This is a genomic window from Cytobacillus pseudoceanisediminis, from assembly GCF_023516215.1.
Taxonomy (GTDB): domain Bacteria; phylum Bacillota; class Bacilli; order Bacillales; family Cytobacillaceae; genus Cytobacillus; species Cytobacillus pseudoceanisediminis.
Window position 1 is genome coordinate 4,235,344 of sequence record NZ_CP097349.1, and the last position, 57,671, is coordinate 4,293,014.

Annotated in this window: 50 protein-coding genes and 7 pseudogenes (2 of these 57 only partly in view); 35 read left to right on the forward strand and 22 right to left on the reverse strand. The window is 44.4% G+C overall.

All coding sequences use genetic code 11. The annotated features are described in order from the left end of the window. The 4 genes from M5V91_RS22840 to M5V91_RS22855 all read right to left on the reverse strand — a co-directional run. Nucleotides 1-1,325, reverse strand: the 5' portion of a protein-coding gene (locus M5V91_RS22840) for a GntP family permease (RefSeq protein ID WP_019380510.1). It extends 22 nt beyond the left edge of the window; the window shows 1,325 of its 1,347 coding nt (coding positions 1-1,325); its start codon is at nt 1,323-1,325; its stop codon lies off the left edge, out of view. Nucleotides 1,326-1,340: 15 nt separating this feature from the next. Next, on the reverse strand, nt 1,341-2,882 hold the full coding sequence (gene gntK / locus M5V91_RS22845; protein WP_251174350.1) for a gluconokinase: 1,542 nt from the start codon (nt 2,880-2,882) through the stop codon (nt 1,341-1,343). After that, nucleotides 2,875-3,606, reverse strand: coding sequence for a GntR family transcriptional regulator (locus tag M5V91_RS22850; RefSeq protein WP_009332401.1), 732 nt, complete (start codon nt 3,604-3,606; stop codon nt 2,875-2,877). The genes gntK and M5V91_RS22850 overlap by 8 nt, the downstream gene beginning before the upstream one ends. 783 nt (nt 3,607-4,389) lie before the next feature. After that, nucleotides 4,390-5,301, reverse strand: coding sequence for a nuclease-related domain-containing protein (locus M5V91_RS22855; protein WP_439649945.1), 912 nt, complete (start codon nt 5,299-5,301; stop codon nt 4,390-4,392). 302 nt (nt 5,302-5,603) lie between these two features. Between M5V91_RS22855 and M5V91_RS22860 the strand changes: the two genes are divergently transcribed. The 8 genes and pseudogenes from M5V91_RS22860 (at nt 5,604) to M5V91_RS22895 (ending at nt 14,970) form a co-directional block, all read left to right on the forward strand. Then, complete coding sequence (locus M5V91_RS22860; protein ID WP_217026070.1) at nt 5,604-6,515, forward strand: hypothetical protein; 912 nt, start codon at nt 5,604-5,606, stop codon at nt 6,513-6,515. Nucleotides 6,516-6,609: 94 nt separating this feature from the next. Then, entirely contained in the window at nt 6,610-7,599 is a 990-nt protein-coding gene (locus M5V91_RS22865) for a LacI family DNA-binding transcriptional regulator (protein WP_009332398.1), read from the forward strand. Nucleotides 7,600-7,755: 156 nt separating this feature from the next. Further along, nucleotides 7,756-9,163: pseudogene (locus M5V91_RS22870) on the forward strand (sucrose-specific PTS transporter subunit IIBC). A gap of 30 nt (nt 9,164-9,193) precedes the next feature. Then, the gene (locus M5V91_RS22875) at nt 9,194-10,633 is read left to right on the forward strand and encodes a glycoside hydrolase family 32 protein (RefSeq protein WP_217026033.1); all 1,440 of its coding nucleotides are present in this window, start codon (nt 9,194-9,196) and stop codon (nt 10,631-10,633) included. A gap of 21 nt (nt 10,634-10,654) precedes the next feature. Then, a complete protein-coding gene (locus tag M5V91_RS22880) occupies nt 10,655-11,545 on the forward strand; it encodes a carbohydrate kinase family protein (protein ID WP_500797312.1) in 891 nt (296 codons plus the stop codon). 375 nt (nt 11,546-11,920) lie between these two features. Continuing rightward, a pseudogene (gene mqo, locus M5V91_RS22885) lies at nt 11,921-13,380 on the forward strand (malate dehydrogenase (quinone)). Between the two features lie 184 nt (nt 13,381-13,564). Further along, nucleotides 13,565-14,014: a helix-turn-helix domain-containing protein gene (locus M5V91_RS22890; RefSeq protein WP_009332393.1), complete on the forward strand. Its 450-nt coding sequence runs from the start codon at nt 13,565-13,567 to the stop codon at nt 14,012-14,014. A gap of 83 nt (nt 14,015-14,097) precedes the next feature. Next, nucleotides 14,098-14,970, forward strand: a complete 873-nt coding sequence (locus M5V91_RS22895; RefSeq protein WP_217026031.1) for an AraC family transcriptional regulator — start codon at nt 14,098-14,100, stop codon at nt 14,968-14,970. Between the two features lie 157 nt (nt 14,971-15,127). On the opposite strand, the gene M5V91_RS22900 is transcribed toward M5V91_RS22895, so the two are convergent. From M5V91_RS22900 to M5V91_RS30670, 8 genes and pseudogenes are all read right to left on the reverse strand, one after another. Beyond that, the gene (locus tag M5V91_RS22900; RefSeq protein ID WP_019380521.1) at nt 15,128-15,265 is read right to left on the reverse strand and encodes a YvrJ family protein; all 138 of its coding nucleotides are present in this window, start codon (nt 15,263-15,265) and stop codon (nt 15,128-15,130) included. A 69-nt stretch (nt 15,266-15,334) separates the two neighbouring features. Next, nucleotides 15,335-15,553, reverse strand: a complete 219-nt coding sequence (locus tag M5V91_RS22905) for a DUF2922 domain-containing protein (RefSeq protein ID WP_009332391.1) — start codon at nt 15,551-15,553, stop codon at nt 15,335-15,337. Nucleotides 15,554-15,593: 40 nt separating this feature from the next. Beyond that, nucleotides 15,594-15,812, reverse strand: a complete 219-nt coding sequence (locus tag M5V91_RS22910) for a DUF1659 domain-containing protein (RefSeq protein ID WP_251174348.1) — start codon at nt 15,810-15,812, stop codon at nt 15,594-15,596. Between the two features lie 286 nt (nt 15,813-16,098). Then, on the reverse strand, nt 16,099-16,584 hold the full coding sequence (locus tag M5V91_RS22915) for a sigma-70 family RNA polymerase sigma factor (RefSeq protein ID WP_251174347.1): 486 nt from the start codon (nt 16,582-16,584) through the stop codon (nt 16,099-16,101). Nucleotides 16,585-16,776: 192 nt separating this feature from the next. After that, nucleotides 16,777-17,022 carry a hypothetical protein gene (locus M5V91_RS22920; RefSeq protein ID WP_284521509.1) on the reverse strand — a complete coding sequence of 82 codons (246 nt, stop codon included), beginning with the start codon at nt 17,020-17,022 and terminating at the stop codon, nt 16,777-16,779. A 53-nt stretch (nt 17,023-17,075) separates the two neighbouring features. Beyond that, the gene (locus M5V91_RS22925) at nt 17,076-17,588 is read right to left on the reverse strand and encodes a hypothetical protein (RefSeq protein WP_284521510.1); all 513 of its coding nucleotides are present in this window, start codon (nt 17,586-17,588) and stop codon (nt 17,076-17,078) included. A gap of 94 nt (nt 17,589-17,682) precedes the next feature. Further along, entirely contained in the window at nt 17,683-18,675 is a 993-nt protein-coding gene (locus M5V91_RS22930; RefSeq protein WP_071158204.1) for a DUF3231 family protein, read from the reverse strand. Nucleotides 18,676-18,692: 17 nt separating this feature from the next. Then, nucleotides 18,693-19,396 (reverse strand): annotated as a pseudogene (locus M5V91_RS30670) (DUF421 domain-containing protein). Between the two features lie 166 nt (nt 19,397-19,562). On the opposite strand from M5V91_RS30670, the gene M5V91_RS22945 reads away from it, so the two are divergent. Further along, nucleotides 19,563-19,712, forward strand: coding sequence for a hypothetical protein (locus tag M5V91_RS22945; RefSeq protein WP_284521512.1), 150 nt, complete (start codon nt 19,563-19,565; stop codon nt 19,710-19,712). Between the two features lie 43 nt (nt 19,713-19,755). Here the strand turns inward: M5V91_RS22945 and M5V91_RS22950 are convergent. Then, nucleotides 19,756-20,240 (reverse strand): annotated as a pseudogene (locus M5V91_RS22950) (hypothetical protein). Between the two features lie 184 nt (nt 20,241-20,424). Here M5V91_RS22950 and M5V91_RS22955 point away from each other — a divergent pair. Beyond that, on the forward strand, nt 20,425-22,119 hold the full coding sequence (locus M5V91_RS22955) for a methyl-accepting chemotaxis protein (protein WP_251174344.1): 1,695 nt from the start codon (nt 20,425-20,427) through the stop codon (nt 22,117-22,119). A gap of 180 nt (nt 22,120-22,299) precedes the next feature. Here M5V91_RS22955 and M5V91_RS22960 read toward each other — a convergent pair whose 3' ends face one another. Both M5V91_RS22960 and M5V91_RS22965 read right to left on the reverse strand, forming a co-directional pair. Further along, the gene (locus M5V91_RS22960) at nt 22,300-26,055 is read right to left on the reverse strand and encodes a S8 family serine peptidase (protein ID WP_251174343.1); all 3,756 of its coding nucleotides are present in this window, start codon (nt 26,053-26,055) and stop codon (nt 22,300-22,302) included. Between the two features lie 424 nt (nt 26,056-26,479). After that, nucleotides 26,480-26,686 (reverse strand): YbbN family protein, encoded by a 207-nt coding sequence (locus M5V91_RS22965; protein ID WP_251174342.1) that lies wholly within the window; start codon nt 26,684-26,686, stop codon nt 26,480-26,482. Between the two features lie 216 nt (nt 26,687-26,902). On the opposite strand from M5V91_RS22965, the gene M5V91_RS22970 reads away from it, so the two are divergent. Next, nucleotides 26,903-27,499 (forward strand): class I SAM-dependent methyltransferase, encoded by a 597-nt coding sequence (locus M5V91_RS22970; RefSeq protein ID WP_192907989.1) that lies wholly within the window; start codon nt 26,903-26,905, stop codon nt 27,497-27,499. Nucleotides 27,500-27,533: 34 nt separating this feature from the next. Here the strand turns inward: M5V91_RS22970 and M5V91_RS22975 are convergent. Then, a pseudogene (locus M5V91_RS22975) lies at nt 27,534-28,705 on the reverse strand (MFS transporter). A 198-nt stretch (nt 28,706-28,903) separates the two neighbouring features. On the opposite strand from M5V91_RS22975, the gene M5V91_RS22980 reads away from it, so the two are divergent. The 8 genes from M5V91_RS22980 (at nt 28,904) to M5V91_RS23010 (ending at nt 34,600) form a co-directional block, all read left to right on the forward strand. Beyond that, a complete protein-coding gene (locus M5V91_RS22980) occupies nt 28,904-30,238 on the forward strand; it encodes an MFS transporter (protein WP_009332378.1) in 1,335 nt (444 codons plus the stop codon). A 13-nt stretch (nt 30,239-30,251) separates the two neighbouring features. Continuing rightward, on the forward strand, nt 30,252-31,229 hold the full coding sequence (locus M5V91_RS22985; RefSeq protein WP_026041609.1) for an ornithine cyclodeaminase family protein: 978 nt from the start codon (nt 30,252-30,254) through the stop codon (nt 31,227-31,229). A 68-nt stretch (nt 31,230-31,297) separates the two neighbouring features. Then, a complete protein-coding gene (locus M5V91_RS22990; protein WP_284521513.1) occupies nt 31,298-31,501 on the forward strand; it encodes a hypothetical protein in 204 nt (67 codons plus the stop codon). 317 nt (nt 31,502-31,818) lie between these two features. Next, nucleotides 31,819-32,034, forward strand: a complete 216-nt coding sequence (locus tag M5V91_RS31005) for an NAD(P)/FAD-dependent oxidoreductase (protein WP_439649946.1) — start codon at nt 31,819-31,821, stop codon at nt 32,032-32,034. After that, complete coding sequence (locus M5V91_RS22995; protein ID WP_439649947.1) at nt 31,989-32,936, forward strand: NAD(P)/FAD-dependent oxidoreductase; 948 nt, start codon at nt 31,989-31,991, stop codon at nt 32,934-32,936. Before M5V91_RS31005 ends, M5V91_RS22995 begins: the two co-directional genes overlap by 46 nt. Nucleotides 32,937-33,066: 130 nt before the next feature. After that, the gene (ypfJ, locus tag M5V91_RS23000) at nt 33,067-33,912 is read left to right on the forward strand and encodes a KPN_02809 family neutral zinc metallopeptidase (protein WP_019380534.1); all 846 of its coding nucleotides are present in this window, start codon (nt 33,067-33,069) and stop codon (nt 33,910-33,912) included. 24 nt (nt 33,913-33,936) lie between these two features. Then, entirely contained in the window at nt 33,937-34,437 is a 501-nt protein-coding gene (locus tag M5V91_RS23005) for a cupin domain-containing protein (RefSeq protein ID WP_251174340.1), read from the forward strand. After that, entirely contained in the window at nt 34,418-34,600 is a 183-nt protein-coding gene (locus M5V91_RS23010; protein ID WP_251174339.1) for a hypothetical protein, read from the forward strand. The genes M5V91_RS23005 and M5V91_RS23010 overlap by 20 nt, the downstream gene beginning before the upstream one ends. Here the strand turns inward: M5V91_RS23010 and M5V91_RS23015 are convergent. Together M5V91_RS23015 and M5V91_RS23020 are read right to left on the reverse strand one after the other, a co-directional pair. Beyond that, nucleotides 34,597-36,089: pseudogene (locus M5V91_RS23015) on the reverse strand (peptide MFS transporter). The gene M5V91_RS23010 and the pseudogene M5V91_RS23015 sit on opposite strands and share 4 nt — an antisense overlap. A gap of 234 nt (nt 36,090-36,323) precedes the next feature. Next, complete coding sequence (locus tag M5V91_RS23020; RefSeq protein ID WP_192907983.1) at nt 36,324-37,592, reverse strand: GGDEF domain-containing protein; 1,269 nt, start codon at nt 37,590-37,592, stop codon at nt 36,324-36,326. 467 nt (nt 37,593-38,059) lie between these two features. Here M5V91_RS23020 and M5V91_RS23025 point away from each other — a divergent pair, with 467 nt between their 5' ends. The 8 genes and pseudogenes from M5V91_RS23025 to M5V91_RS23060 all read left to right on the forward strand — a co-directional run bounded on the left by M5V91_RS23025 (nt 38,060) and on the right by M5V91_RS23060 (nt 46,075). Next, a complete protein-coding gene (locus M5V91_RS23025) occupies nt 38,060-39,241 on the forward strand; it encodes a ParM/StbA family protein (protein WP_019380538.1) in 1,182 nt (393 codons plus the stop codon). Between the two features lie 11 nt (nt 39,242-39,252). After that, the gene (locus tag M5V91_RS23030) at nt 39,253-39,855 is read left to right on the forward strand and encodes a hypothetical protein (protein ID WP_071158230.1); all 603 of its coding nucleotides are present in this window, start codon (nt 39,253-39,255) and stop codon (nt 39,853-39,855) included. A 109-nt stretch (nt 39,856-39,964) separates the two neighbouring features. After that, nucleotides 39,965-40,865 (forward strand): annotated as a pseudogene (locus tag M5V91_RS31010) (NAD(P)/FAD-dependent oxidoreductase). Between the two features lie 99 nt (nt 40,866-40,964). Then, a complete protein-coding gene (locus tag M5V91_RS23040; RefSeq protein WP_226280657.1) occupies nt 40,965-41,426 on the forward strand; it encodes a hypothetical protein in 462 nt (153 codons plus the stop codon). A 219-nt stretch (nt 41,427-41,645) separates the two neighbouring features. Continuing rightward, nucleotides 41,646-43,307 (forward strand): glycoside hydrolase family 13 protein, encoded by a 1,662-nt coding sequence (locus M5V91_RS23045; protein ID WP_009332366.1) that lies wholly within the window; start codon nt 41,646-41,648, stop codon nt 43,305-43,307. Between the two features lie 112 nt (nt 43,308-43,419). Beyond that, entirely contained in the window at nt 43,420-43,896 is a 477-nt protein-coding gene (gene ybaK / locus M5V91_RS23050) for a Cys-tRNA(Pro) deacylase (protein ID WP_009332365.1), read from the forward strand. A gap of 584 nt (nt 43,897-44,480) precedes the next feature. Further along, entirely contained in the window at nt 44,481-45,590 is a 1,110-nt protein-coding gene (locus M5V91_RS23055; protein ID WP_251174338.1) for a PRK06851 family protein, read from the forward strand. Between the two features lie 17 nt (nt 45,591-45,607). Next, on the forward strand, nt 45,608-46,075 hold the full coding sequence (locus M5V91_RS23060; RefSeq protein ID WP_071158237.1) for a hypothetical protein: 468 nt from the start codon (nt 45,608-45,610) through the stop codon (nt 46,073-46,075). A 196-nt stretch (nt 46,076-46,271) separates the two neighbouring features. Here the strand turns inward: M5V91_RS23060 and M5V91_RS23065 are convergent, their stop codons facing one another. Further along, on the reverse strand, nt 46,272-47,636 hold the full coding sequence (locus M5V91_RS23065; protein WP_009332362.1) for a YjiH family protein: 1,365 nt from the start codon (nt 47,634-47,636) through the stop codon (nt 46,272-46,274). A gap of 184 nt (nt 47,637-47,820) precedes the next feature. Between M5V91_RS23065 and M5V91_RS23070 the strand changes: the two genes are divergently transcribed. From M5V91_RS23070 to M5V91_RS23085, 4 genes are all read left to right on the forward strand, one after another. Beyond that, nucleotides 47,821-48,624: an ABC transporter permease gene (locus M5V91_RS23070; RefSeq protein WP_019380545.1), complete on the forward strand. Its 804-nt coding sequence runs from the start codon at nt 47,821-47,823 to the stop codon at nt 48,622-48,624. Between the two features lie 3 nt (nt 48,625-48,627). Then, nucleotides 48,628-49,434: an ABC transporter permease gene (locus tag M5V91_RS23075; RefSeq protein ID WP_009332360.1), complete on the forward strand. Its 807-nt coding sequence runs from the start codon at nt 48,628-48,630 to the stop codon at nt 49,432-49,434. A 21-nt stretch (nt 49,435-49,455) separates the two neighbouring features. Then, entirely contained in the window at nt 49,456-50,463 is a 1,008-nt protein-coding gene (locus M5V91_RS23080; protein WP_019380546.1) for an ABC transporter ATP-binding protein, read from the forward strand. 71 nt (nt 50,464-50,534) lie between these two features. Further along, the gene (locus tag M5V91_RS23085; protein WP_162271992.1) at nt 50,535-50,738 is read left to right on the forward strand and encodes a hypothetical protein; all 204 of its coding nucleotides are present in this window, start codon (nt 50,535-50,537) and stop codon (nt 50,736-50,738) included. 313 nt (nt 50,739-51,051) lie between these two features. Here M5V91_RS23085 and M5V91_RS23090 read toward each other — a convergent pair whose 3' ends face one another. After that, on the reverse strand, nt 51,052-52,371 hold the full coding sequence (locus M5V91_RS23090) for a short-chain fatty acid transporter (RefSeq protein ID WP_251174337.1): 1,320 nt from the start codon (nt 52,369-52,371) through the stop codon (nt 51,052-51,054). Between the two features lie 141 nt (nt 52,372-52,512). On the opposite strand from M5V91_RS23090, the gene M5V91_RS23095 reads away from it, so the two are divergent. From M5V91_RS23095 to M5V91_RS23110, 4 genes are all read left to right on the forward strand, one after another. Then, on the forward strand, nt 52,513-53,001 hold the full coding sequence (locus M5V91_RS23095; protein WP_009332356.1) for a GNAT family N-acetyltransferase: 489 nt from the start codon (nt 52,513-52,515) through the stop codon (nt 52,999-53,001). 143 nt (nt 53,002-53,144) lie between these two features. Then, entirely contained in the window at nt 53,145-53,807 is a 663-nt protein-coding gene (locus M5V91_RS23100; RefSeq protein ID WP_019380548.1) for a DNA alkylation repair protein, read from the forward strand. A 321-nt stretch (nt 53,808-54,128) separates the two neighbouring features. Then, complete coding sequence (locus M5V91_RS23105; protein WP_009332354.1) at nt 54,129-54,986, forward strand: Cof-type HAD-IIB family hydrolase; 858 nt, start codon at nt 54,129-54,131, stop codon at nt 54,984-54,986. A gap of 24 nt (nt 54,987-55,010) precedes the next feature. Next, nucleotides 55,011-56,096, forward strand: coding sequence for a PQQ-dependent sugar dehydrogenase (locus tag M5V91_RS23110; RefSeq protein ID WP_019380550.1), 1,086 nt, complete (start codon nt 55,011-55,013; stop codon nt 56,094-56,096). A gap of 24 nt (nt 56,097-56,120) precedes the next feature. On the opposite strand, the gene M5V91_RS23115 is transcribed toward M5V91_RS23110, so the two are convergent. Continuing rightward, nucleotides 56,121-56,771, reverse strand: a complete 651-nt coding sequence (locus tag M5V91_RS23115; protein WP_019380551.1) for a TetR/AcrR family transcriptional regulator — start codon at nt 56,769-56,771, stop codon at nt 56,121-56,123. Nucleotides 56,772-56,839: 68 nt separating this feature from the next. Beyond that, nucleotides 56,840-57,671: the 3' portion of an ABC transporter permease gene (locus M5V91_RS23120; RefSeq protein ID WP_251174335.1), read on the reverse strand. Its footprint extends 197 nt past the window's final position; 832 of the gene's 1,029 nt are visible here — the last part of the coding sequence; the start codon falls outside the window, past its right edge; it ends in the stop codon at nt 56,840-56,842.

Consider the following 57,671-nt stretch of genomic DNA (forward strand, 5'->3'; position numbering starts at 1 on the left):
AAAATAAATCCTAATCCAGCTACAGATATAATGGTTTCAAGCAAGGTCCATGTTGCAAACGTTTCCTTCATGCTTAATCCAAAGTATTCTTTGAACATCCAGAAGCCGGCATCGTTAACATGTGAAGCAACTAAGCTTCCTGCACCTGTTGCAAGTACCACTAATGCAAGATTAACATCTGATTGGCCCAGCATCGGAATGACTAAGCCAGCTGTTGTTAAGGCAGCCACTGTGGCAGACCCTAAGGAAATCCGCAGGATGGCAGCGATAATCCATGCAAGCAAAATCGGTGATAAGTTCGTTCCTTTGAATAGCTCAGCTACATAGTCACCAACACCGCCATCGATTAATACTTGTTTGAAGGCACCGCCTCCGCCAATAATCAAGAGCATCATTCCGATATGGGTGATAGCTGTTGTACAGGATTCCATCACATTTTTGATTGGAATCTTCCTTGCCAGTCCCATTGTATAGATGGCAACCAATAAGGAGATCAGCATCGAAGTGCCGGCGTCACCAATAAAACGGATTGCGGCCAGAATACTATTATCTTCAAATCCCAATGTTTTTTGAAGCAATGTAATAATCGTTGCGATCGACATTAAAATAACAGGAAGTAAAGCCGTAAATACACTGATTCCAAAACCAGGAGTGTCTTCAAGCTTAAATGTTTTCTGCTCGCCTAAAGAGGCGATGCTCCCGCTTTTTGTAAATGATTCAGGGACTAGCCTTTTTGCAATTTTTGTAAATACCGGTCCAGCTAAAATCACGGTAGGAAGAGCGATGATAAATCCATAAAGCAGTACTTCACCAATGTTTGCGCCAAATTCACCCGCAATGACAGTTGGCCCCGGGTGAGGAGGCAGGAATCCGTGTGTGACAGATAGAGCTGCTGTCATTGGAATACCAAGATACAAAATGGATATCTTCAATTCTCTTGAAATGGCAAATACGATTGGAATTAATAATACAAGTCCTACTTCAAAGAATAATGCTACACCAATAATAAATGATGCTGCCACTACGGCCCATTGAATATTCTTTTCACCGAATTTGTTCACAAGGGTCATAGCTATTCGCTGTGCGCCTCCAGAGTCGGCGATCAGTTTGCCTAACATGGCGCCAAGTCCAAATATAAGCGCCAAGTGACCCAGCGTTCCCCCTAATCCTGCTTCAATGGTCTTTACAATTTGATCCAGCGGCATTCCGAGTGCTAAAGCAACACCAAATGAAACAATGATTAATGAAATAAATGTATTTAATTTTAAGCCCATTATTAGTATTAATAAGGCAATGATTCCAATTCCAACTATTACTAATGGCATTGTAAACTCCTCCTGTTAGTTATGCTGTACTAATCTTCGCTGATAATTTGCAATCGCTGAGTAATCATCCTCTAACGTTCTTGATAAATGAATGAAAATCGGCAGCAATTGTCGATATTCTTTTACTGCCGTTTCTTGCGGTGTATGTTTATAGGTATCGCCCACCATTTCAGAAACGGCTTCAAAGGAGTCGATTTTTCCTGTGGCATATAATCCTAAAATACAGGCACCAAGACATGAACTTTCATAGCTTTCAGGTATGACAACTTCCGATTCAAAAATATCGGACATCATCTGTCGCCAGATCTCAGATCTTGCGAATCCTCCTGTTGCTTGAATACGGGTTACCGGGCCGTCCATGCATTCAACTAATGCCAAGTACACGGTGTATAGATTATAAATGACGCCTTCCAGCGCTGCCCGAATCATATGTTCCTTCTTATGTGACATGGTTAATCCGAAGAAGGATCCGCGTACGTCCGGGTTCCATAAAGGAGCACGTTCACCTGCCAGGTAAGGATGGAATAGCAAGCCGTCTGCACCTGGTCTTACACGTTCTGCAATTTTTGTTAATACTTCGTACGGATCAATGCCTAATCTTTTGGCAGTTTCGATCTCTGAAGAGGCAAATTCATCCCTGATCCAGCGAAGAACCATCCCTCCATTGTTTACCGGTCCGCCAATCACCCAATGATTTTCCGTTAAGGCATAACAGAAGATTCTACCTTTTTCATCTGTCTGCGGCTTGTCAATAATGGTCCGTATGGCACCGCTTGTCCCAATGGTGATGGCAATCTCACCTTTTCTAATCGCATTAACACCCAGATTCGAAAGCACTCCATCACTTGCGCCAATCACAAAAGGTGTTTGAGGATCGATGCCCATTTGTTTGGCTAAATTAGGATTGCAGTTCTTGAATATCTTCGTAGTGGGTACAAGTTTGGATAATTGTGCGGGAGTGACTCCTGCAATCGCTAGTGCCTCCTCATCCCAATCCAATGTTTTAAGATTCATCATTCCCATGCATGAAGCCAGTGAATAATCGACAACATATTCATCAAAGAGCTTCTTAAAGATATATTCTTTAATGCCAATATACTTTTTTGTTTTGCTGGCGATCTCAGGGCGTTCATTCACAATCCAGGCGATTTTGCTTAACGGTGACATAGGATGAATAGGCGTTCCAGTCCGTTTATATACCTCATGCCCATTCAATTCATCCTTAATTTTGCGTGCCCATGCTTCGCTGCGATTATCTGCCCAGGTGATGACTGGCGTAAGCGGCAGGTGATCTTCATCCATTGCGATAACACTATGCATCGCACTGCTAAAAGAGATAAAGGACAGGTTTTTATCCGAATGGTTTTCCATAATATTCGCTATGGACTGCAGTACAGCTGAAAAAATCTCTTCCGGGTTTTGTTCAGCTGTCGAAATATCCGGTGTGTACAGCGGATATCCGATATTCTCATGCTGAATAACTTTACCTTGTTCACTGAATAACACGGCTTTTGTACTGGTGGTTCCAATATCAATCCCTAACATATAGCTAGTCATCTTGTTGTTTAACCCCTTTAGATAGCATTTGTTGTGATCTCCATAAGTCGTCCACTTTCCCTTGAACATCATCAAAATTTTCGTGTAAAGACTTAATCATGAGGTCTCTGTCTTTTGTTTTGATTGCATCAATATATAGTTCATGGTTTTTCAATATCCGAGTAAGGTCTTCGTAATTTTCCTTGAATCGCACGCGCATGGACAAAAGAATGAAGCTTTCCATTACGGGCTTTAAATTATTCCAGATCAATGAGACGTATGAATGGCCAATAGATCGAATGATGATTTCGTGGAACAGGATGTCCTGATAAGAAAATTCATCAGCATCCTGATACTTAACAGCTACCTTCATCATTTCCAATACTTTGCTTAGTTCCATTGCTAATTCATTTGTATCCATACTTATGAGACGTTCAAATACGAACGTTTCGATCATTAGACGAACATCATAAATTTCTTCTATTTCTTTTTCTGTTAAGCCGGCAACAACAGCACCCGTTCTTTCTAATCGGATGATATTTTCAGATGCCAGTGTTCTTAATGCTTCACGAACTGGTGAACGGCTTACCGCAAAATCTCCAGCCAGTTTATTTTCTGAAAGCGTGGTACCGCTTTCAAATAAGCCTGCAATAATGCGCATTCTAAGCTCATAGGCTACGCGGTCACCAGCGGAAGCTTTAGATAGCCATTTTTGAGGATATAAGAATTCATTAGAATCGTTCATAACATCACCTTTATGAAATGACATTTGAGTATACGTGTATACTTGTATACAAGTATTATAAATGAAATTGGTGAAAATGCAAACGCTTTATTTGGCTCGTGTCGAATTTTGTCATTGCAGATACGCATCTCTGCTGGAAAGCGGTCAAATTGAGTCCGAAGTAGGCGCACCTACGGACAGTAGGAGCAGGAATAGGAGAGGTTGAGTCCGAAGTGGATGCAGCTTCAGACAGAAAGAGAGGAAATTGGAGGAAGTGAGTCCGAAGTAGGCGGTTATTCGGACAGTAGGAGTAGAAATAGGAGAGGTTGAGTCCGAAGTTGACGGTTATTCGGACAGTAGAAGCAGGAATCGGAGAGGTTGAGTCCGAAGTGGATGCAGCTTCAGACAGAAAGAGAGGAAATTGGAGGAAGTGAGTCCGAAGTTGACGGTTATTCGGACAGTAGAAGCAGGAATCGGAGAGGTTGAGTCCGAAGTAGGTGCACCTTCAGACCGAAAGAGAGGAAATTGAAGGAAGTGAGTCCGAAGTTGGCACTTATTCGGACAGTAGGAGTAGAAATCAGAGAGGTCGAGTCCGAAGTTTATGCAGCTTCAGACAGAAAGAGAGGAAATTGGAGGAAGCGAGTCCGAAGTAGGCACTTATTCGTATTCGGACAGTGGGAGTAGGAATCGGAGAGGTTGAGTCCGAAGTAGGTGCTGACTTTAGACAGAATAAGGGGAAAACCGGAGGAACTCTGTCCGACCCCGTCTCCCCAGATGGTCTTCAAATGCTTTAATCAATAAAGTTTATACATAATAAGTATTACTTGTACTGCCGAGTGCCGTATAGTTTTTCTTTAGTACCCTGCAGATTGTTCGTTTGCTTAGATCTAAATTGCACCATTCATAGATGTTTTGTGTGGTAAGCTTTCGTTCAGGAAAGAGGAGCTGGAACTCCTTTATATTCCGCAGAATCGCTTGTTCAATCTTTTCATTCCCTCCGCACTTTTTGCATACGAGGTCCTTGCTTTTAATAGTTAGCGGTAAAGATTGACAGGTTTTGCAATGCATCCCTTTTTTTAGCTGTTCAAAGTGATATTTTGGCCATACAGTAAATGGGTTTTTAGGCTGATGTAATGACATTAAATGTTGGGCTAGCTTCGTATGTCCATCATTTAATTTGGACGGAGTTTTATTCAGATCTTTTATAAAGCGGTTGACTTGGGTTGGAAGAACAATAGGTTGGTCCATCGGGGCTTGATATAAGGTGAATTCAGGGTTAATGAAAACGACGGAGGCTTCAACGGGGTAATTTTGCTTGAGAGTTTGGAGCAGCTGGCGGAGCAGGGCCGCACTTCTTTTTAATTGGTAAATGGGATTTTTATATTCCCTGCCGGCAGTCACGGTATAAAGCTTGTCAGATTCCAAGTACCAGTCTCCCTGGAAATTCTTTATTTCTAATAGATGGATCATACTTTCTGAAATAATCAGGGTATCAATTTGAAAATAGGAGTTGTTTACCTCCAATAGCAAATCATTGATAATCAATCTCTCTTCCTGGAGAATTTCTGCGAGACGGTCAAATTTCACCTCTCCTTCATAGCCTTTTTCAAGGTTTGAATACTGCAGCTTTTCCTTTTCAGTTAACTCCATTCGGGTGTTTAAATATCTTATAGACTTTAATTCAACCGGCTCGGATCTTCTTTTAACTAACATCATTCACTTCCTTTCTTTGGCCTCTAGATTTATTTTATTAGAAATTTCTAAAATATCAAATAAATACTCGAACCTTCTAAAAAACAATCAGGGTTTAAATCTTCTGCTTATTTATATTTACCAATTTTTAAGAAGTATTTAATACATTAAAGATTATTGAATGGAATACAATTCCAATGTTGCTATTGTTGTGAATATGAATCCATGTGCGTAAAAGGGAATTTTGTGAAGAACTTGAATAATCTTAATAAACAGGAGGAACTAATTTGGAAAATACAGACCAGGCATCCTCACCGTTGATAAAAATGCGCAGAATATTTGGTTATGGGGCTGCCATAGCGGTGACCCCTTATCTGCTGATTAAAATTGCCTGGACGTTTGGCCTCTTTCTTCCCACAGAGCAAATGGGCGATGTCAGCTGGCGGGGGATTAACGCAGTTACTGCGGTTGTCGCTGCGGTTGGCATCCTGCTGGCGATGGCGTTCTGCAGGCCGTGGGGTGAACGGCTGCCTGCATGGCTGGTGGCTCTGCCCATTTGGCTGGGTACCGGTCTTCTCGTTCCCATGCTGCTGCTGGCACCTGTCCTTGGCCCAGCCGCCATGGTCCTGGATCAGGAAGCAGGTGCCGCTGACTTCTGGGTTTACGAGCAGATCTTCGTTATGGTCTCGCTGGTCGGGGCCGGTATTTGCCTGCCTTTGGCTTTAGCAGGATATGCCAAGGCGCGGTGGCCAGAGGCGCTGGGTGGTCCAATCGACTGCGGGGAGGTGCCGGGGCACACCAGGCAGCTGCAAGTCACGTTTGGCAGACTCGTTGCAGCGGGATGCATTCTCCTCGGCACTATAAAGGTGTTCTGGGCTGCAGGAGGCACCCTTGGCATAGATCCAAGCATGCTGGATTCCCGTGATTTGTGGTGGCGCCTCTTGACGCTGAGTACAGGCGGCTGGGCATTAGTGGGTGCGTGGGGCCTATTAGTGCTGATCACCCGCCGCGGGTCGAGGAGGTTTCTGCCGCCAATGGCAGCGGCATGGATCTCGTCGGGCATGCTGTTTTCTTATAACCTCTTTTCCATCATTCGCCCAGATTTTCAGTCCAGCCCAGAGTACCCTCTGGCACGGGTGCTGAGCACCGAGGCCGGTATTGTATTGGGCGTTATGATGGGGATGATTCTTCTCCTGGTTCTGCACGACCGGCGGCCAGCACTGATGAGGCAGGAGTAATAGGGGATATACTCGTCCTGCCTCACCAAGCTATTTCCTTTTCCCTTCATTTGTGTAAAATGATAATAGACTATTTTGGCCCGGGAGGATTTAGATGATTACCATAAAGGAAATTGCAGAAAGGGCGAATGTTTCTCGGACGACTGTTTCGAGGGTATTAAATGATTCCGGTTATGTGAGTGAGGATGCAAGGAAAAGGGTCCTGCACGTAATTGAGGAGACCGGTTATGTCCCAAGTGCCCATGCGAAGTCACTCCGCACGAAAAAAACAAAGGTTATTGGGGTTATTCTGCCGAAAATCAGCACCGAAACGTCCAGCCGTCTGGTTAATGGAATTGACGACGTATTGGCCAGGGAAGGCTATCAGATTCTCCTTGCTAATACTAATCTTCATGCTGAAAAAGAGATAGAATATATACGGCTCCTCAAAAGCAGGAATGTGGACGGCATGATTCTGTCGGCTACAAATGTGCAGCCTGAATTGATTCAGGAGATCCGTCAGCTGAAAATCCCTTTTATTATGGTGGGTCAGCATGCGGAAGAATTGACGAATGTGATTTTTGATGAATATCAGGCTGCGAGGGACATGGTTGGCCTCCTAATCAAGAAGGGATATAAAAAAATTGCTTTTATTGGTGTGGATGAAGCTGACCGTGCGGTGGGTTACCTCCGGAAAAAAGGATACCTGGATGCAATGAAGGAGCATGAGGTTCCGGTTGAAGAAAGCTGGCTGCAAAAGGGGATTTTCGATATAGACTCAGGCGCTGAGTGCATGAAGAGTATCATGGAATCTGCCGAAAATAAACCTCAAGCTGTTCTTGCTGTGACAGATCGTCTGGCAATTGGCGCTTTGCAGTATCTCAGGCAAAATGGATTCTCCGTTCCTGGTGATGTAGCGATTGCCGGAATGGGTGGGTCGGAGCTTTCTAAATATATTACACCAGGCTTAACAACCATCGATTTTTCCTTTGAAGATGCAGGCCGGGAGGCAGCCTTATTAATCCTTCAAAAGGTTAAGGGGGAGCACGGGCAGGAAATAACCAGAAAAATTAGATATAGACTTGTAGAAAGAGAAAGTATATAATAGATGTGTAATCGGTTTCATAAGGAAGATAATCGATTACACTTTTATTTTTGCTTTTATGGAATCGATTCCACACAGAACGTCCAATTTAAATGGTTATTTTTTTATCCAATGTGGAATCGATTCCACAAACATATGAAAATAGGGGTGAAGAGGATGTCTGAGTATCGTGAAATTGCGGAAGAACTAATTGACGCTGTCGGGGGCAGTGAGAATGTTCACTCAGTAGCCCACTGTGCGACCAGGCTGCGGATCATAGTGAATGATAAGGAAAAAATTGATCAGGAAAAGGTTGAAAGCATCAATAAAGTAAAAGGGGCTTTCTTCAATTCAGGTCAATATCAGATTATTTTTGGCACGGGAACAGTTAATAAAGTCTATGAAGAAGTATCCGGCCTGGACATTGAATCTATGTCAGCATCAGAGCAGAAAAAAGAAGCGGTTAAAAGCGGTTCTGCTTTCCAGAGGGCGATCCGGAAATTCGGGGACGTGTTTGTGCCGATCATTCCAGTCCTTGTCGCGACAGGACTCTTTATGGGATTGCGCGGACTGGTGATGCAGGAGGAAATTCTCGCTTTATTCGGCATGACGGCATCGGATGTGTCGGAAAATTTCATTTTATTTACGCAGGTACTGACGGATACGGCATTTATCTTCCTGCCGGCTCTTGTTGCCTGGTCAACCTTTAGAGTGTTTGGCGGGACTCCAATCATTGGTTTAATCCTAGGGTTGATGCTTGTGAGTCCTTCCCTGCCAAATGCGTGGGATGTGGCAGGCGGTAATGTTGAGCCGATTTACTTTTTGGATTCATTCCGGTTGTTGGCTACCAGGCTTCTGTCCTTCCAGCCTTTATTGCCGGGATTATCGGGGCAAAATTGGAGAGGGTCATTCGAAAACGGGTGCCGGATGCATTGGATCTAATTATTACCCCGTTCTTAACCCTTCTGATCATGATTGGATTATCGCTTCTGGTCATTGGGCCGTTGTTTCATATGGTGGAGCAAGGCATCCTGGATGTTACTACGACTGTGCTCTCATGGCCGTTCGGGATCAGCGGCATTCTTATCGGTGGTCTTAATCAGCTTATCGTTATCACTGGTGTTCATCATATTTTCAATATGCTGGAGATTCAGCTATTGGCTCAGTATAAAAGCAACCCTTACAACGCAATTGTTACATGTGCCGTTGCAGCCCAGGGGGTGCAACTTTAGCAGTCGCTTTAAAAACACAATCAGCCAAATTAAAGGCTTTGGCTTTCCCGTCTGCTTTATCCGCATTTTTGGGAATAACCGAGCCGGCGTTGTTCGGTGTCAATCTGCGGTACGGCAAGCCGTTTGTCATGGGACTGATTGGCGGAGCTGCCGGCGGGTTCGCTGCCTCTCTGCTTCAGCTGAAAGCGACAGGAATGGCAGTTACCGTTATTCCAGGCACCCTTCTTTACTTAAATGGCCAGGTTCTGCAGTACATCCTAGTCAATGTGATTGCCATTGCAGTGGCCTTTGCCCTGACTTGGATGTTTGGCTACTCGGATAAGGCAAGGAAAGAAGTGGAACAGGGACAGTAACAGAAATTTCAACAGCAAGGATGTTCTAATATGACTGAAATCGATTTTTTCAAGAAGGCCAGCGAAGAAGCAGAGAGAAATAGGCATTTGGTTCAGCAGGATCCTTACCGGTTGAAGTATCATCTTATGCCGCCTGTCGGCTTGCTGAATGATCCCAATGGCTTAATCCAATTCAATGGTGTTTATCATGTCTTTTATCAATGGAATCCGTTTGATACTGCACATGGTGCCAAGTATTGGGGGCATTACACTTCCAGGGATCTCGTCCATTGGAAGGAAGAGCCAGTCGCGCTGGCTCCGGATCAGTGGTATGACCGGAATGGCTGCTATTCCGGAAGTGCGATAGAGTATGAGGGAAAGCTTTATCTCTTTTATACAGGAAATGTGAAGACGGAGGATGGCAGGCGTGAGACTTATCAATGTCTTGCCGTATCAGAAGATGGCATCCATTTTGCCAAAAAAGGTCCTGTCCTGGAGCTGCCGGAAAGGTATACCGCTCATTTCCGCGATCCGAAGGTCTGGGAAAAGGATGGGCATTTCTATATGGTAGTTGGAGCTCAGACGCCCAATCAGGAGGGTGCGGCTGTCCTGTTTGCTTCGAAGGATTTATACCATTGGGAGGAACAAGGCAAGATTGCCGGCGCATCGATGAATGGTCTAGAAGACTTCGGCTATATGTGGGAATGTCCCGATCTATTTGAATTAGATGGACAGGAGATTTTGCTTGTTTCACCGCAGGGGCTTGAGCCGAGCGGGTTTGAATACCATAACCTTTTTCAATCAGGGTATTTTGCCGGAAAGCTTGATTACGAAAAAGCGATATTTAAACATGGTTCCTTTGTTGAGCTGGATCGCGGCTTTGATTTTTATGCACCGCAAACGTTTAAAGACGATTCCGGGAGGCGGATTCTTTATGGATGGATGGGCATGACAGATGAAGACGAATCCAGCCAGCCAACTGTTCCTTATCGCTGGATCCACGCATTGACCATGCCAAGAGTGCTTGAAATGATAAACGGGAGGCTCTTCCAGAAGCCTGTAAAGGAATTAAAAAAGCTTCGCAAAGATAAGATGGAGCTCCAAAATATAGAGATTAATGGAGAAAGCCTGCAACTGGACGGATTAAGTGGGAAAACGGCCGAACTGATGCTGGAATCCTTGAAGAATGTAAGGGGAATGTTCAAAATTGATTTCCGGAATGAGGCTTCTCTTACTTATAATCCGGATCAAAAGGAAATCCAGCTGCAAAGAAGAAATGTAAAAACAGGAATGCAGGAGTCAAGAACCTGCAAAATTTCAAGTCTATCAAAACTGCATGTATTTATGGACCAGTCTTCACTGGAAATTTTCATAAATGGCGGAGAGGAAGTCTTCACACTACGATATTTTCCTGATCCGGAGGATGAAACGATTTTCTTTAGCGGGGATGCAGGCTTTTCGGTATCCATGTGGAATCTTGAGAATAAATAACTTTTTTAAATGAGGTGTACTATGAAAGGGGTTCTATGTTTAGGGGAAGCTCTGATTGATTTTATTCCCCTGGATTCTGATAATTCTACCTATCAAAAGGCTCCGGGCGGGGCACCGGCTAATGTTTCGGTAGGAGTGTCGAAGCTTGGAGGGAAGGCCGCCTTCATTGGAAAAGTCGGAGACGATGTGCTCGGTCGCTTTCTCAAGGATACCTTGAAGGGGTACGGGGTCCATACACAATATATGAAACTGACGGATGAAGCGCGGACAGGTATTACGTTTGTGACGTTAGAGCCCTCTGGTGAGCGGGATTTTAGTTTCTATATTAACCCAAGTGCAGACAGTTTCCTGAATAAAGATGAGATTGACTGGTCCATTTTTGAAGAATATAAGATTTTTCACTTTGGCTCAATCTCACTGATTCATGAGCCATCGAGGACTGCAGCCCTTCAAGCAGTGAAGAGGGCCAGGGAAATGAATATGCTTATTTCCTATGACCCAAATCTCCGCTTAGGATTGTGGGGTTCCGAGGAAAGGGCAAAAGCAGAAATTATGGCGACTCTCCCCTATGCCGATATTCTAAAAATTTCGGAAGAAGAACTCACCTTTTTAACTGGATGCAATGATATGGAAGAAGGAATATCCCGGCTTCCTGAGAATCAGCTGACAATCGTTACGCTGGGCAGTGACGGCTGCATCTTCCGTTATAAAGATGAGATTGGAAAAGTTCCTGCATTGCTATACAAGGTGGTGGATACCACCGGTGCCGGAGATGCATTCGTTTCCGGTCTCCTTTATTGCATAAATGAATCTCCTAAAGCTTTAGAGGAGCATTCGCATGACGAGATGGCCTTCATGATTCGCTTCGCAAATGTGTCAGGGGCCTGGCCGTCACAAGGAAAGGTGCTATGACCGGTCTTCCCTGCCTGGATGAAGTGCAGGATATCTTAAAAAAGACATAAATTTACCAAACAGCAGACAAACCTTCCAATACTGGAACCGTTTTGTCTGCTGTTTTGCTTCCGAAAACCCCCGCGCCGCTTTCTAATTTGTCTAAAATAGTATATAATTATCAGATAATACTAGCTATCTTACCCGATCAATCATTATAATAGAATAGAATGTGTATTTTGTGTGACGGAAAAGGTGTGTCCTTGGGTGATGCCTTTCGAGTGGTGACACCTGAGCAGAGCGCCTGCAGTTTTTGGCAAATATCTGGGATAAGGAAGGTTTAAAATGAGCAGCGTACAGAACAAAACAGACGTTATCTTAATTGGTGCCGGAATCATGAGCGCGACTTTGGGGTCTTTACTGAAAGAGTTAGCACCTGAGTGGGAGATCAAAGTGTTTGAGAAGCTCGCTAGCGCAGGAGAAGAAAGCTCTAACGAATGGAATAATGCAGGGACGGGACATGCTGCATTGTGCGAGCTTAACTATACATCTGAAAAATCTGATGGATCAATAGATATCACTAAAGCGATTAATGTAAATGAACAATTTCAGCTATCCAGACAGTTTTGGGCTTATCTTGTAGAAAACAACCTGATTCGCAATCCGCAGGACTTTATTATGCCAATCCCTCATATGAGCTTTGTTCAGGGGGAAAAAATGTATCGTTTTTGAAAAAACGATTGGAAGCGCTGTCAGCTAATCCGCTGTTTCAGGGCATGGAATTTTCCGATGACCCTGAAAAGCTGAAGGAATGGATTCCGGTGATGATGGATGGCCGCACTTCGGACGAACCAATCGCAGCCACCAAAATCGACTCTGGAACGGATGTCAACTTCGGTGCGTTAACACGCATGCTGTTTGACCATTTAAAGAGTAAAAATGTCAATGTCCATTATCAGCACAGCGTAGAGGATTTGAAGCGTGCTGGCGATGGATCATGGAATGTAAAAGTGCGAAATATGGAAAGCGGCACAACCGAAAACCATCAGGCGAAGTTCGTATTTATCGGCGGAGGCGGCGGAAGTCTGCATCTGCTTCAGAAGACGGGCATCCCTGAATCCAAGCATATAGGCGGATTCCCGGTAAGCGGACTGTTCCTCGTCTGCAACAAACCGGAAATTGTCGAGAAGCATCATGCAAAAGTGTACGGAAAAGCCAAAGTAGGTGCACCTCCAATGTCCGTGCCGCATCTGGATACAAGGTTTATTGATAACAAGAAATCCCTGCTGTTCGGGCCATTTGCCGGCTTCTCGCCAAAGTTCTTAAAGACAGGCTCCAATATGGACCTGATCAAGTCTGTTAAACCGAATAATGTCATCACCATGCTGGCAGCTGGTGCAAAAGAAATGGGGCTGACAAAATATCTGATTCAGCAGGTCATGCTATCCCATGAACAGCGCGTCGAAGAATTGCGCGAGTTTATCCCTAATGCACAGAGTGAAGACTGGAGTGTCGTGGTCGCAGGCCAGCGTGTGCAGGTTATCAAGGATACGCCTGCCGGAAAAGGAACCCTGCAATTCGGCACCGAGGTAGTCAGTGCCTCAGATGGCTCGGTTGCTGCCTTGCTCGGAGCTTCCCCGGGTGCTTCAACTGCCGTTAACGTCATGCTTGAAGTATTGCAAAAATGCTTCCCGCAGTATATGGAAGAGTGGCATTTTAAAATCAAGAAAATGATTCCGTCCTACGGCATGTCACTATCCGAGAACCCTGAGCTGTTCCGTGAAATTCATGAATCAACGGCGCAAGTGCTGGGACTGAGCGAAGCAGAAAATCAAAAAGAGCTGGCCTATAACTGATCTTAACCAGATAGAACCTTTGACCCTAAATGCGGGTTGAAGGTTCTTTTTTATATGATGAAAAACCAGTTTTAAAGCCTCTGCAACCTATGCGTGCGGCCCCCGGCAACCATTCCTGTCTTTACTTTTGGCCAAAAAATTCACCATAATGGGAGTATCGATTTGCAGAAAGGTGATTGTGAATATGATTTTTGCCGAGAAGCTTAAAAAGGAGAGGAAAGAGAAAGGATGGTCACAGGAGGATCTGGCTGAAAAGCTGTTTGTGAGCCGTCAGTCTGTTTCCAAATGGGAAAATGGGCAGAACTATCCCAGCATTGAAATTATTATTAAACTGAGTGATCTGTTTGGGGTTACGATTGATGAATTATTAAGGAGTGATGAGGAATTGACGGAGAAAGTGATAAAGGACAGCAGGCAATTAGCGTATCCAAGATTGAAAGTATTTTTTGATTGTTTATTTCTGATAGGATCCGCTATGCTAATCATTAAACTAAGCATTTTAGGCCTTAATCATTTTACTGAATTAGAGATCCCTATTCGCGGATCGTTTTTCTGGAATTTCGGTCCTTTATTCTTAATGCTGGGCGGCGCAATTTTCTCTGACACATTGAAAAAGAAATATAAAAATGAGTAACGCAACCCTGCATTCTTGTGCATGGATTGTCGGGCCGCACCCTGCAGCTCCTGATATTCTGTAGATAAGAGGAGGTCATTGAAATGGATTTGCTGCAAAATATGAATCGGGCGATGAGGTATATTGAAGAACATTTAACGGATGAAATCGACTTCAAAGAACTAGCAAAGATTGCGTTTTGCTCAGAATACCATTTTAAACGAATGTTTTCCTTTCTTGCAGGTGTAACGCTTTCGGAGTATATCCGCAGGAGACGGCTGACATTGGCGGCCTTCGATTTGAAGGATAAGAATGCCAGGGTCATTGATGTAGCATTCAAATATGTGTATAGCTCGCCTGATTCGTTTACGAGGGCATTCCAGCAGCTTCATGGCATCACTCCTTCAGAAGCCAGGAGCAATGGCCACGCTCTCAAGGCTTATCCGCCGATGACCTTCCATTTATCTATTAAGGGAGGAAATGAAATGAACTATCGTATAGAAGAAAAAGATGCCTTTCGGATTGTAGGCTTAAAAAAGCGGGTGCCGATTATTTTTAACGGTGTGAATCCGGAGATTGCAGCCATGTGGGAGAGCTTAGATGAAAAAATGATTCTTAGGCTCAAGAGTGTATCGGATACAGAGCCATTTGGCCTGATCAGTGCTTCAGCCAATTTTTCTGAAGGCAGAATGGAAGAAAAGGGTGAACTGGACCATTATATCGGAGCTGCCACTGCAAAGGAATGCCCGGAGGGGATGGCATCTCTTGAGGTTCCGGCCTGTTCATGGGCGGTATTTGAAGCAGTGGGTCCGTTTCCGGAAACGCTTCAGAATGTCTGGGGACGGATTTACTCAGAATGGTTCCCTTCATCATCTTATCAGCAAATAGATGGGCCGGAAATCCTCTGGAATGAAAGCAAAGATACCGCTTCGCCTACATTCCGCAGTGAAATCTGGATTCCGGTTATGAAAGAATAGGGCTCCTTACTATGGAGTCCCGCCTTTTTAAAATGAGTATTAGAATCCTGTCTAGCTTCACTGGGAAAGCATCAGCAGTCTAAACACCGCACGATTCAGCTACTAGGAGGAGCGCCCAGCCCTATGAGGTGTCAGGGGGGCAGGCGCTTCCGCTTTTCTATTCTTTCAGCCTATCCGGCAATCCCTGGATTGAGGACACGACTACATCGAGCTTGGCTTCGATCCGGTTCAGCAGAAAAAGCGTGACCACAATCGGGAAGCCGAGTTCGCTGATCAATGTGACCATCTGTTCCATCATGCATGCTCCTTTCTTTTTTACAAGCTATAAAAAAGGCCGGGTTCCAAAGAATCCGGCCTTATTCCCTTACACTAATTCATAATCTGTTACATTGCGTTCTATTAATCTAGCGCCTTTGGCAGAAACAAGGTCACCGCCATTTCCGTCAAATGCGTTCACTGCAATGATCTGTTCCATCACTGCCTTCACAGCTGCCGGATCAATCGGCTCCTTTGGGCTGTCAACCGATAATTTGGTTTCCTTGCCCAGCTCCGTTTCAAACGTCATTTCAAGTGTCTTCGCCATTCCCTTTCACACCTCCCGAATTGGTTATTTTCAATAAGAATTAGCCTAAAATATCGAAGCTGTCATTTCTGCTCAGCTCAGTCAGCGGATAGCTTGATAATCCAGCGATTGCCTGTCCCACTGTGAAAAGCTGGTCCGCTGTAGCGGATTGCTTCACACTGTTGTAGGTTTTTGATTTGTAGACAGGCTTGCCCTGTCCGTTCAATCCTGTTTCAAAAACCAGGCGAAGCTTTGAATCAATGATGATTGCCTGTGCCATTCCTGCTCACCTCCCTTTCACCTTTATAATCGAAATGAAGGATGTAAAAAGACAGGGTGCGGAAAAAATTTTTTAACAAATCAGAAAGCCTAAAATTTTGATGCCGATAACTGTCTAGCTCCACAAGGAAAGCAACGACAGTCTAATCACCGCATGATTAAAAGCGTCAGCTTTTAGGAGGAGTGGCCTACCCCTTGAGGAGGCCTGGCCCCCAGGATGGAGGTCATGCAGGCGTTGCCACAGGACGTGGCGTTCTTAGTCTGCGTTGGCGCATCCGCTTTTCTTATTAATCTAGCTGAAGTGTGGTCCTAAGTTTTGTGAGGGCGCCTTTTTTCCAGGCTTTTACCGCTGAAGCCGTTACTCCATGCTGTTCGGCGATCTGATTGACTGTCAAATCATAGAGGAAAGCCGATAGAACCCAGATGGTCTGATTTTTGGTGAGGCTGCTGCAGTATGAAAGCAGCTGCTCTTCTTCAAGTGGCTGGTGTATATAGGAAGATTCCGCTGAAGACCAGAATTCTTCACTCCGGGTGACAGTGCTGTTTTTCTGCATCCTGGTTTTTCTCAATTCATCAATCAGTTTCTGTTTAACGATGGTATAGGCGAATGTCAGAAACTTTCCCTGTGTATGATCAAATAGATTCCACGCCTCCCAAAGCCGGATAAGGGCGATTTGAAAATACTCTTCCTGGTTTTTATAAATGCTCAAAGATCGAATAATCTGGTGAATCATCGGTTCATATTGTGCTGCCACTTGCTCAAAGCTCTCCATGCTGGATTCCCTTCAGGAAAGCGCGCTCTCTTGTATTCCCGGGTAGCTCAAACATAGCTTTTTCATCATTTTTTTGCGAATTGGGTAAAAGCCGTAAATTGCCAGTTAAGACCCCTTAACTCGGGAGTTAGGGGGTCTAAGTCCGGACTTAGGGGGTCTAACTTGAAAGTTACGGGCAGTAACGAAGTTTTTTTATTTTTTATAAAAAAATTCCGCGAAAAAATCCTCTTCACGCGCAGAAAAGCCCATTTCGAATAATTCTTCGTAGTACTGCTCTTCAAATTTTCTTGTTAAAATTCCATAGAAATACGCGATAGGACGGGCGATTGTACAGGTTTTCATTTTCCGGATCAGCTGTTTAAAAGCATGGATAGCTGTGTCCAGCACCACGTTCAAATTTTGTTCACAATTGTGCTTGTAAGCGGCTATGGCTGTCATTCTCCAGAACTCTTCAATCTGCATTGCTTCCGGAATAAAGTAACGTGCAAGTTCTACAAATGCTTTTGGAACACGATCACTGGTAAAGGTGTAATCAAGTCCGGTTTTGGAACGATTAGTATTCTTTTGATTTTTATTAGTTTTAGAAAGATTGATAGTTTTATTAGGGTGGTCCATTTTTTCTTTTTTGGTGGTTCACACTTGGGAAAACGATTAAATACATACAAATTGCTGGACTGGGATCCGTTTTTTCTTTCCGTTTCATGAACGGTAAAGAGACCGAGGCTTGCGGCCTTGGCTGTCATTCTTTTAAAAGTGGAGCGGGAAATGCCATTGCCGCAGTATTCCGCATGAATGGCTTTTAAAACGGTCCCGATCTTGGCATTGGAAACACCGGGAACCTTCGCGGCAAAACGAACAAGCCGTTTCAGCCCAACAAGTTCTCCCTTCGAAAACTCATTCTTATGTACAGCAAGCCACATTTCCAGATGGGCATTAAATTCCTGCAGATCTTTAAATTGAGAAAACTGTCCAAATTGGTCCACACTTCCTGATTTAAGATTCATATCTTTGCACCGCCCTTTCATCTCTGATAATCGAAATGAAAGAGTGGAAAAGGCAGGGTGATTGGTAAAAAATGTGACAGAATGGTGAAAACTCTTATACCTGTCTCCCTGCTGGCTGTGGCGGCTGTTCAAGCCATTTTTGCTTTATGGCAATCAGCAGGCCTTTTCCGTAAAAGAGGGACATGTCTTTGGAAATGCTCAGCAGCTTTATGACAATATCGGATCTTAGGCTGGAGGTCAGTGCCTGGCTGATCATGGTGAAGCAGAAGATGCCGAGACAAGTATTTACAAAAAACAGCATGATCTTCTCGGAAAATGGAGGGGTGTCCACGTCAAAAATTTGATAATCTCCCGATGAGGACAGCGGAATATGTTCATTTTCCATAATGTCTCGGAGGGAAGATAACACTTTCTCAATCAAATCCCTTCCTTTGCTGAAATGGTCTTTCATTTCATTGCTTTCAGCAATAGTACTGAAGGTAACAAAGATCATTTTCGAGAATTGGGCTCTGTGAATAATTCTCGATATATTCGCTATTTCAGGAGCATTCAGCGGTCTGGAACCGCCCTTGAACCCATTGAGGTATTTAAGGCTGCGGGCAAAGTCGATCCGATCCTCCATCTTTAATTGCGGATGCTCTTGGTAAATGCCTTTAGATAACATCAAATCAACAATTTCATTCTGTATTTTTAACGTGAATTTAAGAGTAATCTCAAAATAATTCCGAATATCTTTACGGGTGCTTTCTGATAGGGCGCTTGGATATGTGCTCAATGAAAGCTGGGTGATATCATGGCAAAAAAATAAAATGAAATGATCTGAAAATAATTTCTGCCCATTGATCCTTACATCCTTTTCAGTGAAGCCGCGGGGAACGGAGAGATTCTCTTTACTGAAAAAATCCTGGAGCTGCTTAAGGTTTTTCTCGGATTGATGCAGCAGTCTTCCAGCAATCTTTTTAATTTTCCGATCCTCTGCAGTTTGAAAAAAATAAGTAAAAAATTGCAGCTCCATGCTGTTTTTTAAATACGATGACCAAATATTTGAGATTTCAGAAACCGTCAGCTCTTTAGAAAGCACTGTCATCACTCCTTTTAGCCAAATTAATGATATAAAAATACCTTCAAGGTTCCTTTGCTGTCTAAGGTAGCTAACAGAACATTATTAATTTCTGTCTGATAGAAACGTTCTAAATGGGCGATTAGCCATCTTTCATCCTTTTGCATGTTTTGCAGCTCTTTTTTATCCACTTTACCTTCCTTAATAATGGTTATAGGCATATCGAATGGTTCTGCATTTCTTTGCAGGAAAGCAGGTGTAATGGGTTCGTATTTGGGATCTAAAAAGAAGGAAATTCTCCCGCTTGCTTCCCATAGAGCCAGCGCTACCTTTTTTACATCTTCTACTTTTTCTCCCGAAGTTCCTCCAGCAGCACATCAATAGAAATCCTTGCTTTGTTTAAGCCTTTGTATATGATTTCGCCACTCTGCACAATGATGATGGGCTTGCTGTTTACCAGTCTTCTGACTGCTGGCCATTTCAGGATACTGAATAAACTGATAAGGTAAAGGACCACGAGTACAATGGTTGTAACAATTGAACCCTTTAGTCCAAGCTCCTCATCTGATAAGGGATGGGCAATAATGTTGCCTATGACAAAAGCCATTACTAAGTCAAGGAGCCTTAATTGGGAAATAGCACGCTGCCCCAGCACTCTGACGACAATGACTAAGAAGAAATAAGCGATGACAGCCCTGAGTCCCCACTCCATAGCAGAAAGTGAGTGCTGACTCTGTAAAAAATCCATCTATGGCACATCCTTTAATGTAAAAAGTAAGCTTGCATAGTTCAGCTTTATACAAGTGTTTTCCTATCCAGCTGCAAATATTCAAAGGTGAGGAAGGTTTGTAAATTATTAACAGTACATATAAGGTTTGCCTTTTTGAAAAACTAAGCGAAAGGAGGTTATAAAAATGAAAAAACTCTTATTGATGCTTTTTCTATCTCTATCATTCGTAACGTTAACGGGCTGCGGAAACGATGAAAAGCCTGAGGAAGACGAACAGGTTGAAGATGTGGAAGAAGAGGATGAAATTGGTGACGACGAAGTGGATGATGAGTAAGTGTTAGCCTGAAAAAAGGAGTGCCCATCCCGGGCACTCCTGTTCATGTAGAGGATAAACACAAAACAATGATCTTATAAGGTGTAGTCTGGGCAGGGATGCTTTTGGTAGACGGACCATAGATTACAACTAGGTCTCTGTTTGCGGGACTGCCGGTAAAGGCCTGCCCATTTGTCAGCACCATCTGGGTGTACGGAGAAACATTTAATTGCAGCTGGCCATCACTGCTGACTAGCTGGCTATTAAAATAGTCAGTTTTCACATTTTGGTGAGAAGTATGTTTTACGACCACTAGCGCACGGTATTGAGGAGGATATATCAGCGGAATAGGAGCATTGCCGTCATAATACCCGGTAATGATGTCACCTGCTGAAAGCATGGATTGATCTAAAACGTAAGTGGAGGAGGATACAATGAAATTGGCAGTTCCCCCATTCCATTATCAACGGAAATGATTTTATGGCAGCCGTCTCCGTTAAAATCGGAGATCTGCGTAATGGTCCCGGTGAAATAGTGAAAATTGGTCATGTTCTTCCCCGTTCTTATAAAATAAAGCCTCGGATTTAACCAATATATTAAAACAGCCTACTTTACGTTCCTTTGTAAATTTACAAAACATTACTTTTCATCCAATCTTTACATACAATTTACATTCGCTCTGTATAATTTCTTTTATAGGTCATTAGTATGATAATTTGGGGGTTTTGGATAAATGAAGAAACGGCTGAATAACTTTGCGGCAGCCTTCAGCCATAAGCTGAACCTGGGAACAAGATTATTGGCACTGTTCTTTACCCTGCTGCTGCTGTCGATAGCGGCAGTGGGAGTTAGTTCCTATCTTAAAACAAAGGACATGGCAATCAAAACAATTGAGGATAGATTGGCAAGAGAAGCGGAATTAATGGGATACATAGCGGAAAACTTAAAGTTTGTGTATGTCAGTGATGATTCGTACTTTAAGCAGCAGCTCGAGGCCAGTGTCCGTTCTCAGCAGAAAAAGCTGCAGGCAGATGGGATTGACTCTGATTTTTTCTATCTTTCAGATAACAAGCTTACGCCTTTTAAGGTCAGCAGCAAGTCAGATGCCGCTTTTTCAAGGGGTACGATCAATGAGATCAGCACAATGAAAAATGGAGTCATACACATTGAGATGAACGGGACAGATTATACAGCGGCCTTTCAGGAGATGAAGGAAATTAGCGGCGTCTATGTAGTCCTCATCCCGGCAAAAGCGTATATGTCTGATGTGCATGCGATCGGGTATTTTATGATTGCAGCGATTGTGATCAGTTTATCGGCTGCTTCAGCCATTATTAGTCTTTTTGTAAGAAAAATAACGAAGCCTTTGAACTTATTAAGAAACACCATGCGGGAGGTTCGGGAAGGAAACCTGCAAAACACGCTTGAGATTCATACAGAAATTCCCGAAATGGTTTCTCTGCAGAAAAGTTATAACAGCATGATTGAACAAATGAGGAGCCTGCTGCGGGAGCTGACCGGCACAACGAAGGAGCTTGAGAGTACGGGCAATGAGCTGAAAGGATCATCCTTCAGCGCTCTTGAAAGCGGACAGCAGCTGGTATCAGCCATTCACCTCGTGAAAATGGGGGCAGAGCAAACCGCAGCCAGTTCTGAAAATAGTGCGTCCAGTTTTAAAGAAATGAAAGATAAGTTCGAAGACATGTTTTTACATATGCAAAGTGTAAACCGCAGCTCGGAGGTGATGAATGACTCTGCCAGGCGCGGCGGGAACAGCATCAGTGATCTGATCGCTGCCATTCATTCCTTTGGTTCAGAATTTGGAAAATTGACCCTGACAATAAAAGAGGTCAAAGACCATTCCTTAGCGATTACAAATCTTGTCGGAATGGTAAAGGGAATTGCTGAACAAACAAGGCTGTTATCCTTAAATGCTTCCATTGAGGCTGCCCGGGCAGGAGAGGCAGGGAAAGGCTTTGCCGTGGTCGCAGGAGAAGTCCGGAAACTGGCTGAGCAATCTGCAGGTGCCGCAGAAGATATCACTCGGGGAATAAGAAATATGGAGAATATAACACTCAGAGCTTCAGAGGAATTTGACCAGCTCCATACGGAGATAAAAGGCAATCTTGAAATGGCAGGCCAATCCAAAATATCATTGGACGAGCTGATGAAAGAGATTTCGAATGTAAGCGGAAAGCTCCAAACCATGCAAACGGAGCTGAAAGGCCTGGAAAAAACGCTTCCGCAGCTTGAACAGGGAGCTGAACAGTTCTCCTCTGTTTCACAGGAAACATTGGCAAGTGCAGAAGAGATGCTTGCTGCCAGCGTCATTCAAACAGGACAAATGGAGAAAACGGATAAAATTGGGATGAAACTCAACTCTCTGGCAAGGTCATTGTCTGAACTGACAAGCCATTATAGGGCATAGCAATTAGAAAAGCGTAAGGCGAGCTATAAAGGTCGCCGAATCCTCCAAAAGCTGCCCTGGAGGGTTGCGGAGTTAGGCGGTTAACTAATCTATTAAAAAAGTGAACCAGGCATTGGCTGCCTGGTTCACATCTGCTCTGTACGCAATCCGCTGCTTAACAAGAGGTTCATCATTTTTTCATTATTTTAATCCATAAGCCTTGATGATTTCCTGATTTACACGATTGCCTGCATCATCCCATGCACTGGCACGCAGGGAGACAGAGGTTCCCTTCTTATTTGGATGCTTGATTTCGGCGGACCAGCCATTGCCCTTAGAAACTAACTTTGCAGCTTCCCATGTCTTTCCTTCATCAAAAGACACCTCCAGGGCTGCTCCTTTTATTTGGCCGTTTTCCGGAGCATCGGTTATTTGAACAGCTGATAAATCAAGCTTAATCTTTTTACCGGCCGTGGAGTTGCCTGACATGTCAGTGTCCACTTTATAATCAATAGAAATCAGCGGAAGAGCAGCCTGGAATTCTCCTTGCTTCTGTGACCAGAATGTCCACTCCGTATGTGTACGGACTGATGTGTTCCAGCGCTCTGCATCACGGGCAGCATCACTTACGAGTTTGTACTGGGTTTTTTCTTCCGGAAATTCATTAAATAAGTAGAGTGCCTGGCCCTTTCCTTCTTTAACCAGGTTATCCCCTTGATATAGCTTTAATGTCTGATCGCCAGGGTAATTCATGTCAGCTCCCGTATGTCCAGGTCCTGAGTCAGCCCAGGCAGGAACATTTAATATCAAATTATTGCCTGAACGGTATGGAGCCCAGAAACCATCACCAAAACGAGGACGGACGACTGGTGAAAACCATTCTTCATTCAACGTTTGACCCGGTTTGTAATCCACTTTTGGCTGTCTTACTTCCCACTGGGCATCGAGAACACCAGCCTGGTGGTACCATGATGTGCCTTTTTGTGCCGATACCCACTCTGTTCTGACAGACGGAAGTGACAGGGTCTGCAGGAAGCCTACTCCGGCAAAGCTGTGCGCCAGAATATCGTACCTGAACTCAGCACCCGGAGCAGGACGGTCTGATTTATATTCAGAGTTGATTTTAACAAGGTCCTTCGATTTCGGAGAATAGTTTACCTCTTTAGGCACTGCCTGATGATGCATGTCCACCAGGTCATATAAGTAATCCGAGTCAGGTGTACCCTCGACTTTTAAAGTCAATTTTCCAGACTTGGCAGCTGCGATCAGCTCTTTGCCTTCAGTGCTGCTGATGCCAGCAACCGGTAGAGGGCTGTTGGAAAGTGAAAAATCCTCATTTTCTATTCCTACCCATTCACTAAGCTCCTGAGGTCCATCATTAACGGTAATCAATAGTTTTGCTCCTGCTGCTAACGCTGCTGCAGCACGTTCTGATCCTGTTAATTCATCACTGCGCTGCACAATTGCGGCTTTTCCTTTTACATCCAGATTTTCATAATCCTCTGGAGATCCATTTCCGGCATAGACAGCCTTCAAATTATACTTCCCATTCAGGAGAGTGCTGCCTGCCTGCGGGATATCATCCAATTCCTTTCCTTTGTAACCGATTGTCAGCATAGGTTCCGCCAGGCGCCAGCGCGTAGCCTGTGTGAATTCACCAACGTTAACTTTCTCTGTAGGTGCAGCGTACATTTTATCCACCAATACTGGCAAAATGTAAATGTCATTCACGTCGTTTCCATTTATGCTGCGGTAATATTCCATTTTCCGATAATTGGCTTCTGTCTCTTTTGGAACATCAACAGTAATCTCGTTGGCCTTGCGCGCATCCAGCATAACTGTCTGAGGTCCATCCAGGTTAATTTCCGGGTCGCCGACAAGTGCAACACCTGCATGATCTGTATCAGCATCAACGTCCATCATGGACATAACGGAATACGTTCCTTTCGGCAGCCGCAGCTCCTTCGTGCCTTCCACAGACATGAACTGAGGATCGCCAGTTGGTCCCAACAGGTAGAAGTATGCGGAGGCAGCTTCCCCATCCCGATCAACTGCCTTTATGGTAAGGGGATACCTTTCATCTTCTTTAATCATGCCTAAAGACGTATGGACAATCTTTTGGCCTTCTGCTGAAGCACTGATATGACCCTGATAACGGGAGCCAAAATCACCATTATTCGGGTCCAGTGTAACGGTGACCTCGGCAATTCCATTAGCTGGAACAGTCACTTTTTCTGATGAAAGCTTTACCATTCCGGCAGGAGCATCGGTGTCATGGCTATCTTTCATCGATATTGACAGATCCAATGTCACATCCTGTCCGCTATCGTTTGTATACGTAATGGTCTTCTCAGCAGGAACATCATTCTCATGAGGCCAGTCATAGAAGCCAAAGTCGAGGGAACCAGTGGCCCTTATATTACCAAGCACTGCAGCTTCAGCATCAAGACGGCCAGTTCCGCCTTCAAAAGGGCTAATGTCCTCCAGCTTCCTTGTGGTGCTCATCAGAGCTTCTTTAAGCTGTTCTCCGGTCCATTCAGGGTGGCGCTGGGAGAGAAGGGCTGCAGCTCCAGCAACATGAGGTGTTGCCATAGAGGTGCCATCCATGCTCATGTAAGAGCCGCTTCCCTGGTTCGTATATTGAGAACGTGCAGCCATGATTCCTACTCCAGGAGCAGTGAGATCAGGCTTTAATCCTGAGCTTCCAAAGCTAGGCCCTTTAGACGAGAACCAGGCAAGATTGTCGGACTTGTCTACGGCGCCAACAGTAAGAGCATCGTCAGCAGCTCCTGGTGATCCGATTCCTTCACTGCCAGTGTTCCCGGCAGCAATAACAAACAGGGAACCTGTTTCTTTACTAAGATTGTTTACAGCTTGAGCCATTGGATCCGTTCCATCGCTTGGTTCAGAACTGCCCAGGCTCATATTAACGATTTTGGCATTTTCAGCAGCCCATTCCATTCCATCAATAATCCATGAATCCTGGCCAAAGCCTTCATTACTCAGGACTTTTCCTACAAGAAGACGTGAGCCTGGAGCCACACCCTGATACCGTCCTTCGGAGGCTTCCCCGGTCCCAAGCACTGTGGAAGCCACGTGTGTCCCATGTGCATGCATATCGGTTACTTCTTCTCCTGGAACGAAGCTCACTGCCTCATCCAATTGGCCTGCAATGTCCGGATGCTCTGGATCAATTCCGGTATCAAGAACAGCCACCTTTACGCCTGTTCCATCATAGCCGGATTCCCAAGCTGAAGGGGCTCCAATCTGAGGGACACTTTGTTCAAGAGAAGCTTCGACACGGCCATCCAGCCAGATTTTTTCAATCCCTGGAGCCAGTGCGGCTTTAGATTTCTTGGGGGTTTTGTTTGCTTTAGTAATTTCTTTCCAGAATCCCTTTGTTTCTTTCTTATCAGCTGTGACTGCTACACTATCTATGCTTTCAAGTACATGGGTTTTCTTTGAGCCTTTTGGGATTGGATGAGCAACAGCTGAACGGCCTTTGGATTCGGAATATTGAATGATGACCGGCAATTCCTTTTGATTCTCATCATCATAGCCGTCTTTAATTAAAGCCGTAATATTGAACAAATCCTGGTCCAAAAATCCGGAAGCCAGATATGGCATAGCCTGATCAGGAATGACATACGTTTCTTTGTTGGCTGTCAAAATACGTGCTCCACTTGCGGAGGGATCCGCTGGTTCAACATGAATGATATTCTTTCCATCTTCAAATTCGGTTACGGTTACGACATCACCCGTGATAAGGGTGATGTCATGCTTGCCTTTACTGGCTTTTGCATTCATCCCTTGCAGATCAGTTATTGCCGCTTTGCCATCTGCGCCTTTTAGAATGCCTTTCCCTGAATCATCAGCCGCAGCCTGCAGGGGCGGAACAGCCAGCATAGCAGCAGCCATGGCAGCTGTTAATTGCTTTTTAAACCTGAAATCTCCCATTCGTGCCCATTCTCCTCTTCAAAAGTATAGTGGTTCACCCTTAAAGCAGCTGGGAAAGCACCCCTATTAAACTGCTTTAAATAATCAAACAACAACCTCTTACAACTTGATTCATAGTTCATAAGGTTCTATTGAAAAGTATAAGGAAGAAAGAACATTCTGTTAATTGGGGAAATTAAAAGGCAATTTAAGTGTTAATTCTGGGCTAAAAGAATTAGATTTTGATAAATTGATGGTTGATTGGGAGTGTCTGTAGGTATTTATGACAATAAAATTTGGGGTTATTTAATAGGGGAAGATAATAATACTGCAAATCTATTAATTTTAATAATCGCATCCTTGTGCTTATGTAATGCTGATTTTTAATAACCATCAGCTGGAATAGTCAACAAGGACCGGCGGAAAAGCACCGTCAGTCCTTGTTTTATACATCAAAAACACCCTCATAGATCCTCTTCAAATCATCTCGAAGCTTCTCGACCGGTATGAATCGCGCCTCTCTCAGAACTTCTCTTCCATCCAGATATAAGGCAATCACAGGCACTGTAAAAGCCATGAGGAACCCGGCTATCTCAGGGACCTTTCCTGCATTCACAGACCGGGATTCTATACCGGGATAATCCTTCAACACTTCCTCAACCTGAGGAAGCAGGCCATGACAGACGCTTCAGCTGTCAGTCAGCACATAAATAAGACCAAGCTCGGCGCTCTGAATAAACTGATGCACCTCTTCCATCGCTGTCAGCTCTTTCATCGTCATCATCCTCCTAAGCCGGCATTTTTTCCATTATACAATAGGATTTCCATAACCACTTCTAGAATACCTTATCAGGAAGGAGTGGTTCTATTGGCAAATCTATGGGAAGAAAAGTTCTCCGCAGAAGGATATTTATATGGTGAAGAGCCCAATGAATTTATCAGAGAGCATGCGTGGCGGCTTGAGGGACACAAACGAGTTGCTGCTTTGGCCGAGGGTGAGGGCCGAAATGCTGTGTTCCTTGCAAGAAAGGGGCATGAGGTAACCGCATGGGACTATACACAAAGCGGGCTAATAAAAACACAGCAGCTGGCTGAACGCCATCATGTCAGAGTAGAAACAGGGCAGAAGGATCTCATTCATGATTCTGTACCATCAGGGGAGTATGATGCTTCGATTATGGTTTTCGGCCACTTTCTGAAAAAAGATCAAAAGACTGTTTTCGATAAGCTCGTTTCTGTTGTAAAGCCGGGTGGAATCGTCATGCTTGAAGTCTATTCGGAGGATCAGCTCCTCTATGGAACAGGCGGGCCGAAAAGTGTTGATATGGTGTATGATCCCGCAGATCTTCTCCAATGGATTAAGAGCTATAAAGTCCTTCATTTCTTTTATGGCGAACAGGAGAGAGTCGAAGGAAAAGGCCATACAGGTACGGGGCATGTGATTCAGGCTATATTGCAGAAATAGAAAAAGGAGGCATAAGCGGCCTCCTTTACCTATTTTAAGATGTAATCGATTGGGTTCTGTTTACCTTCGCAGAATAAACACGGTACAACACGAATGCCAATCCGGAAAGCAGGATTCCCGAGATGTACGGGGCACCGATGCTCATGGTAAAAAGCCAGCCGCCAAGCGGGGGCCCGATAATACGTCCCAGGGAGTCAAATGATGACAGCAGGCCGGTCGTACTGCCGTGTCCAGTTTGAGATGTCTTTGTCAGCAGGGAAGATACGCTCGGGCGGATAAACCCGTTTCCGATTCCGAAAACTGTTAAGAATATCGCTGCTGTGGTAAAACTGTCAACCAGGAGAATAAGTCCAAAGCCAATGGCGGAGATGATGATCCCCAGTTGAATCACGGCTCCTTCTCCGTACTTTTTCGTCATTCTTCCTACTAAACCGCCCTGTACAAGGGCGCCTCCAAACCCCATGATCATAAAGATATAGCCAAGCTCTACGGTCCCAAGGCCAGCTTTGTCAGCCGCAAAATACGCGAAAGTTGCTTCCAGGCCTGCCAGTGACAACGAAACAAACAGCTGAAGGATAAACAGAATTCCAGTGTTTCCGCTTAAAGCTGTTAAAAGTCCTGGACGCTTAGCAGCTCCCTGGCTGCGCTGCTCTGGTGAAAGGGATTCCTTCAGCACAAGCATGACAAGGAAAAATGTAATAAATGAAGATGTTCCTGCCGCGTAGAAAGGAATGTTCAAACTTTCCCGGGAAAAGATGCCCCCGATTGCCGGACCAAAAATAAACCCTAAGCCAACCGCAGCTCCAATGATTCCCATCCCTTTTCCGCGGTCTTCTTCAGATGTAATATCCGCTACATAGGCCATGACAGTCGGCATATTGGCAGATGACAGGAAGCCGCCGATAACTCTGGCAGCAAACAGCATCCAAAGCTCAGTGGATAAGGCCATCATGAAAAAAGACAGGCCAAGGCCAAAAATACCGATCATTATGACCGGTTTGCGTCCGATTTTATCGGAAACGCGCCCCCACATAGGCGCAAACAGCAGCTGCATCAACGAATAAACGGCCATTAATAGGCCCAGTTCAGTGGGGAGGCCCCTAATTCTTCCGCATAAAAGGGGATGACAGGTATGATGATTCCAAACCCCACCATAACAAGAAACATAACTGCGAATAAAAGAGGCAGTGCTTTTTTTGTATTCAACGTGTTCACTCCAGTTAAGGTCAAATTCCATCTAAGTACTATGATTATAACAAAAACATTCCCATACTTTCACCTTAGGCATTGGGCAGGTAAATAAGTTCTATTTATCAGCCAATTTTAAAAATATATTGAAATATCAAAATAATATAAACTATGATGAACTTGTACATTTTTACAGTCAAGAGAGGGGGAAATGGAATGGAAAAGAAATTAGAAAAGAAAGTGCTGATCGCAAGCCTGATCGGAAGTTCCATCGAATGGTTTGATTACTTTTTGTACGGGACGGTTGCTGCACTTGTATTTAATCAAATGTTTTTTCATAGCGATGACCCGGCTGTCGGTTTGATGCTGGCATATGCCTCTTTCGCACTTGCTTTCTTTATCCGCCCGCTTGGCGGGGTAATTTTCAGCCACATCGGCGATAAAATCGGCAGAAAGAAGACTCTTGTCCTCACACTATCCCTTATGGGCGGTGCAACTGTCCTCATGGGCTTTTTGCCTACCTACGACAATATTGGCACGGCAGCACCGATCCTGCTGATCATTTTACGCTTAATACAAGGTATTGGCCTTGGAGGAGAATGGGGCGGCGCATTGCTGCTTGCTGTTGAGTATGCCCCAAAAAATCGGCGCGGCTTTTTTGGAAGCATTCCGCAAATGGGTGTCACCATCGGAATGCTCCTTGGAACGCTTGCCTTATCCATCATGACTTTATTGCCTGAGGAAGCCTTTTTATCATGGGGATGGCGTGTCCCGTTCATCCTAAGTGCCCTGCTTGTCTTTTTTGGCTTATGGATCCGCAAAGGGATTGATGAAACACCATCCTTTAAAAAGGCCCAGGAGAAAGGAGAAATCGCGAAGATTCCGTTTGTGGAAACCATGCGCAGCCATTGGAAGGAAGTATTGATTGCAGTCGGCGCAAAAGTGGTGGAGACAGCGCCATTTTATATTTTCGGAACCTTTATTGTTTCCTATGCGACAACACAGCTTGGATTCTCACGCACTGTTACTCTGAATGCCGTTACGATTGCAACGATAATTACTACAATACTAATCCCGATCATGGGAAAACTGTCTGACAAAGTTGGCCGGAAAAAGCTATATGTGGGCGGAACGGTCCTGATGATGCTTTACGCCTTTCCATACTTCTGGCTGCTTCATCAGGGTTCGGCGTTTCTGCTGGTTGTGGCTACCATATTGGGTCTCGGGATCATCTGGGCTCCAATTACCGCTGTACTTGGGACTATGTTTTCAGAAATATTTAAGTCGAATGTCCGCTATACCGGCATCACACTGGGCTATCAAATAGGAGCCGCTCTGGCAGGAGGAACCGCTCCTCTCGTTGCAACTGCCCTGCTGAATGCGTATGACAATTCCTATGTTCCTGTAGCGTTATACATCATGCTTGCAGCTGCCATCTCTTTGATTGCGATTTCATCCGTCCGTGACCGAAGCAATCAGGACCTTGATTCTGATCTTCCAGGAGATGATGCATTCCATACAGGCTTCGGACAAACCGACCAAAAAGCTTAGAAAGGTAGATTTCATGCTTTTATTATCTGAAAAAGAAATCAAATCCATCTATACGATGGAATCAGCCATTAAAGATCTGGAAAATGCCCTGGTACATCATCTGGAAGGGAAAATCCAGAATCCCCATAGAACCGTCCTGGACTTTCCGGAGAAACAGGCATCTGCCCTTTATATGCCGAGTGCCATGCCGCCAATTGGCAAAACGGCTGTGAAGGTGGTCACCATTTTTCCTGAGAACCCTGCGATCGGCAAAAAAACGACTCAAGGAGTCATTTTGCTAAGCGATACAGATAATGGAGAGCATCTCGCATGCATGAATGCCTCTTACCTGACAAGGCTCCGGACCGGGGCCGTGAGCGGGATTGCCACTAAGCATCTGGCAAAAAAATCGGCAAGATCTGTGGCTGTGATCGGGTGCGGGGCAATGGCTGAAGAGCAGCTGCAGGCCGTTTTGGAGGTCCGTGAAATAGAGGAAATCTTACTCTACAACCGGACGGCTGCAAAGGCACAAGAATTTTCTGCGAAATTTCATGAATTCAATGGTCCGGTGATCATCTTGGAAAATGCCGATGAAGCTGTTTCCCGGGCGGATATTGTTATCTGCAGCACCCGCTCGGAAAAGCCCGTGTTCACAGGCAAGGCCCTCCGGCCGGGTACGCATATTAACGGGGTAGGCTCCTATCTTCCGCATATGCAGGAAGTCGACGCAGAAACACTGCTGCGAAGCTCTAAAATCGTCGCAGATACCTTGGAAGGGGTCAAAGAGGAAGCAGGTGATTTCATTATTCCTGCCAGAGAAGGCATCTGGAGCTTCTCGAACCTTCACGGCGAACTCGGACAATTATCAGCCGGAGTGATCGCAGGCAGAGAAAACGATGAAGAGATTACCTTTTTTAAATCAGTCGGCATTGCCTACTTTGACCTCGCTGTGGCTGCAGCCGTTTATGAAAAAGCAATTCTTGAAGGCATCGGAACTAAGGTGGACCTGTAAAAAGGTGAATAGTGCCTGCAGCTTTGGAAAATCTATAGCTATACTTCTAAAATAAAGGAGAGATAGGAATGCCAAAGCAGCCGAATAAAGTAACAGAAGAGCAGCAGGTCGTAGCCGCCCAAAACCAGGCGGACCAATTCAAAAAGGAATGGACACAGAATTTGCCCTTGAAGAAAATGTCCAGGACGCGGCAGCCAAAAGCCAGCAGTATCAGGCACAAAACCAGCAGCCGACCTATGAACCGAATAAGCCATTTTAATGAAGCTGCATGATGGGTTTTATGCCTGTCATGCAGTTTTTTTATATGGAAATAGTTGCTGGATAGCTGTCAGAAAGGAATTTTTCAATTGCTGGATCAGATACAGGGGGAAATTAACTTATCAGGCCGCTGTGCCAGGTATATCAGTCAGATTTTATATATATCGGCCGATATCGGTCAAAATACCACTTTATCGGTCACCCCGCGCCCCAGCAGCTTTCCAGCAATATCACCGTGCAAATATGAATACGCGTCTGCCATGATTATTTTGTGCACTGCCCCAAACTCTTGTAAAATAAGTGGCAAACTAGATCGCAAAAAGGAGTCATTATGAAAAGTCATATCATCATTGGTGCAGGAATCCTGGGGGCCTCTGCAGCCTACCATTTGGCTAAGGCAGGTGCAAATGTCACCGTTATCGACCGCAAAGACCCGGGTCAGGCAACAGACGCAGCGGCCGGAATTATCTGCCCCTGGCTGACACAGCGGCGGAATAAGGCGTGGTACGCGCTGGCCAAAGGGGAGCGGCCTATTATCAAACATTAATCCGGGAGCTTGAAAAGGACGGAGAGACGAAGACGGGCTATCAGAAGGTAGGAGCCGTCAGCCTTCATACCGACCCTGTAAAGCTTGAAAAAATGGAAGAACGAGCAGCAACAAGACGCGGTGATGCACCTGAACTGGGAGAGATTACACCATTATCTCAAGACCAGACATTGGAGCTGTTTCCGCCTTTATCAAAGGAATATGCCTCTGTACATGTAAGCGGAGCGGCGCGCGTCAACGGCCGGGAATTAAGGGACGCCCTGCTGCGGGCAGCTGAAAAACATGGTGCTGTATTGGTTCATAGCTCTGCTGAACTTTTGTGCCAAGGAGACAGGGTCACGGCAGTAAAAGCCGGCGGAAAGCAATATGAAGCAGATAGTGTCATCGCAGCGGCTGGAGCGTGGGCTGGTGAGCTTTTGAAGCCGCTTGGTATTCAATTGGATGTAAAGCCGCAAAAAGCGCAGATTGTCCATCTTCAGCTTGAAGAGGAGGAAACGGGCAAATGGCCTGTTGTGATGCCGCCAAACAATCAATACATTCTGGCTTTTGAAGGCGGCCGCATCGTCGTTGGTGCCACCCATGAAGATAATATAGGCTATGATCTAAGGGTGACAGCTGGCGGCCTAAATGAAATTTTTGAAAAAGCGCTAGCAATAGCCCCTGGATTGTCTGATGGAACGTTCACAGAAGCACGTGTGGGCTTCCGTCCCTATACACCCGGTTTCTTGCCCATTATCGGCCAAATTCCGGGCATAAAGGGTCTTTACATATCAAATGGACTTGGAGCCTCAGGGCTGACCGCAGGGCCGTTTCTGGGTGCCCAGCTTGCCAAGCTTGCTCTCGGGCAAGAGGTGGATATTGACCTGGACCTCTATGATCCGGCTGGCGCGATAGAAAAATAATAAGGGTAAAGGTGCCTGTTTGCAGCAGGCACCTATTTTTAATTCTGCTAAGTTAATAAATCCCTTCAATTCGGGTATACACTAATGAAATGAATGAATGATAAATGGCGTTTCAGTAGGAGGCTGAATCATGAAGTGGAAAGGCAGAAGAGCGAGTTCTAATGTAGAAGACCGAAGAGGCATGGGCGGAGGGGGAAAAACCCTGATTGGCGGCGGCCTCGGCGGAATTATTATTTTATTGATATTTACCTTCCTCGGCGGTGATCCGGGAGAGCTTTTAGGCAATATGGCCGGAACAGATTCTGGCACAGCTGTACCGTATGAAGAATCAGAACAGGAAAAAGAGCTTGCTGATTTTGTCTCTGTTGTGCTTGCGGATACAGAGGAAGTCTGGACGGAAATATTCGAAGAACAGGGATTGCAATATGAGGAGCCGACCCTTGTTTTATATTCAGGCAGCGTACAGTCTGCATGCGGGGCAGCGTCCTCTTCCGTTGGGCCTTTTTATTGTCCGGGCGACCAAAAATTGTATATTGATTTAAGCTTTTACGAAGAACTGCAAAGAAAGTTCCAGGCTCCTGGCGATTTTGCCATGGCCTATGTCATAGCCCATGAAGTAGGGCACCATGTGCAGACCCTGCTTGGAACGACTGAGGAAATCATGCCGCTCCGTCAGAGAATGAGTGAAGAAAAGTTTAATCAGTATCTTGTCCGTTTTGAATTGCAGGCCGATTATTATTCAGGCGTTTGGGCCAACCATGCACAGGGAATGGGATATTTAGAGGAAGGCGATCTGGAAGAAGCCCTGAATGCTGCAACGGCAGTAGGGGACGACACCCTTCAAAAACGGGCGCAGGGCTATGTAGTGCCGGAAAGCTTTACCCATGGAACGTCAGAACAAAGAAAGTCATGGTTCTACAAAGGATTCCAAAACGGAACCATCAAAGGCGGAGACACGTTTAAACAAAGAAATTGAAGCAATACGAAAGGAGAGGTTCACATGAATAGCCAAACCCAAACATTTCAGCTGGCGGATGATGGACAAATACCCAACAATCCGGACCTTCCTGTTATCATCTACAAGGCCGTTTTTAAGGAGCAGCCTGATGAAATAGAGGCGGCTTTTAACAGACATCAATGGACCGGCAGCTGGACGGGCGGGGTATATGATTACCATCATTATCACAGCAATACTCATGAAGTACTGGGTGTCAAAGCAGGACAAGCAACCGTCCTCATCGGCGGTGACCAGGGCGAGCGCCTTGAACTCCATCAGGGCGATGTTATTCTCCTCCCGGCAGGGACAGGGCATAAGAATGCGGAAAGCAGTCCGGACTTCGAAGTCGTAGGTGCCTATCCTGGCGGAACAAGCCCGAATATGAAGAAAAAAGACCCATCAGATCGTGTACAAGCATTGGCAGAAATAAAAAATGTCCCTGTTCCGCAGACTGATCCTGTCTATGGTGATGAGGGGCCGATGCTTGAAGAGTGGAAAGAATGAAGACTGCTGTTTACCGGCCCAAATAGAACATTTACCGGCCGATTTGAAAGAAATACCGGCCAAAACCGCAGAAATACCGGCTAAACTGCCGAATTTACCGGCCGAGCAGATACAAAAAAAGCCAGAAGAGCATACACTCTTCTGGCTTCCGCTTTTCTATTAACGTACACCCTTCATATATCCTTGAATCTTAGGACTCAACATGAATAGGATAATGGATAGCACGATCGCAGCTGCACCAATTACACCGAAATAAGTCATTTCTGTTTCTGGTGAATAGAACTTAACAATCTGTGCATTGATTGCCTGTGCGGCCGCATTTGATAGGAACCAAAGGCTCATCGTTTGCGCCGAGAAAGCAGCAGGCGCTAATTTTGTTGTGGCTGAAAGTCCGACTGGAGATAAGCAAAGCTCACCAAGAACAACAATAAAGTAGCTAAGGACCAGCCATAATGGACTTACAAGAGAATCTGTACCGCCAAGGTATGCTGGCAGCAGAATCACAAGGAAAGATAAACCAGCGAATAATAGGCCCAGGGAGAACTTCTGCGGCACTGAAGGCTGGCGGTCGCCAAGCTTCACCCATAGCCAGGCAAATACTGGCGCAAAGAAAATGATGAACAATGGGTTAAGAGACTGGAACCATGCCGGTGAAATATCAAGACCCATAAAGTCAAGCTGGGTACGCTTGTCCGCATAATTCGCAAGAATCGTTGAACCCTGCTCCTGGATAGCCCAGAACATAACAGATGCAATGAATAATGGAATATAAGCAATGATGCGTGAGCGTTCCACTTCTGTTGTTTTCGGGCTGCGGTACATTACAGTAAAGTAAATAATCGGAAGCCCAATACCAAGAACACCAACAAGGGCAATAAACGAATCAAATGTTAAAAGACCAGTTGGGATGCCGACTGCCACTAAAATGGCAACAACAGCAGCACCAAGGCCAATTCTTGTATAAACCTTACCTTTTTCATCTGCTGATAATGGATTAGATACATAAGTTCCTGCTAATCCAAGATTTTTCTTTTTCGTAAAAACAAACACTAATAAGCCAAAGAACATACCAACGGCAGCAATGGCGAAACCTAGGTGGAAATTATAATCCATTCCAACTGTTCCGACAATTAAAGGCGCAAGGAATCCGCCAAGGTTGATACCCATATAGAAAATACTGAAACCTGCATCGCGGCGGTTATCTTCCGGGCTGTAAATATCCCCAACCACGCTTGATACATTTGGCTTCAATAATCCAGTACCTAATACGATCAGCACCATGGAAACAAAGAACATAGCCAGGCTGCCAGGAATAGAAAGGGCAATATGGCCGAGCATGATTAAAATTCCGCCATAGAATACAGCTCTGGAGGTTCCGAGCAATCTGTCGGCTATCCATCCGCCGATGATTCCTGACATATACACCAATGACCCATAAATGGACATGATAGCTAAAGCTGTCGGCTCATCCAGGCCTAAACCGCCTTTTGAAACCTCATAATACATATAGAATACAAGGATCGCTCTCATTCCATAATAAGAAAAGCGCTCCCAAAATTCAGTGAAGAAAAGTGTGAACAAGCCTTTAGGATGTCCAAAGAAACCTTTTGAGGCACACTTTCAACAATTTTCTGCCTATTAAAATCTGACATGTTTCATCCTCCTTTTAGCTATTCTATAATATCTTTCATAGTTCCTAATTGTCAAAAAAAATTTTATGTAACGATGGTTATTATTGACTTTTTAGGCGGAATAAATAGATTTTTCCAGAGATTTAAACAAAAGAACGTTTTTTCAGAATAATAACAGTATTAAAACTTATCTAAAAACAGGGGTATTATTCCCATAAAAAAAGCCGCTCAAACCGGCGGCTGCTGCAAATATCCTTATGCGTTTGTAAGTACTGCTTCTTTAGGGCTATGCTGATGAATTGATTCTTCCCTGGAGGATAGCCTGTTTTTTCCCATGTCCTTAGACTGCAGAAGGAGCTGGTCTGCGTAAACATAGGCTTTTTCAATAGAAAGGAGCTTGTTCACTTTATAGTAAAAGAGGCCAAAGGATGCTGTGTAGGATAGAGAAATGGACTGGTCTTTAAAATCGGCATGAAATGTGCTGTTTTCAATGCCTTTGCGTATCTTCTGAGCTAAATTCAAGCATTCTTCATATGACCTGAATCTCATTATTATGGTAAATTCCTCTCCGCCGCTTCTGAACAAGTAATCATCTTTGGAAAGATAGCTCTTCAATGAGTCGGCAAAGTGCCTGATTGCCTGATCGCCCACGGCGTGGTTATAGCTATCATTAATCCTTTTGAACTTGTCGATATCTGCCACTACAATCGCGATGTGTTCCGCCGATTGATTAAGTTCCGTCATTTTTTTATCCATATAAGCACGGTTAAAAACACCAGTAAGGAAGTCGGTATAGGCCATCTGCTCAAATTTATCGCGTTCGATTTTATTCTGCAGCATCTGTGATTTCGACAGAAAGGAACGGCTGACAAGATAATTAAGTATAAACAGACTTATGAGCATCTCCCATTTGCCCTCATTAAGAAATAACAGCAAAAGACCATTAGTAAAGGCAATCTTCCCCATATCCAGTACACTTCTTGTTTTGATAAAATCAATCGCTTCCTGCTTCGTTTTTATGTCTCCTGTCAATTTAAACACGGTAATCAGGAAGATGTCTGAAAGCATGGATGTTACGGTAATCAGAATAAGCATGATTATCCAAAAGCCGAATGCCGCATCCTGAAAGAGGGGATACAGCAGATTGAATAAATAGAATGCAATAGAGTTGCTCATCACAAAGGAGCCAATGTTATAAAACGTATGGAAAAATTCATCCGGATCGTCTGTTTTTGTTTGTTTCTTATATAAATAAACACTAAATCGATAGATGACTTCAAATATAAATAAACCTAATGGCCCTGTAAAAAGCCCAATGGAGAGACTGTAATTAATTCCATAATCGATGGACGTATTTCCGTTTCTGCTGATAATCCGCAAATGGTGATACAAGCAGGAAAACAGCAAGTATATGAAGAGTGCTTTTATATATGAAGAGCTCTCGACAATGATCCCGTCCGAGATCAGAGCTGTAAAAAGTGAAACAATAAAAAGCGAAACCATAAATATTCTGGAGCCTTGCATCTTTCTGTACTCCTTTGCCTGTTGTTATACCTCTATTTTATAGGAATTTTTTTCTAGAAAGTAGACAAATTTAATATATTTTCTAAATTTTTTAATATTATCTATTTTATTTCATTTTTGTTAGAGACAAGCAGGATATTATTTTATCTCTTAAACTATCAAATTTCAGGAAAAATACCAAATAAACTTGGTTGTAAACAAAAATGAATACAAGTATGCGATATTGTTTGCAGTTGTATTCAAAAATGTAAACAAGTATACAAACACGTGTACATGTTGGTGTGTAAGGATGTGTTCAATATTGTTTACTTGTATACGGAAAGTGTATACAATGTAGGTATAAGTTTACAATTTGTTTACGTCTTTACGCTTTGATTACTTTTCATTTCCTTACATTGATTAATCTCTCAATCTGAATTACTCTTAAAACAATAGCTCTATATTTGAGAATGAAAGGATTGAATGATTTGACGAATTCAAGAATTGCAGCAGTTGACGTAGGAAACGATTCTATTAAAGCAATCTTTGGAAAACTGGATTCAGAATTAAATATACCGAATGTGATTGCGAGAGATGTTGAGGACCGCCCGGTTATCGGGATAGAAGAACTTGACAGCAAAAATCCGCTTGAAGGCATACATATCAGAGTCCACTCCCCTGCCCTGAAAGAAAACAATGCGATTTATCGTGTGGGGCACCTGGCAACGAAAAGCGATAACGCTACTGAATTAGATCCGGGCAGCAGCAAATCTGAAGAAGATCAGACATTAGTCATGCTATTCTCTGCTTTGGCATTGGATGCTGTGCAGAAAGATGGTTCCACAGGCTTTAAAAAGTCCGGGAATGTGATTGATGCAAACTACACACTGGGAACAGGACTTCCTCTTCGTGAAGTAAAGGAAGGCAAGGATGCGGGCTACCGTTCCAAATTGCTGGGCTCTGTCCATCAGGTTGAGTTCCTTGTGACACCGAAGTACCAGGGGCAAAAAGTAAATATCAAGTTTGATGAAATTAAGGTATATCCTGAAGGCTTTGCTGCTTATATCAACCTTGTAATGGACAACAACTTAAATATCATCAATAAGGATTTAATTGATAAGCGTATTTTAATTCAGGATATCGGCGGACTATCAACGGATATTGCTGTCATTAAAAACCGCAATGTTGATGATGACAAAGCGCAGGGCTTCAACCTTGGGGTATCTGAAGCTCTTGAATCCATCCGTGAGGAGATTCGTTCGAAACATGGCGTTGAACTCGACAGCCGTCGGGATGTCGTGGAAATCATCACGAAAAAGAATGACCGCAATCATATTATGGTAAAAGGAAGCCGGACAAGCGTACATGATATTACAGACCGAATTTTGCTTGATCTGGCTAAGAAGCAGTATCGCCTACTCCGCAACGTTTGGCAGAAAAACTCCCAGACGGAAATCTGCTACTTTGTCGGCGGCGGCTCTATTGTTTTAAAAGATTATCTGAAAACATTAAATAACAATCTGGATGGCTATAACATTGACTTCTTTGAGGATGAAAAAGAAAGCATCTGGATGATGGCCAATGCTTATTACAAGCTGATCTCTGATTTTTCAAGAAGAACGAATAAAGACAAGGCGGACCAGGATAAAAAACCTGTTAAAGCCAACTAGGGTGATTTTTCATGAGTAAAGCTTCCTCTTCTGAAATTAAGAGAGGACAATCCGTATCCTTTCGGGTGCCATCTGACACACCTGATCATATTTTGAAGCATCTGCAAAAGCTCAAGGAAACCGAAAAACGGAATTTTTCCAGTAAGATTGCAGAGTTTGTGATGCAGGGAGTCAGCAGCTCTCAATCAAAAGACCGGGAAACTATTACCATTCCCCTTCCCAAGGGGTTAAGCAAAATCCAGCGCGACTGGCTAAAGCATGAGCACTCAGAAGCATTGCTCGGCAGCATCCTTTATCAGCTGATTACGGATCCCGTGCGTGCAACTTCCCTGCTGGCTTCTTTGAACAGCCGATCTTCTGATATTGATGAAGCTCTTTATCTGCAGGAGGAGCCGAGGCATTCAGTGAGTCAGTATGATTCGGCAGCTGCAGCTTTAGAAGAAGACGAACTTTCTGAAGCTGAACTGACCGATATTGAAGATGATTTGCTTGACTTTGATTGGGATAAAGCTAAACAGGAACAGGAAGAAAATGCAGAAGGTCAAACTGAAGAGGAAAGCGAAGAAGACCTGGATACTCTTCTTGGCGGCTTTCTTGCACATATGAATAAATGAGCTTGGGGAGAGTTTCAGTGATGAAACTCTCCTTTTTTGTATTTAGAAAAGGATTTTCTGGGTAGTTTACAACTATAGCCTATCTTGGAACGAAAAGGAGGAATTTCAATTGAATTATGATTGCCTGATTGTTGGAGGAGGTATTGCGGGACTGCAGGCTGCCATTCAGCTGGGCAGATATAAACATAAGGTGCTGGTGCTTGATTCCAATGATGGGCGCTCCACGATATGCAAAAGCTATCATAATATCTTAGGCTATCCGGATGGCGTGAGCGGCCCTGAACTCCGGGAGATTGGGAAGAAGCACGCAGAAAGCCTTGGAGTGAAGTTTGTTAATGAAAAAGTGGAGCACGCAGAAAAGACAGATGGAGGATTTGAGGTTTCATCCCAAAAGGGCAATAAATATGTGGGAAAACGGATTTTACTTGCAACGGGTATTATGGACCGGCTGCCGCCCTTCCCCGAATTAATGCCTTGTCTCGGCATTTCTGTCTATGTCTGTCCTGACTGCGACGGATATGAGGTAAAGGATAAACGCACCATTGTGCTCGGCTCTGGAAATGCCGGAGCAAATATGGCATTAACATTGTCTTATTGGACAAATGATCTTGTTTTCATCAACCATGAAAAAAGCCGGCAGATCAGAAATTATTGGAGAAATTGAAAGAAAAAAGATTGAATACCTTGAGGAATCTATATGTAAGGTACTTGCAGACGACGAAAAATTCAACGGTGTACAGCTTGAAAATGGTAAAAAAATCACAGGTGATAGAGGGTTTATTGCCTTTGGAGGAAACGAAGTAAAGTCTGACCTGGCAAAGCAGCTCAGAGCAGAGCGCCTTGAAAATAAGCATATCCTGACAGATCCCCGCTCGAAAATGACAAGTGTCAAAAATGTTTGGGCAGCTGGAGATGTGGCAGCCCATTCAGAACAAGTAACCATTGCAATGGGGGAGGGTTCACAGGCTGCCATTTGGATTCATAAATCGCTGCTGCAGGACAAAAATTAACCTGAACTGGTTTGAATATAGAATTTAAAGGGTAAATATTTGGTTTATTTCTGAGCTCTTTTCTCATATAATAGCCTATAAGCTATTAAATAGAGAAAGGTGTATGCATTGAAGAAAGAAAGCTTGGATCTAGTCGTTCGGGAGTTATTGGAGAGATCGGGGAGTCTGGCAAAGATTAAATTAGAGAATCATTTTCCGGGAAATCGTATAGCTGGCGGAAAGTACAGCATGGGAACACATACCATAACGCTTTATATGGAAGAGATTATGAAACAATGCCAGCAGCTCTTTTCTTCTGCTGATCGCTTTTTGGATTATTTCACTGTTGTGTTTGCTCATGAGCTTGGTCATGCTGAAGATACAGAGCTGGAGGAATTGGCCAATTACCTTGATTCCTGCATAACAGAGCAGGAACGATGCCTCACAGCATTGAAAATTGAGGAAAATGCATGGGCATTTGCTGAAAAGCTTCTGCCGGATATGGATAAAGCCTTCATGCAGAAAATTATCTATCATTCGTTAAAACCATACCGGGAACAGCTTCAAGTGGAGCCAGCCTGATAATATAGGAGAAGCCGCAGTCCAAAAAGCTGCGGCTTCTAAATTGTTAGCAGGATTTTATCATGAAAAAGGGTATTGAAAAATCCAATTGTAAGCGTTACACTTACTGTAGTAGTATGCAAATGCTTAAAAGCAGGCAGCTTTTTTATACCGCTTAATGCAAACGTTTGCGCACCGCGATGATTGAAAAAGAAATTTATATAAATTGAGGGTGTTAATATGAAGAAGGTTTGGTGGAAAGAAGCAGTAGGATATCAAATTTATCCGCGCAGTTTCCAGGATTCAAACGGAGATGGAATTGGTGATCTTCAGGGAATCATTCAGCGGCTTGATTATATTAAAGGATTGGGGATCGATGTCATCTGGATTTGCCCAATGTACAAATCCCCTAATGACGATAATGGCTATGATATTTCAGATTACCAGGATATCATGGAAGACTTCGGTTCCATGGAGGATTTCAATCAGCTGATGGATGAAGTCCATAAGCGCGATATGAAGCTGATTCTTGATCTTGTCTTGAACCATACAAGTGACGAACATCAATGGTTCATCGAATCCCGTTCATCCAAGGAGAACCCGAAGAGGGACTGGTATATTTGGAGAGACGGAAAGAATGGCAAGGAACCGAATAACTGGGAAAGCATTTTTGGCGGGTCAGCATGGGAATATGATGAGAAGACTGAACAGTATTTCCTGCACGTTTTTTCTACGAAGCAGCCTGATTTAAACTGGGAGAACAAAGAAGTCCGTGAGGCTTTATATGATACGGTGAACTGGTGGCTGGATAAGGGAATCGACGGTTTCCGGATTGATGCCATCAGCCATATCAAAAAGCGTGCCGGCCTGCCTGATATGCCGAACCCAAAAAAGCAAAAGTATGTTTCTTCCTTCGATATGCATATGAACCAGGAAGGCATTCACGAATTTTTAAAGGAATTTAAAGATCGCACATATGCGAACTATGATGTGATGACAGTGGGCGAAGCAAACGGTGTTACCGTGGATGAAGCCGATCTTTGGGTCGGTGAGGAACAGGGTAAAATGGATATGATTTTTCAATTTGAACACCTTGGCCTTTGGGATGCAGAAACCAATCCAGAGGTTGATATTGTCGAGCTGAAAAAAGTTCTTACCCGCTGGCAGAAAGGTCTGGAAGCTGATGGCTGGAACGCTTTATTTATCGAAAATCATGATAAGCCCCGTGTCGTTTCAACATGGGGAAATGATGAGGAATACTGGCACCAGAGCGCGACATCCATGGGTGCCATGTACTTCCTGATGCAGGGAACGCCATTCATTTATCAGGGACAGGAAATCGGCATGACCAATGTCCAATTCCCATCCATTGACGATTATGATGACGTAGCCGTGAAAAACCTGTACCGCCTTAAAAAAGAGGAAGGCATGTCCCATCAGGAAATCATGGATATCATCTGGGCCTCTTCCCGCGATAACAGCCGTACGCCTATGCAGTGGTCTTCCAGGGACAACGCAGGATTCACAACAGGACAGCCATGGATGAAGGTTAACCCGAACTATAAGGAAATCAATGTGGAAGTCCAATCGCAGGACCAGGAATCCATCCTTTCGTTCTATAAAAAAATGATTCGATTGAAAAAAGAAAATGAAGTCTTCACCTATGGCCAATACGATCTGCTTCTTGAAGAAGATAAGCAAATCTATGCCTATACCCGTACATCAGATGATGACAAGGTAGTCGTCATCACGAATCTTTCAACAAAGGAGGCATCTTTTGAAGCTGAATTTAAGCTTTCTAATGATCAGCTTTTATTGAATAACTATCCGGTTGATACGCATGAAGATTCGGATTCAATTATGCTTAAGCCTTATGAAGCCCGTGTTTATCGATTGAGATAAACTTTGTTAGCAGGATTCCTTTTAGGGGTCCTGCTTTTTTATAAGTCTGATCCTTTTTGAAATTTATCCTAAAATGCTAAAATGAGAAAAATAACCAATGGAGGCGCAGGCAATGGCAAAGGGTAAAACAAACGCGATGCGTATGCTGGATGCTCAGAAAGTGGATTACGAACTGATTACATATGACAACCAGGACGGCAAAATCGATGGGGTTTCGGTTGCAGCGAAGATTGGCAAAGATCCTGAAGCTGTCTATAAAACTCTAGTTGCTCAAGGCCACAGCAAGCAGATCTATGTTTTTATCATTCCGGTGGCAGAAGAGCTTGATTTGAAAAAAGCCGCTAAAGCAGCCGGCGAAAAGAAAGTGGAAATGATTCCGGTCAAAGATATCCAGAAGCTGACCGGCTACATCCGCGGCGGCTGCTCTCCCGTCGGTATGAAGAAGCAGTATCCCTCTTTCGTTGATGCAAAGGCAGCGGGACTTGATCTGATTATTGTCAGCGGAGGCAAAATTGGCATGCAGATGGAGCTCAAAGCGGAAGAATTGCAGAAGGCCATCGGAGCTGAACTTGCGGATTTAATTAAATAATAAAAGTGAAGAGTGCTGAATAACCATGATTCGGCACTCTTTTTTTACGAAAAAAGTATAAAATTTTGAACGTCGATAATTGTCTAGCGCAAGCAGCCTACCCCCTCGAGATCACAAGCTTGTCTTGTTGAGGCTCCTAGGGACTCGAGACATAAGCCATTCCCTTTCAGAAGGAAAAAACACCTTCTTGCAGGGCTCGTCTTATGCTTGTCGTCCCTAAGCAGTCGCCTACACATTTCGGTTTGTCTTGTTTCGGCTCCTAGGGACTCGGGGTCATAAGCCGTTTCCTTTCAGAAGGAAGAACGCCTTCTTGCAGGAACTGTCTTATGCCTGTCGTCCCTGGGCAGTCGCCTCCTCATTTCGGGCAATCCTCCCAAAAAGGCAAAGAACGCCTTTTCGGGAGGCTCGTCTTGTGCTTGGGGCCCCCAGGATGGGGGTCATGCAGACGTTGCCACAGGACGTGGCGTTCTTAGTCTGCGTTCCTTCATGGGCAAGGCGCTTCCGCTTTTCTAAATAGGCTTTCACCCATCCTGCTCCCTTTGCATACTGTAAGGTGAAAATGCATTTCGAAAGGAAGTGTAAGAATGGCTGGGAAAATACTGAAATACTTCGCCGGCGGGAATACAGCCCGGGGGTTCCACAATCTATTCGAATCGAACCTGCAGGGGCTTGATCGCTTATTCATTTTAAAAGGCGGCCCAGGAACAGGCAAATCATCACTGATGAAAGCAATCGGAGCGGAACTGTCCGAAAAGGGCTATGACCTTGAATACATTTATTGCTCATCTGACAGTCAATCAATCGATGGCGTGATCATTCCTTCTTTAAAAGCAGGCATTGTCGACGGAACAGCGCCGCATGTGATTGAACCGAAAGCACCCGGAGCCGTCGAAGAATATATTAATCTCGGAGAAGCTTGGGATTCAAGGGCGCTGGCTGCGAAAAGAGAAGAAATAACTTTACTGTCTGGTCAGATCAGCAATTCCTTTGCAGCGGCCTATGACACATTTGCCGAAGCACTGAGAATCCATGATGAATGGGAGAAAATCTATATAGAAAATATGAATTTCCAGAAGGCGGATGAATTGACCAAGAAGCTGATCTCCGTCTTCTATGGAAATGCAAAATTGAACAAAACTCCATCTGTGAAACATCGTTATTTAGGGGCAGCCACTCCGATTGGAGCGGTGGATTTCGTGCCGAATCTTACGGAGGATATTCAAAAAAGGTACTTCATTAAAGGGCGTCCGGGTTCCGGCAAGTCAACGATGCTTAAGAAGCTGGCAGCAGAAGCTGAAAGCCGCGGATTTGATATTGAAATCTATCATTGCGGGTTCGATCCGCACAGCCTGGATATGATCATCGTTCGCGAGCTGGGCCTCGCTATTTTTGACAGCACGGCGCCGCATGAGTATTTTCCGGATCGTGATGGAGATGAAATCGTCGACATGTATGAAGTTACGATCAATTCAGGCACAGATGAAATTTACGCTGAACAGCTAAAGGATATCAGCACCCGTTATAAAAATAAAATGACCGAAGCCATATCCTATCTGGCACGGGCCAAAACCCAGCGGGACACGCTGGAAAACATCTATGTAAGCGCCATGGACTTTGCAGTAGTTGACCGGATCAAAGAGAAGGTCCGCTCTGAGCTGCTGCTGATTTCAGAGAAAGTTTCAATAAGGGAATAGAAGGGAGACCACACACAATGGATTATACAAATTATCCGTTTTATCCATATATGTATGACCAGAATGAACATGGACGCATTTTTCCTGGCGGAGGATCAGGCGGTGGATTCACCATTCCGGGATTTCCGGGCGGCGGGTTTAATATTCCAGGATTCCCGCCAGGACCGCCTCCAGGTGGTCCTGGCGGTGGATTTGGGCCTCCAGGTGGCGGAGGAGGCCCCGGAGGTCAGGATGGACCGCCATCAGGGCCGCCGCCAAGCTTCACACCACAGATGCAGCAGGTAAGCACGTTTGCTGTTGATCCCGGTGCCATAAGAGGCTGCTTATTCCGCAATACGTTTATATGGCTGCAAAATGGAAACAGCTTCTGGTTCTTCCCGACCTTTGTCGGCAGAACATCTGTAGCCGGCTGGCGCTGGAGAAACTGGCGCTGGACGTATTATGGAACAGACTTGAGAAGAATTCGTTCTTTCCAATGTTTTTAAATTAAGGAAGCTAATAAAAAAGAGGTATCCGCTTCAGGATACCTCTTTTATCTGTAGAAATCAGCGCTTGCTACACTGATAGCAGCCGCTGCACCTTGTTAATCGGCCGGGTTTCTAATGTTATCGGTTAAAATGTTGATATATCGGTCACTTCCCGTCATATCAGGTTTTCAGTATTAACCCAATGGAAAACCATTTAGAAAAGAATATGAGCAGCCAGCACAATCACCGGCAAAGTAATAAGCGTTCTTTGGATAAAGATAATAATCAGGTCCCATAATGTTACAGGGATTTTAGAGCCAAGCAGAAGTCCGCCCACCTCTGACATATAAATCAGCTGGGTAACGGATACTGAAGCTACGATAAATCGTGTCATTTCGCTTTCGATGCCTGCACCGATAACGGAAGGCAAGAACATATCAGCAAATCCGACCACAAGTGTTTCCGAAGCGGCTTTTGCTTCCGGTACCTGCATCAATTCAAGCAATGGAATGAATGGCATTCCTAAATAAGCAAAAACAGGAGTATACTCCGCGATAATCAGAGCCAAGGTTCCCAAAGCCATGACAATCGGGGCTACACCCATCCACATATCCAGAATGTTTTTGGCGCCATCCTGGAAGAAGGCTTTCAAGCTCTGATTTGTGCTTGCTTTGGCAACAGCCTGCTGGAGTCCCCAGCTTGCTGATGTGTGTCCTTCAGGGATGCTCTCATCAAGCTCGGATTCCTGGCCGTTATAATACGTATCAGGCTTTCTGGACAGGGGCCAGATTCTAGGGCTGATAATGGCGCAAAGGAATCCCGCTGCTGTAATGGTCAGGTAAAAAGGCACAAACATATGGCCAAGATTCACCTGTGAAATAACAACAAGGCTGAAGGTAATGGATACGACGGAAAAGGTTGTGCCAATAATGGCCGCTTCCCTTTTCGTATAATAGCCTTCTTCATACTGTTTGCTGGTTAGAAGAACACCAATGGTCCCATCGCCAAGCCAGGATGCCACACAGTCAATCGATGACCTTCCAGGCAGCTTAAATACAGGACGCATGATTTTTGTTAAAAGTGCGCCAAAGAATTCAAGCAATCCGAAGTTCAGCAGCAAAGGCAGGAACAGCCCGGCAAATAAAAAGACCGAGAACAGGATCGGCAGAAGGTCATTTAGGAGAAGTCCGCCTGTATTTTCAGACCAGATCTGTTCAGGACCGATTTGAAAAAGGGTAATAACTGCAAAAACAGCGCCTATAAATCTCGCTGCAGCCCAGATGTAGGGAACGTCAAATAGGTTCTTGAAAAAAGGGCTTTTTTCGATAAAAGCGGGCTTAGCGAATTTGGCCAGCAATGTACCCAAAAGTGTAATGACAATAATAAAGGTCATAATTTCAGGAAGATAGTCTGCGAGCAGGTTTTGGATCCAGCCTGAAAATATGGCTATAGGAATTGTAATATCCCCTTGATATTTGATCGGAACCATGAATAAGCTGATTCCAATTAAAGAAGGTATGAGAAATTTTATTAGATCTGAAGAAGAATGCTTCTTTCTGGATGCATCAAACAATATCATTCACCTTTTTCTTATATTTATAAACCAAATGTTATTTTAATTCATAACCCCTGAAAAAGCCAACCCTTTCTCTTAAATTCCACTGTTTCCCTTCTTTTTAAACTTCTAAAACAAACATATTTTTAAGATCCCATATTATGTTAAAATATGAAATAATCAAAAAAATCAAAAAGCAGGTGTGCGGATGTTCAGGTTTCGGTTATATTGGACCTTCACAAAGAAGGCCTTTCTTCGATCAGCCGTTTATCGATTTGATGTATGGTCGCGGCTTGGCTCAAATCTTATTTTTCTGCTGATGTGGGGTTCAATTTGGACTGCTTTATATGCCGGAAGGGAAGAAGCTGGCGGCGTCAGCTTTGAGTCCATGCTGACATATATTGTGGTCAGCCAATTTTTATCTGGAGTAAATGGGGCGGGCACCCCGCTGTGGGAAATCCAGGAGAAGGTCCGGACCGGAGATATTTCCCTGGAATTAATGAGGCCGTTTGATGTGCCGCTCCGCTATCTTTTTGCCGATTTTGGCAGTGTGGCCTTTTACATACTGACAGCGCTGCTCCCTTTATATACAGTCATGTTCATTTTTATGGATTTGACATTGCCCTCTAGCTGGGAGACTTGGGCTTTGTTCATCGTATCCGCTTTTATTGGATTCCTGATCCGCTATTGCATTGAAATGTCTTTTGGGCTGCTTTCCTTTTTTCTCGTTGAAACAGGCGGGATTGTCGATGTCTTTTACTTTGCCATGTCCCTTCTTTCGGGGTCAGTCATTCCTCTGTGGTTTTTTCCGGGCTGGCTGGAAAAGATGGCGCTTTACTTGCCGTTTCAGGGGATCTATTACATACCAAATGCGATTTTTATAGGCAGAATCTCTGGAATTGAAATCCTGCTTTCCCTGGGTGTCCAATTATTTTGGGCTGCAGCCAGTTATCTGTTATTAAGGTTTGTCTGGAATCGCGCATCCCAAAAAGTAGTGGTACAGGGGGGATAGAGTGTGAGTGTTTTAAAATATTTGGATTTGTATTTCAAGCTCATCTCCGCAGGTGTAAGGGCCCAGCTGCAGTACCGGTTTGCCTTTGTCATGAGGATTGTCGGGCTGATCACATCTTATACAGGCACTGCTGTCACGATGTGGATCATGCTTTATCAGTTTCAGGAACTGGGCTCATGGACCTTTTACGAGATGCTGTTTCTATTTGCTGTCGCTGTTTTATCCTGGGGATTCTGCATCATTCTCTTTTTTCATTTCAGGGGGTTGGATACCTACATCTTAAACGGCACATTTGACCGCTTCCTTGTCAGGCCGATCAATCCATTTTTTCATTTCATGGCGATGAAGTTTGACGTTGCATCTTTTGGACAGTTCATCTTCAGCATCGGCATTTTTATTTGGGTCAGCTTTGAGCTGCAGCTGGATTGGACCATCGGGAAAAGTTTGTTTCTGCTGTTATCCGTGGTTGGGGGAATCCTCATCCAGGGTGGTCTGCTTGTCATGATATCTGCCCTCGCTTTCTGGACGACAAAATCGGAGCAATTTTACTGGGTGGCCATGTATCCGGCCCGAAATCTGACCAATTATCCTCTGGTCATCTATCCGAAAGCCGTCCAATGGTTTACCGCTTTTGTCGTTCCATTCGGCTTTGTGAATTACTTTCCCGCGGCTGTGCTTCTGGAAAAGGAAACGCCATTTTTCCCTGAGAATATTGGGTATTATTCGCCGCTTGTCGGCATCGTTTTTTTTGCCATAGCCTATTATATTTGGATGCTCGGTTTAAAGAGGTATAAGAGTACAGGTTCATGACATAGTTTAGGAGGGCTGGAATTGCCGATTATAGAGGTTGAACATTTGATGAAGGACTTTATGATTGCCAAGAGGGAGACAGGCTTTCTCGGCGCTGTGAAGAGCCTGGTGAAAAGAGAACATATTAAGAAGGAAGCAGTGAAGGATATCAGCTTTTCGATCGGAGAAGGGGAAATGGTCGGCTATATCGGACCGAATGGTGCCGGAAAATCCACCACCATCAAAATGCTTACGGGCATTCTTGTCCCAAGCTCAGGGAGTGTAACGGTAAACGGCATCATTCCCTATGAAAACAGGCAGGAAAATGCCAAGAATATCGGAGTGGTATTCGGCCAGAGAACACAGCTTTGGTGGGATCTTCCTACAATCGAATCGTTTGAGCTGCTGAAGGAAATCTATCAGGTTTCGGCTAAACGGTATAAGGAAAACATGGACACCTTTACAGAGATATTGGGGCTGGATGAATTCCTGAATACTCCGGTCCGCCAGCTGTCTCTTGGGCAAAGGATGAGAGCTGATATTGCCGCATCCCTGCTGCATGACCCGCCAATCCTATTTCTTGATGAACCGACGATTGGCCTGGATGTCATCGCTAAGGAGAAAATGAGGACATTTATTAAAGAGATTAATAATGAGCGCAAAATCACCGTCATTTTAACCACACATGATATGGAGGATATCGAAAAACTTTGTGAGCGGATGATTCTCATTGACCATGGGCAAAAGGTTTACGACGGGGAAATCGCAGTGGTAAAAGAGCGTTTTGGCAAAACGAGGACACTCATCGTTGACCTGGAGGAATCATCTCACAGCCTCCAGCTTAAGGGCCGTGAGGTGTTTAAAGAAGAAGCAAGCCGCTTCTGGATCCGATTTAACCGGGATGAAGTGTCCGCCTCGGAATTAATTGCCCAAATTACTGAAACACATAATATCAAAGATTTAACTGTGGAAGAGCCTGCAATCGAATCCATCATCAGCCGCATTTATCAGGAGGGCTATCAGGAGCTGCCTGAAACGGTCAAAGTATAAATTGCACCTACCTAAAAATAGGCTCGGCTAATATATCAATATTTTCTGAAAAATTGATATACTATAGAGAGGTGATCAAATTGATTCTATATTTGCTGGGCTTTTGTGCAGTATTGCTGGGAGCGGGAATGTTTGTGGACTGGTGGCATAAAAAGCATGGAATTGACGATTTTGACCCTGAAGAAAATGAAAAGCATGTATCTGAGTCAGAGAGAGCTTATATCGAGTCTTATATGCATAACATGAAAAATGATCATCATAATGGAATGTCATGAGAAAAGCGGAAGCGCCATTCCCACGAAGGAACGCAGACTAAGATCTCGCCACGTCCTGTGGCAACGTCTGCATGACCCGCATCCTCCCAAAAGCTGCCGCTTTTGGTCGTGCGATGATTATGCTGAAGAAGCCTTCCTTGTCCTGCGGGCCTCAAGCCTAAGACAGGCCTCACGGAAAGGAGTTCTTTGCCTTTCTGAGAGGATTGGCTTGTGACCCCAAGGGGGCAGGCGCTGGAGCTAGACAGTTATCTAAATTAAGATAATACACATTATCTCATAATAGAAGAGCATGGCGGATGCCATGCTCTTGACTTTAGAAAAATAAAAACCCTATTGAAATAATCACCCCGCTGACCAGCAGAGCCAGAACACAGAATCCCATGATGTCCTTTGCTTTGAGTCCTGCAATGGCGAGCGCCGGAAGGGCCCAGAAAGGCTGAATTAAGTTGGTCCAGGCATCACCCCATGCGACAGCCATGGCTGTTTTAGGGATGGAGGCACCCATTGACTGAGCCGCTTCAAGCATAATCGGAGCCTGAACCGCCCACTGGCCTCCTCCTGAAGGAACAAAGAAGTTCACAAGCCCCGCGCTTAAAAACGCGAAGAAATGGAATGTGTAATCATTCGAAATGCTGACAAACGCTTCAGACATAACTGCAGCAAGTCCTGAGGCAGTCATCATGCCCATGATTCCGGCATAAAACGGGAACTGAATAATGATTCCGCTAGCCCCTTTCACTGCATTGAGGACAGCTTCGAGGAACCTTTTAGGTGTTCCATGGAAAAGGATGCCGAGGAACAGGAATAGGAAATTTACGATATCAAGGTTCAGGTTAAACCCCTTTGCAGCGAAATAATAAAATAAGAAAACAAGACCAAAAATTCCGGCAAGCAGGGAAATCAGACGGCTGTTTTCCAGGCGTTCAGCAGGTGTCATCGCCTCTTTTTCAATTGAAGCTGCCTGGATGTCTTCTTGAAGAAGAGCAGGATCGACCACAATGGTCTCTTCTTTCGACGGCATCATAAAACGGTTTACAAAAGGCAAAACCAACAATAGTGCGACAACAATGAAAATATTGAATCCGGCAAAGATGGTCTGGTCAGTAGAGATGACGCCAATCATCTCTTCAGAGAAGTGTCCAGGTGTAGCAATGGTCAATGGAATCGAACCTGAAATTCCTCCGTGCCAGACAACGAAGCCGGCGTAAGCGCTTGCAATCAACAGGCGATAATCCACATTTTTTACTTTTTTGGCAAGCTCTTTAGCAAATAAGGCGCCAATCACGAGGCCAAATCCCCAGTTAATTAAGCTTGCAATCATCGATACGAATGACACAATAAGGATAGCCTGGCCTGGTGACTTGGCTAATGATGCCAGTGCACCTAATCCTTTTTTAAAGATCGTGCTGCTGGCCAGCACGTGTCCAGTGACTAAAACCAGCACCATCTGCATGGAAAAAGTCAGCAGGCCCCAAAAACCATTTCCCCAATGCTGAACCATTTGGTAAGGTCCATTATCTGTGAAAATCAAACCTAATCCAAAAACAACGAAGGTTAGGATAATGACAAATAAAAATGGATCAGGCAAATAACGCTGCATAATGCGGTTAAAGAAAGATACCAGTACTTTCATGATGCAACCCCCAATTTTAATTATTAACCTATTATATTTTCTGTAAAATTCGATCTATTCCTTCTTTTCTGACATAATTGTTGTCTAAAAGGCTTCTGCCACTTAAATTAGGAGAGTAAACATCGAAAGGAGACAGGAGATATGGACGTTAAAATAGTGAAAGCTGAATGGAAAGACCGGGATATCGTAAGAAACATGTATGCTTTCTATCTGCACGATTTAACAAAATACACTGATGCATTGGAGATAAATGAAGAAGGCACATTCGAATTTGACGCCTTTTCATTAATCTGGGACAAAGAAGGCATAGAACCTTACCTCATTAAAGCTGATGGCAAACTGGCAGGATTCCTGCTGCTTTTGCGTGCACCCTTTTTAAGAAAAGCAGATTACTGCATCAATGACTTTTTCCTGTATAACTCGTTCAGAGGGAAAAACGTGGGGCAAACAGCGATTGATCTATTGTTCAGCGAATATAAGGGAACCTACTATATAGAGCAGTTAAAACGAAATGAGCCTGCTATCCGCTTTTGGAAGAAGGTGTACCGCTATTATCAGCTTAATGTTGACGAGACCTCGAGAATGGAAGATGGAGAAGAATGTGTAGGGCAGTTGGTGAATGTGGAATGATAAATTAACTGAACCCGGTGCTTCCCTGTGAGTCCGAACCGGGCTTCTTCGGACAGGAAAAGGAGAAATCGGGAAGAGCGAGTCCGAACCCGGACTCGGATAGGGAAGCATAACCCCAAGTTGATGCAAAAAGGAGTGTTCAGATGGATATTCGATTATTAATAAAGCTTTTTGAGGAAAATAGAGACATAGAAAAAGCAATCCCCATGCAAAGCTATCTTAAAGACCACTTTCCTTTTCTTGGAATTAAGGCGCCTGAACGAAGAGCTCTTTTAAAGGAATATTTTAATGAGACAGGCCTTCTGAAGCAGGAATTTAATCCGGATTTTGTGGAAGCCTTATGGGATCTGGAAGAGCGTGAATACCAGGCTGCCGCCCTTGACTACATCGGGAAATTCACAAGGAAACTGGACAAAAGTCATCTCTCATTAGTTGAAAAGCTGATCACAACGAAATCCTGGTGGGATACCGTCGATATGCTTGCCGCCCACCCAGCAGGCGCCATCGCGGCCAAAAATCCAGAAGTCATCCCCGAAAAAATAGAGGGATGGGCGACCAGCGAAAATATGTGGCTCCGCAGGGCCGCCATCCTATTTCAGCTGAAATACAAAACCAGCACAAACGAAGACCTGCTATACCGCTATATTATGCTAAACAATGACAGCAAAGAATTCTTCATCCAAAAAGCCATCGGCTGGGCGCTCAGGGAATACTCCAAAACAAACCCTGAATCAGTTAAAAGGTTTATTGAATCAAACACACTTGCCAGGCTGAGCATTAGGGAGGGGAGTAAGTATATTGGTTAGACTCTTAGGTTTTTATCATTTAAATTAGGAGCACTGAGTTGATTGCAGTGGAGGACTCTTGATCCTCGCAAATGCTGACGCATTTCCTTCGTGCTATGCTTAGCCGAGGAAGCATAATCAATGTCCTGCGGAGGAGGCTCTCGTTCCTCCCCGAGGGTTTGCTGGGGGCCCGCAGCGGAAATCAACGGGCAGCATACATAAACTAAAATAAGTAAGAGAGTTTTTCAGGGAAGTGCAATTATTTAAAATAACCCTAAGAACATGATAGAATGGCAAATAAGTTTTTCAGTAAAAATACTACAGCCAGAAGGTGAAATTATAATGATCAAATGCATTGCAAGTGATATGGACGGCACGCTTTTAACCGCCACACAGAAAATCACGCCTGAAAATATCGAAGCCATTAAAACAGCACAGGAAAAAGGAGTCGAAGTAGTCATCGCAACCGGGCGCTCCTACTTCGAAGCAAGCTTCGTCCTCGATGAAGCCGGCATCTCCTGCCCGATTATTTGCGCAAACGGGGCAGAAGTGAGAGCTGCAGATGGAAAAGTTGTATCCTCCAATCCGCTCGATAAGGACCTGGCTAAAAAAGCTGCCTATATCCTTGTACAGAACAACGTTTATTTCGAGGTATACACAAACCAGGGTACATACACCATTGATGAAGACCGCGGCGTCTCCATCATTGTCGACATCTTTTTAAGCGGAAATCCAGAAGCGGATATTGACGAAGTGACAAAAGCTGCGGAAGAACGCTTTACAAAAGGGCTGGTGCGAAAAGTGAACAGCTATGACGAGCTTTTCAACAGTGACGAGCACCAAATATACAAGCTGCTGGCCTTCTCATTCGAACCGGATTTTCTCGTATCCGCCAAAGAAGACTTGCTTAAGCTTGAAGGCATGGCTGTAAGTTCATCAGGGGATGAGAATCTGGAGCTGACAAGTGTGAACGCCCAAAAGGGGATTGCTCTTGAAGCTTTTGTAAAAGAAAGAGGCATTTCACTTCTGGAAACAATGGCAATTGGCGATAATTATAATGATTTGTCTATGTTCAAACGTGCAGGAAGATCCGTTGCCATGGGAAATGCCGATGACATCATTAAAGCACAATGTGATGCGGTGACATCTGCAAATGAAGACAGCGGTGTAGCCAAGGCAATCCGGGAAGTCCTGAAGTAAAATTTCAAGGGGGATGAAAGCTGGATGAAAAAGGTGTTAGGTGCAGGGTTACTGGTTTTTGGCCTGCTGGCTGGATGCTCAAGTACCGGCGGGAATAATAGCGGGAAACAAGTCGAGGATCAGGAGGCAAGCCTTCCTGCCGGTGAAGAGCCGGAAATACTGGCGGATGAGCTTGATATTCCCTGGTCCATTGCCAAAACAGGCGAAACCTTTTACATGACGGAAAGGCAGGGCAGCATCGTAAAAGTAGAGGATGGCAAGAAAGAACGTCAAAAAGTTGAACTTGCGAAAAAACTTTCTACTGCTTCCGAAGCTGGATTGCTTGGATTTGTGCTGGCACCTGATTTTTCACAATCAAATGAAGCATATGCCTATTACACCTATGAAAACACCTCAGGTCAGTTTAATCGTATAGTGACCCTTGGGCTTCAAGAGGGAACGTGGAAAGAGGAGAGGCTTTTGCTCGATAAAATCCCGAGCGGGCAGTTCCACCACGGCGGCAGGCTTGAAATTGGCCCTGACGGAAAGCTTTATGCTACTGCAGGCGATGCTGCCACTGATCCTGAAATTGCTCAGGATGTGAATTCTCTGGGAGGAAAAATCCTAAGAATGAATCTGGATGGGAGCGTACCGGGGGATAATCCTTTCAGCGGATCCTATGTTTATAGTTACGGCCACCGCAATCCGCAGGGGCTGGCATGGGCTGAGGATGGAACTTTATATGAAAGTGAGCACGGCCCATCGGCCAATGATGAAATCAATAAGATCCTTCCCGGTAAAAATTACGGATGGCCCGTCATAAAAGGGACCGAAAAGAAGGAAGGAATGGAATCACCGCTATTTACCTCAGGTGATGACGAAACCTGGGCTCCGTCCGGGGTGGCCTATTATAAAGGCAAGCTTTACACTGCCGCTTTAAGAGGCAGTGCCGTTCTTGAGTTTGATCTGGAAACAAAGAACGTCAGGAAAATTGTTTCTAACTTAGGAAGAATCCGGGACGTCTTTATTGAAGGGGATGTGCTATATTTTATCAGCAACAATACGGACGGACGCGGCAATCCGCTTGATAAAGATGACAAACTCTATCAAATTCCGCTTTCGGATATATAAAAAGCCTGGCAGCTGTGCCAGGCTTTAGTCTTTAGCAGAAAGTCCATGCATGATGAATTGAATGGTCAGCTCGATTTCCTTTTCATCATCCCAATCGGCTTCAGGCAATATTAAATACCTCGCGATTAAAAAGCCAAATATCGATGTAAAGGTCATTCTGACTACACTATAGGCTGGAATACCAATAATCTGGCCTTTTTTCTGATAATATTCAGCCAAAGTAACAAAGCGTTCAAATACTTTAATCGCGATATGCTCTTTAAACTGTTCCTTGAGTTCAGGGTGAAACGGAATTTCCTGAATCAGGATCCTAATAAGAGGCATATTGTTTTTCAGAAACGCTATCCGGTTTTCCATCATGGCTCTTAAAAAATCTTCAAAGTGTTCGTATTTATGATTAATTACTTTGTATAGATCCTTGATGACAAAGGGAGCAATCAGCTTCGCCATCATCGGGGAAACAATCCCCATCAGTAAATCCTTTTTTGTTTTATAGTGTCTGAAGATGGTTCCTTCGGCTACTCCTGCCTTCTTGGCGATTTCACTTGTCGAAGTGGCTGCATAGCCTTTTTCGGAAAACGATTCAATCGCAGCCATGATAATTTTCTTCTGCTTCTCCGTAAGTCTTTCTTCTTCCTGAAATAATCCTTCTAAAATGGAATCCTGCTCTGGCATGGTTAACTCCTTTATACGTTCAAAATCTATACCTTTATTATAAAGGAATGAAAATGCAAAAAGAAATTTTAAATTTTCCGGTACCGTCTTAAAGCAGCGATATTCAGAAACATAAAGAGCAATGAGAAAGCGAGCAGCATAAGCAGATCTTTATAAATCATTTCCCATCCAAATCCTCTCACCATTACATTTCTTAATGCTTCAGCCGCGTAATATAAAGGCGTAAAAGGACCGATCCAGCTGAGCCACTCTGATATGGTCTCCAGATTGAATAACCCCGAGAAAAAGATCTGGGGAACCACAATAAGCGGTATAAATTGAATCATCTGCAGCTCATTATTGGCAAAGGAAGACAGCAGGATTCCCAGAGTCAATGCTGTCAGCGAAAGAAGCAGTGTAATGAGCAGGACATAGCCAAAAGACCCTTCCATCAGCATGCCAAGCACATAGATTGCATACCAGGCGATGATGGCAGCCTGGATCATGGTGAATAACCCAAATCCCATGATATATCCCGTAACGATTTCCCATTTCCGGAGAGGACTGGTCAAGAGCCGCTCAAGTGTACCGGTTGTTCTTTCTCTCAAAAAGGAAACACCGGCAATCAGGAATACAAAGAAAAAGACAAAGAATCCCAGCAGCATCGGCCCGAAATAATCAAACTGCCCCATGTCGTCCGAGCCGAATAAATAATCGATCTTTATCTCCTGATTCTCTCCATTTTGCTGTATAGGCTTCAGTGCATCCTGAACCCATTTCATCACAGCTCCGTTTACACTTGGATCGCTTCCTTCCAGAACCACTGATGGCGGCATCTGATCAAACACCAGATACGCATCCAGCTTCTTGTCTGATAGGTCATTTTCTGCCAGCTTCTCCGTATCATAGTGTTTGAGTTTA

Excerpts from the sequence above, each read along its gene's own strand:
- M5V91_RS23110 (WP_019380550.1), top strand. The coding sequence starts at position 55,011 with ATGAAAAAGGTGTTAGGTGCAGGGTTACTGGTTTTTGGCCTGCTGGCT.
- M5V91_RS22860 (WP_217026070.1), top strand. The coding sequence starts at position 5,604 with ATGCGCAGAATATTTGGTTATGGGGCTGCCATAGCGGTGACCCCTTAT.
- M5V91_RS22960 (WP_251174343.1), bottom strand. The coding sequence starts at position 26,055 with ATGGGAGATTTCAGGTTTAAAAAGCAATTAACAGCTGCCATGGCTGCT.
- M5V91_RS22855 (WP_439649945.1), bottom strand. The coding sequence starts at position 5,301 with ATGATGTTAGTTAAAAGAAGATCCGAGCCGGTTGAATTAAAGTCTATA.
- M5V91_RS23060 (WP_071158237.1), top strand. The coding sequence starts at position 45,608 with ATGGATTATACAAATTATCCGTTTTATCCATATATGTATGACCAGAAT.
- M5V91_RS22925 (WP_284521510.1), bottom strand. The coding sequence starts at position 17,588 with ATGAATCTTAAATCAGGAAGTGTGGACCAATTTGGACAGTTTTCTCAA.
- M5V91_RS23055 (WP_251174338.1), top strand. The coding sequence starts at position 44,481 with ATGGCTGGGAAAATACTGAAATACTTCGCCGGCGGGAATACAGCCCGG.
- M5V91_RS23090 (WP_251174337.1), bottom strand. The coding sequence starts at position 52,371 with ATGAAAGTACTGGTATCTTTCTTTAACCGCATTATGCAGCGTTATTTG.
- ybaK (WP_009332365.1), top strand. The coding sequence starts at position 43,420 with ATGGCAAAGGGTAAAACAAACGCGATGCGTATGCTGGATGCTCAGAAA.
- M5V91_RS22930 (WP_071158204.1), bottom strand. The coding sequence starts at position 18,675 with ATGACAGTGCTTTCTAAAGAGCTGACGGTTTCTGAAATCTCAAATATT.
- M5V91_RS31005 (WP_439649946.1), top strand. The coding sequence starts at position 31,819 with ATGAAAAGTCATATCATCATTGGTGCAGGAATCCTGGGGGCCTCTGCA.
- M5V91_RS22900 (WP_019380521.1), bottom strand. The coding sequence starts at position 15,265 with ATGGAACAGATGGTCACATTGATCAGCGAACTCGGCTTCCCGATTGTG.
- M5V91_RS22955 (WP_251174344.1), top strand. The coding sequence starts at position 20,425 with ATGAAGAAACGGCTGAATAACTTTGCGGCAGCCTTCAGCCATAAGCTG.
- M5V91_RS22985 (WP_026041609.1), top strand. The coding sequence starts at position 30,252 with ATGCTTTTATTATCTGAAAAAGAAATCAAATCCATCTATACGATGGAA.
- M5V91_RS22850 (WP_009332401.1), bottom strand. The coding sequence starts at position 3,606 with ATGAACGATTCTAATGAATTCTTATATCCTCAAAAATGGCTATCTAAA.
- ypfJ (WP_019380534.1), top strand. The coding sequence starts at position 33,067 with ATGAAGTGGAAAGGCAGAAGAGCGAGTTCTAATGTAGAAGACCGAAGA.
- M5V91_RS23020 (WP_192907983.1), bottom strand. The coding sequence starts at position 37,592 with ATGCAAGGCTCCAGAATATTTATGGTTTCGCTTTTTATTGTTTCACTT.
- M5V91_RS22880 (WP_500797312.1), top strand. The coding sequence starts at position 10,655 with ATGAAAGGGGTTCTATGTTTAGGGGAAGCTCTGATTGATTTTATTCCC.
- M5V91_RS22875 (WP_217026033.1), top strand. The coding sequence starts at position 9,194 with ATGACTGAAATCGATTTTTTCAAGAAGGCCAGCGAAGAAGCAGAGAGA.
- M5V91_RS22945 (WP_284521512.1), top strand. The coding sequence starts at position 19,563 with ATGAAAAAACTCTTATTGATGCTTTTTCTATCTCTATCATTCGTAACG.
- M5V91_RS22915 (WP_251174347.1), bottom strand. The coding sequence starts at position 16,584 with ATGGAGAGCTTTGAGCAAGTGGCAGCACAATATGAACCGATGATTCAC.
- gntK (WP_251174350.1), bottom strand. The coding sequence starts at position 2,882 with ATGACTAGCTATATGTTAGGGATTGATATTGGAACCACCAGTACAAAA.
- M5V91_RS23095 (WP_009332356.1), top strand. The coding sequence starts at position 52,513 with ATGGACGTTAAAATAGTGAAAGCTGAATGGAAAGACCGGGATATCGTA.
- M5V91_RS23030 (WP_071158230.1), top strand. The coding sequence starts at position 39,253 with ATGAGTAAAGCTTCCTCTTCTGAAATTAAGAGAGGACAATCCGTATCC.
- M5V91_RS22910 (WP_251174348.1), bottom strand. The coding sequence starts at position 15,812 with ATGGCACAGGCAATCATCATTGATTCAAAGCTTCGCCTGGTTTTTGAA.
- M5V91_RS22890 (WP_009332393.1), top strand. The coding sequence starts at position 13,565 with ATGATTTTTGCCGAGAAGCTTAAAAAGGAGAGGAAAGAGAAAGGATGG.
- M5V91_RS22920 (WP_284521509.1), bottom strand. The coding sequence starts at position 17,022 with ATGACAGCCATAGCCGCTTACAAGCACAATTGTGAACAAAATTTGAAC.
- M5V91_RS23045 (WP_009332366.1), top strand. The coding sequence starts at position 41,646 with ATGAAGAAGGTTTGGTGGAAAGAAGCAGTAGGATATCAAATTTATCCG.
- M5V91_RS22990 (WP_284521513.1), top strand. The coding sequence starts at position 31,298 with ATGCCAAAGCAGCCGAATAAAGTAACAGAAGAGCAGCAGGTCGTAGCC.
- M5V91_RS22905 (WP_009332391.1), bottom strand. The coding sequence starts at position 15,553 with ATGGCGAAGACACTTGAAATGACGTTTGAAACGGAGCTGGGCAAGGAA.
- M5V91_RS22865 (WP_009332398.1), top strand. The coding sequence starts at position 6,610 with ATGATTACCATAAAGGAAATTGCAGAAAGGGCGAATGTTTCTCGGACG.
- M5V91_RS22895 (WP_217026031.1), top strand. The coding sequence starts at position 14,098 with ATGGATTTGCTGCAAAATATGAATCGGGCGATGAGGTATATTGAAGAA.
- M5V91_RS23005 (WP_251174340.1), top strand. The coding sequence starts at position 33,937 with ATGAATAGCCAAACCCAAACATTTCAGCTGGCGGATGATGGACAAATA.
- M5V91_RS23115 (WP_019380551.1), bottom strand. The coding sequence starts at position 56,771 with ATGCCAGAGCAGGATTCCATTTTAGAAGGATTATTTCAGGAAGAAGAA.
- M5V91_RS23105 (WP_009332354.1), top strand. The coding sequence starts at position 54,129 with ATGATCAAATGCATTGCAAGTGATATGGACGGCACGCTTTTAACCGCC.
- M5V91_RS23065 (WP_009332362.1), bottom strand. The coding sequence starts at position 47,636 with ATGATATTGTTTGATGCATCCAGAAAGAAGCATTCTTCTTCAGATCTA.
- M5V91_RS23100 (WP_019380548.1), top strand. The coding sequence starts at position 53,145 with ATGGATATTCGATTATTAATAAAGCTTTTTGAGGAAAATAGAGACATA.
- M5V91_RS22980 (WP_009332378.1), top strand. The coding sequence starts at position 28,904 with ATGGAAAAGAAATTAGAAAAGAAAGTGCTGATCGCAAGCCTGATCGGA.
- M5V91_RS23070 (WP_019380545.1), top strand. The coding sequence starts at position 47,821 with ATGTTCAGGTTTCGGTTATATTGGACCTTCACAAAGAAGGCCTTTCTT.